A 44765-nucleotide genomic window follows, 5' to 3' on the forward strand; every position below is an offset into this window, starting at 1 on the left:
CTCTACCCCTTGATAGATCTCGGAAATTTCATCAATCGCGGCCTCGACTTGATCGAAAACAGTTGTTTTATCCAATGCCCCGATAGAGAGGAGTTTCATGGAACCGTCATCGACTCCTTTTTGTAATAATAATTTCAGGCCGTCCATGGATTCTTCCGGTTTTCCCGCGGTAGATCCCGTGGGAGCCTTGTACACCCCGTCATAGTAGACCATGGATTCCATGTCCTGGTGGATTCTCGGGATCAAGTAATTTTCCATCAAGAAACGGATTAAAGGCCAATCTTTACGGGAAAGATCTTGCCCTGCCAAGAAACCCAACCAGGAACTTTTAATATCATCCGGCCAGATGTCAAGGTCTACTTTCATCCGGCGTTTCCTGATCTCTTGGGGATGGAACTCTCCCGGGTCGGTCGGGGTCCACGATTTTTTGAAAGGTTGGACGATCGGACCTATATCGAATGAGGCCATCCTGTACACGTCGTTATCTGTCTTGATCGGGGTCATGTGAGTGGGAGTAACGGAACCTTGGGTTAATATTTTAATGATATTATTAAGGTTTTGACCACTGTTTAAATAGTAGGCTCCGTAGGCCTGTACGATTTCACTAACTAATAAATCTGCTGCCATTTTTATTACTTGTTTAAAGGTTATTCTTGCATGTGTTTCATCGAATTGAGTTTCTCCCAGTCAACGCCATCTTCTTTGTGTTTCTGTTCGTGAATCCCGGAAATGGGGGTTCCCGGCTTGGCGGCTAGTTTTTCCCGGATGACGTTTATTTTTTTCGGGAAGGAGCTTTCTGCCGCGATATCGGGGTGTAGTTCGTTAAGGGTCGTGACAGCGTTGTTGTACTCCGTTTCACATTGCTTGATGTTGCTGATTTGTTGGTCTCGTTGGGAGATGGCATCTTCAAGGGCCTGGAGTTGTGTCGCGTTCAAGTAGCATCCTTGCCCGTCCGTGCTTTCCAAGTGTTCCACTTTCAAGATGGAATTAATTCTGTCAAATTTGTTCATGAGGATTGTTTTTTGATTATGGTTATCGTTCGTGTTTGTTTCGGGTACCTGCGATTTTTTGGGCATGATATTTTTGATCCCGGACACGACTTTGTTCACGATGGTGTCAACATCCAAGTTTGATGATGTTCTTTCCCCGGAAGGTAGGCGGGGAAGGCCTAGTGCGTTGAACTTCTCCGAGACACGGGAAGAATCGAATCGAGTGGTGGTTTTGTACACCTCGTCCACGAATCCCCATTCTTTGGCTTCATCCGCGGTTAACCAAGTATCTTGTTTCATCAAGTTGAGAATATCAGTGATGGATTTACCACTTTTATCCGCGTACGCTTTTGCCGCGACAAGGGTCATTTTCTCGTTCTCGTCCTTGATTTTTTCAAGATCGGAAATCAACTCGGAGATCTGATCCTCGTTCATGCTGCCCCAGGCATCAACCCAGCTTAGGACTTTATGGATAAGGTAGAATGAAGATTCACTCATGCGAGTATGTTTGGCCCCGAGTGCGATGAACGTGGCGGCACTGGCGGCATAACCGGAAATGTCAACAAGCACGTTTCCATGTTTCGAGAACTCGTCTTTTATACTCACCCCAACGAGAAATTCTCCTCCAAGACTGCATAAGTGGCAGATGACTTGATCTTTCCCGGCTTCTTTTAAAAATGATTTCACGTACCGGCTATTATAACCGTAAGAGGAGATGTAACCGTCAATATCGAATTCAATAACTTTTGCCATAATACTGTTTTTCAGGCAATATTATGGCATTGTCGATAATATAAAAAGGACAGTTAATCCGGCAAAATAGTGGGAGGGAGGCGTAATTTACGGGAAAATTTAAGTTCGACGTGGTTGAAATCGGAAAAGTCACTGCCGCTTTTTTGATCATATTCATGGTGGAGTGGTTCTTCCTTGTTTCCTTCCAACCTGGAGATCCCGTTCGTGTCGATCGTTATTAAAACGTAAAGTAGCGGGAATGTTTTGATCAGTTCTTCTGCCTTATCTGAACGGGGTATTTGACATTTGATTTGTAGATCATAATATTTTCCTTTTTTGTCTTCCTTGTACGAGCAAGAACGTTCACCCGTGTCGTAGGTGAAGGGGATGTTAATTAATTTGTCCCTGGATATGATTTTTCCATCTTTGGATAAATTGGAAATGGGGCAGATAAACATTTTGTTTAAACCTCCGGTGTTATTCATGGTTATATGTTTTATATATGATATTTATTCTTGTCCCGATTTAGGGAAAGATTTGGATAATGTCCCACTCTCGGACATAAATTCCAGAAATATTTTATTTAATTCGTTTTTAAAGTTCGTGATGAATTTCGACTGGACGGTTTTACCGTTTCTCGTGAAGTCTTTTCGAATGGCCTCGGCACTCCAGACGTCTTCCGGGAAATTGAATTTTTCTTGAAAATCACGGATACATCTGGCCAAAGGGATCCCGATACTCCGGTTGTTAGCGATGTAAACACGAGCGAAAAATTTGATCCGGCGTTCCAGGTAACAATTAAGTCGCTGCGTGGCCGTCTTCGTGAGAGTGAAGCCGTACCGGTGAAAGGTGTCCCTTGATATCCGGAAGCAAACGGTATCAGTGTACTTGATCTGTAATGTCTTGTCCAGACGTGTCGCTCCTTCTTTCAACAGGAATTCAACCATGTTATTTAATTCCGGATCTTTCCGGATGTCTACCGGGGAACCGAAATTATTCTCGAGAAACGCCCGGATGTATGGTTTAACGGCAACTGTAATGGTGTAATAGTTCATCTCGATCTATTTGTGAATGGCTAAATTATTTTTCGTGTATAGTTTTTTAATTTTTTAGTAACCTACCGACCTACCGACCTACTTTTTATCGGAATATTTTGCTAATATACTCAATTATAACGCACTTGACAATGTTTTATCGGAATATTTTCAATTAAAAATGTCGACCTACCCGACCTACCGGGGCTTTTTTGGCTTGTTTTGGTAGGTCGGGAATTTTTTTGAATAATTGCCGTGAAAAATAGAGATGACCTACTCGACCTACCGTGACCTACCAACCTACCCGGTAACCTACGATAACCTACTTCATGTATATATTATTTATTTTCTTATTAAATATTTATATTATAGTGTATTACGTGCTTGTCAAGTTTCGAGAAATGTTTCCAAGGTAGGTCGGTAGGTCGGTAGGTCGCACTTTTTGAAAAACTTTTCTTGTAAAACACACTCTTATTTCTATTCATTTTATACCGGGGGGACGGGGGGATAAAAAAAGGGATACCGTGAAAATGGTATCCCCAAAACGTGATGCTTTAAAATGTTCTCATGATCTCGTTTGTAATAGCCAGACGAATTTACCTTGGCCGGCCACGGGAACGCACTTGAATCCCTTCTCCCGTAATTGTTCGTAAATGTCCTCCATGGGGATAGGGTAAACGGAGTTAAACATCTCGAGTATCTCGGTGGAGGTGTATTGCTCGTTTGATTCCTGCCACGTGTCGGCGGGGGAATATCGTTCAAGGAACGAGTCCATTAATTCCTCGAGAGCTTCCAGGTATTTGTCGTTACACATGTTTAACCTCCTTTCTGATGACGGACGTTAATAGATTTCCGGCAGATACGAATGCGGCTTGAATGGCCTCGATGAAGTTACAGGCTTCCTTTTCCGAGTTGGTGAATCGGGAGGTCGGGATGTTCGAGTTGATGGCGGGGTAGATGCCTTGAATGGCTTGACAGATGTTTTCCATGTCCCGGATGCAAGATTCGATAACGGCTTTCTCGGCTTGGGTCGATGCTTGTTGGTTATTCATGGCATACCTCCTTCCTGCAAAAATGGATGGTAGCTTGCATCTCGGATAATCTCGCTCTTGCTTTCGCCCATGCTTTGCGGTAAATCTCCACGTGAGGGGAGTCAAGGTTGTTCAGGAATAGTTCTCGGAAGGTATTTACCTTGTTTCGTTGAGCGATGATGCCCCGGGGTGATGGGGTTTGAGATTGTTTTTTCATGTTACGTAATTTTAAGCATTTGTAGGTACCATATAAAAACGGTGTACCTTTCCCGCTGCTTAAAGTCTTACGTAAGGCTCGTCCACGCCATTATAACATGGACACGGGGGTATACACCGCGTATCTTGCAACATAGTTTCCTGATAGATATAAAAAATCCACCTTCGTGAATCCGGGGTGGTCTATCTCCACCTTACGTATTAAACTTTAAGCGTTACAAAAGTAGGGGAAAGTTGTGATATGGCAAAATAAAAACAAGGAATTTCCATGTTTATTTACATCTTCTCCATCGCTAGAGAAAGATACTTTGGTGGTACTGTTTTTCTTTTTGTTCTTTCAACAATGAGGTTGGAATTTTTTAAAAATCTATTGCGTATTTCAAGGAGATCGTTTTGTCTTCGTCCTCTGCTTTGATCACGAAAGGTTCCTTGTCCCTGCATATGTAAATACGAGCATGAAATGTTTGAGAATAATTGTAGTTATTTACAGAACACTCTAGCTGTGCGACAAAATCTTTAGAAACGGGACCGTAGGTTGCTTCCCATTCGGAAGTGAGAGATCCCGTCAATTCTATTGTTTTGCTACCTTCCTCGGTCGTGAACTTGATCGTTTTGATGGGATTGATATGTTGTGTCTTGGCTGTTACCTCGTATTTCACGTAATATCTTACGTCTTCTTCTTTTTCTTCTTCTTTTTGTGGGGTATCATTATCATCGGAGGAACAAGCACACAACAAGAAAGATAATGCCATTATAACTAATAAAAACTTTTTCATACCTTCATTTATATTTGAGATCCCCTATATTGAATCTATTTCATTTTTGGGGTAACGAGGATTCACTCGTCTTGCCAAAGGAGATCTTATATTTATTTTATGTATTTAGTATTGAACATTGCAAATATGGAAAGAAGTTGCGAAATCACAAAATTAATTTTCTTCAGGAAATTTATTTCCTGAAGTTATTCTTGGAATAGTAATTTTAATTGTTGTTTATTGGCCTTGAAATCTTCCCACGTTAAATTATCCACGGATTTAAGTTGTTTGCGTAGTTTTTCTCGGGATTCATCAACAACGTCAAGTTGTTGGCGTAATTTTTCTTTTTGTTCGCTTTTCATTTTGTGAAATTCAGGCTCTTCCACGAATTTCTCGTAAAGGATATCACATATTAATATTTGATATTTTAAAACGTTTTCTCTCGCATCCTCTTTTACCTTGTTGGGATGAATACCTCCGAGCCAAAGGAAGAAGCGTTTCAAAGAAATGCAAAGCATGTCTCGTTGTTTTCCGTCACCTCCAACTATTGGGATTAACCCAATGGTTGAATTAAAAACTGGATGAGATTTTAGCACTTCTGTTTGTGTCGGATAGTCAATTCCTAAAATTTCACACACGGGCTTTATTGCCACGTAACGTTGTTCGTTTACAACCGGACATTCGATACTGCCGCTTTCGATTTTGATGGTTTCTGTTTTCATGTTTTGGTAATTTAAATATTTGTTCAACTTGTTATGTGTTTAAAATGGTTTCTCGTCACTTGCCGGGATCATCTCTTTTAATTTGCTTTGTGTTCCCGGTTCCGGAATGGTTTCGTCCGGGGCATTTCGTTCCAAATCAATATCGAAATATTGTTTGAATATCTCGTAGTTTAAAGCTAGACAGCTTGTTGTTTGTTCCTTGCGTTCCACGATTCTGATCATCTCGGATGATTCCTTGCCGTTAGAAAGATCACCCTTGGGAACCTCGTTCACGACATTCCAAGAAAATTTCCGCGAACTCACGATACCGATATACGCGGGGTTCGACCTCAAGTTTTGCTCGATCGTTGATTGTGTCGTGTCCTCGTCTCTAAAGGATGATTGGTTGTACATGGTGAACACGTTCGAGATCCGGAGGAAAAGAACTTTCATGGAGGCTGGGGAAAGTTGCCGGACTTCTTTCTCGTTTCCGGAGAGTTTTAACGTGAGTTTTCCCGGTTGACTGATGGCAAAATCTCGTCCTTCTTTGATCGTGTTGTTGTTAATCATCACCTCGACGGCCTTGAAGAACCCGGCGAGCTTGTCCGTGTGGGAGATCATTTCAAGTTGCGTCTTAACTTTACTGATGGCTATGTTGAAAAATTCATCATAGGTGAATGGTAATTCTAGGTGTGGGGCGAACTTCTCTAACAATTTGCACGTGGTTAGGAACAGGGAAACAGTTTTGATGATACGTACCATGTCCCCGGAGGCGTTACTTCCGGCCACGATCGCTTTCGTGAGACTCTTGTCGATTTCTCTCAAGTGTCCCTTGAAATGTTGTCGGATGATCGGCCGTAATTTCAACACCTCGAAAAGAATGTTGCATAAGCCGATTTTCTCGTGTTCTTTTAGCTTGTCAAAGATTTCTTTCTCCCGGGTGGTGTATTCTTCATTCCGTTTGGGAACCTCGCATAACACGACACGGTTCATCAAGGCGTTATCGTCACGTTGCGGGGTCTCTTGGCCGAGAATGATAACCGGGCTATTTACCTTCGAGGTGTCAATATCCTTGTCGGAAACTCCCTTGCGTTTCTGTTTCCCGTCACCGTCATACGTGATCGCTTTCAAACCTTGAAATTTATCTTTCGAGATATCCTTGTTGTTATACTCTTCCAGAACTTGAGGAACATCCCGGAATCCTTCCATGAGGGTGAAGAAGGCTGCATCGGTACCGGAATTCAGGTTAAAGGAGGGTGCGTCCCGATCAACGTAGAGGGAACGAATGGAAATGGCGATCTGGGTTTTCCCGGACATGGTGGGACCGATAAAGAATAACGCCGTGAATAACCGGTCGATCACGTGAATATCGGATCGGAAAGCGCACATGATGGCGTATATGATTGCCCATTTCCCGTTATCGTTGATCTTGTAGACCTCGTTCATGAGTGATGCCCATTCTTTGAAGGAACATTGTTTATCCACCGGGATATCCCGGTACGTGAATTTTCGAAGTTGCTCGTACTTGTCGTTATCGGTACGAAGGTTCGCGTAAATCTTGCTGAAAGCCGGGGAATAATAGTTTATATCATCATGCGTGACGACCCCTAGGTCGTTAGTGTAATCAATGCGGTACTCGTTATCCACCTCGTGAAAGATGGCGTTGGCGAAAGCGTAGAATCCTTCCTGCTGTTGCCCGAAAGTTTTCAGCTCCACGCATTTCGTGTAATTGTAACTCATCGCTTGCCGGATTCGCTTGAAATGTTTCACGTCCCCGTTCTCGAAGTTAAGGGCTTCCTCGTTCAAGAGGATCTCTTCAAAAGATTGAAGGGAGGCCAGGGATTTACTTTTAATTTCAATGTATATCGGTTGTTTGGAGTATAAGCGGTTGATTTTAATAACACGTTTGTTGTATTCTGAATCCTTGTCGTAGATATGCAATAACGGGATCATGTAAAAATCGGCAACTTGCACGTGGCCACTTTGGCCGTTCCGGAACATGTAACAGACCGGATCCCCGTCTTTGTTTATGAGGGGATAGAATCCGTGACGGCGGTAAACACGGGAATATTCCTCGTTTTGTTCGACGTAATCGGGTAGGGCCTCGGGATCGTAGTTTAGTATCGAATCGTCGATATCTATCCGCTGTGTGATCAAGGCAGATTTCGCTTTCCTTTTCTCCAGATGTGGTTTTAAGATCTCTTTATATTGATTGGCGGTTAAACCGAATGATTTTTGCCAAGAGGTGGCCATGATGGCTCGAACTGTATCGGAAGCGAAAGAGATGGTTTCCGCGCAACGATCAATCATAATCGCTTTTTCCGTGTCTGTCGAGTTGGGTAGCGAATGGCTGTACATGTTCACGTAGTATTGAGCGAACCCGATGGTGTCTTCTCCCGGAATCCTGATGTTAATCGTTGATTTGGCCTTGAAAATCTCTTTCAAGAGTAATAAAGAGGAAGATTCATGATTCACGTCGAAGTTTAACTTTTCCGGCTCGTAATACTCGAAAAATTCGATAGATCTGGAGAGGTTCTGTATTTGATCAGCCCCGGGAATGCCTTTGTAATAAATAACGGGCGTATCCCCGTAGTACCGGGTGAATGTCGAAAATTCTCCCGTTAGAATACACGGTTCTCCCGTGTTTTGAATGAGTTCAATAGCTTCCTCTACCCCGTAAAACCCCGTTTGCATCTCTTCTTCCCGGGCGGGAATCATCCGGGTTAATTCTTTTAGTTGTTCGGTTAGTGTTTTGAATTCTATATTGAAGGTGGCAGATAATTTTTTGAGATAGGCTTCACGAAGGGGTGCTTTTTCCACGTGGGCGAGTAATTTTAAAAGTTGGGTTAGGGTTTCCTCGCTCGTGATCGGGTCGTCCAAGGTCTCTTTGTAAACGTCAATCAAGTAAGAGAGAAAATCGACTTCCGTGCTTTTTATGTATTGCTTGAGTTTATCCGGGGATAGCTTCCGGGCGAAACTATCCGGGTCTTCCCCGTCGGGTAATGGTATGCAACGAACGTTTGCCCCTTCCGGCAGAAGGTTCTCGATACTCTTGATGGTGGCGGCCTGTCCGGCCTTGTCGCCGTCAAAAACGAGTGTTATATTTCGGGTGAAGCGAATAAGTTGTTTGAGGTGATTTGTGGTCATGGCTGTCCCTGAACCTCCTACCGTGTTCTCTAGCCCGGATTTTACCCATGAGAGAACGTCGAATTGTCCTTCCGTCCAGAAAACTTTATCTTCCTTGATGATGGCATTTCTTGCTTGATATAAACCGAAAATAATATTTCCTTTTTTGAATAAATCGGTCTCCCGGCTATTGCGGTACTTGGGTTCATTATCCTTCGGCTGACGGTAACGGGCCTGAAAACCGATGATGCTTCCGGTAATGCTGAAATAAGGAAACACGATTCGATCTTGAAAATAATCGTAGTACGTGCCTCTTTCGCTTTTCCCCTCGATGGAAATGTCGAATAACATCTCGTCGGAAAATCCCTGTTTTTTCAGAGCCTCGGATGTTGCCCGGTGAGCCATGGCATAACCGATCTGGTAACGTTCTATAATCGAATCCTCGGGAGAGAATCCCCTTTTTATCAAGTATTCTTTCGCTTCCTTTGAAAAGCGATTTCGGGTAAATAGGAGCGTGGCGGCTCGTAAAGCGACCTGTTGTGCTTCTCTTTTTTTCTCTCGTTGTAATTCTTCCGGGGTGAGTTCCTTTTCCGGGATCTCGATGTTGTAACGTTTCCCGAGATACCGGACGGCTTCAGGGAAAGACATCTTTTCATGTTCCTGGAGAAAGCTAATCACGTTACCTCCTTTTCCGCATCCGAAACATTTGTATATTCCCTTTGCCGGGGAAACGGTGAAAGAACTTGTTTTCTCGTTATGAAACGGACACATACCCCAGTATTGTCCGCTTCTTTTCGAGAGTTTTACGTGTTCCCCTATGATGCCGACGATATCGGCTGTCCCGAGTATTCGATCAATTATTTCCTGTGCTATTGCCATCCTCGCTAAAATTTAGAGATAATTGTTTGATTTCAAGGACTTCTTTCATGGTGATATCAAAATGTGAAATTAACCGAGAATATTCATCTTCGTTGATCTGTTGCTGCCCTTTGTATAGAGCCCACCATCTTTTTTGTGATATCCCCACGGCATCATAAAATGCTCGTGTTGGGTTAAAATATCCCGGGTCCTTGAATTTGATCGTGAGAATCTCTTTAACAACGTTACGGGTTACTTTCTCGTTCACGATGATCCGATTCCGGTGAATGTATTGTTCTACGGCCTTTTCCGTTTTCCTAAGGTGTCTGGCCATCTCGTGAGGGGATAATTTCCCGATGTTGTCTATCACGAATTGTTTTTCTGCCGGTTTCCAATGTTCTCTTTTTAGTAGCATCTTTTTATGATTTTAGTGTAATCCTCGCTGAACTCGTATTCCGGGTGTGTTAGGATAAATTTACAGCAAAGTTTAATAAATAGGTCTAGGTTTTCTTCTTTCACGATTTTCCGGATATCGTAAAAAGAATTGTCTTTTAATTGTTCGAGAGCTTCCCACACGCGACATTCGTATTCCTGGAAAGCGATTACGCCCATGGATTGGATGTATTCACGGATCCACTCCCGGTTTTTCATTTTGTGTTCGCTCAGGTTCATGCGTGTTTAATGTTGGATGTCCTTTTAATTTTTCGTACTCGATAGTGACAATTCTTTTCAATATGCCTGTCCCATCGCAAGTGTCACAAATTTTGTAATCATGTATCCTTTCATCACCCGTGGCGAAACGTAATTGGCCGTGGCCCCCGCAACGAGTACAAATAACGAGTTTCGTGTCCCTGGTTTTCATATCGTGAAAAACGTTTTTAACTTTCAGGTTGATATTTGATATGAGTTTGCTAGATCTCGTTTTTGGTTATTATGGCGTACATGTCATTGTCTGGATGAGTCGAGATTTGGAATTTTACCCTAGAGGAAGTTCCTGTACTCGTGAAAACGTTTTGAGCAACCACGGCGAAATTACAAACCAATCCACCGTTACCGCTCGTCGTGGCTCGTAATTCGGCTCCTTTATCTTCCGATATTTTCATGTACCAGTCTTTCGGGTTCTCTTCATCTTGAAAGAAAATAAGTTTATCCCCGGTTTTTAGGCCTATTGTCTCCACGGCTTTCCTGTTAAAACTGATGCAACCTGACTTCGTGAATGTTATGGTTGCTATACCTTTCAAGGATTTTATTCCGGTTGTTGAGAATTCTTTTAGTTTCATGTTAATTTGAATTGAGTCGTTTCTTCTATTGATTGTCTTCCTTTTCAATGATATATCATGATTTTTCGGGGGCAGATTAATCATCGAAATCCTCGTGGTGTAAATTATACCCGACTAGAATCGCTTTTTTCAATTGTTCTCGGGAATCATAATTACTTGAATCTTCTTGTAATATCTTGTCTGCTAATTCATAAGCTTTTTCTTCCAGAGACGTTTCACCTTCCCTGGAGTACTGGATGGCCATCCGGGATTTATATCTTGAGTTTTCATGATTCATTTCAACGGATATAGCCACTTCTGCCGCGTTCATGCCGATGCCCGCTCTTGTCATTTTTATTAAAAGGAATTGAGCCAATTGAAAACAATCTTCCCAACTTGTTATTCCTTTCAAATACCCGTTAATACCGGACTTTTGACCAGCCTCGAACATAGATTTGGCGAATGTCTCGCCTGCGTTACAACCGTTGTTCTTAACGGTTTCCTCGTATATTTCTTTAAATGTTTTCATACTCGTTTAATAATTAGTCAACTTCATTTTATCCAATTCCTGTTGAAATATTTTTCCGAAATAGAACATTTCTAATCCATGATTACACGGAATTGATCTGAATCTTATCGTCATCCGGAATAACCCGAAATGACGATATACACCATCTTTACATTGCTCGTAACTCATTTTTATACTTACAAATTCATAATTAGGGCAACGACGTAACGTTCGAACAAAAGCAATGTATTGCTCTATCCTTATATATAAAACGGTTGTATATTTTCTTTTATACATATCGTGTTTTTGCAGTTATAACTATTAACACTGGATTGCCTCTTGAATACCATCACAGGCTTGTTCTAAATATTCCATAGATTCCTCGATCGCTTGAATAATTTCATCCATGCGCTCGGCTTTCGAGCTTTCCTGTAAATTATCGGGTAGGTTATCACGTGCCTCCTGTTCTTCATCCCGAATCTCCTCTAGTTCATTTTTGATTATATCAATCTGCTCTGATAAATCTTCCAATCTTTTTCTTCGATCTTTATTCATATCGTTTTCTCCTTAACCTGCTTTATTTTTTGTTTTAATCGTTCTTCTGCCGCTTTCACGTTAGCCATCTTGATCACGAGTTTCTTTCTCGCTTTCAACAAGTCTTCATCGGTATTTTCATCGAAAAACAAGTTGTTTGCCTTGTTATAGGCAATGTATTCATCAATTTTCCGTTGTACTCTCGTGACTTGCGCTTTTGCGGAAGTTAGAGTTTTCAAGTCTGCAGTAAACTTTGGATTGTTCCCTAAACGCTTGTCATAAAAACTAAAATAGCAATTCACGTGATCTTTCGGGTATTTACAAACAAGCTTGGCCCGTCTCCAGTTTACCACCCACTCCCAACGTTCATAAACCTCACGAGGTAAATCATAATTGAAAATTTGTTCCCTGTTACGGTTCTTGTCCACACGTTCGATACTGATAGAAACCCACTTTTGAACACCCAGTTCCCTTTCAGCCTTGGCAAAATCTTTTGCCATTTGAATAAAATCATCCGCCTTCTCTTGTCTCATTACCGGTTCCCTTTTGAATTAATCTCCGATGATCACCCGGTATATACCCTTTTGTTTCCCTTTGAAATCATCAAAATTTACCAGTTGTTGTTTCAAGTATATTTCTAATGCCACTTTTCTAAACCTCTCGTAGTTTCGACGATCAAGGGGATAAAACTCCCATTTTCCCAAATCTTTCGTTAATTCTTCACGAGAATGAGCAAAATGGGCGGTACAATTATCTCGTCCAAATTCATGCTTACAATCGCAAAATTGTAAATCTTTAGACACGCATAGTCTCAGTTTTTCTAAATATTTAAAGCTAAGCCTTTTTTCACCTAGCCGGGAGAATTCTTTTTCCTCCAAAAAGGCTTTTAATTCTATATGGTAAAAACCATTATCACTTGGTTTTCTATAAAAATAATGGATTTTCATAGTTTGTATTTAATAATTATTACCTATTGCCATGATTCAAATTGTTTTCCTATTGATTATTTATTCCAATATCCTCCGCAGTAGAGGCATTCGAAGTGATCTGCCATACGTATAACCTGATTCTCTTCTTTTATATTCATCGTACAAATGCAGATTCTATGTCCGTCTTCGTCAAACTCCGGTTCGGGAATACCCGAATAGTTCCAAAAACTCAATTTACCCTTAAACGGGATTGGTTCTCGGAATTGAATGGGATTAGCAAGTATCCAATTCCAAACATCTTTTTCTGCCCATATTGACGGGTGCTCTCGCACGCAATCGACAATTTCAACACTGCCAACAATAGAACCGAAAGGATATTGACTCCAATCAGTTCCCGATTTTGAAATCTGCCGAATAAATTCATCGACTTGTCTAGCAACCGGGTAGTCCCAAAAGTTTGCGGAGCTTTTTCCTGCATGAATCAATATCCTTTGCCCGATATACTTCTTCGGGCATTTCCATGTTCTATTTTCAATGTCTTTAATGCCATGTACTATTAAAGAAGCCCAAGGTTGCTTTATTGTTATTGTCTTCATGTCTTTTTCTAATTGATTTATTCGATATAAACTTGAACAACAAAATTGAACTCCGATAGAAGTTGCCTAACCTGGAGTATATCGTATGGATTCTTACCGTATGGGATAAATATCGTTCGTTCTTTTGTCACGCAACGAACGCCCTTCTTCCGTAGACGATAGAGGATATTGTTTCTTCGCTTGTATCTTTGGGACTCCATACGTTGAATTGATGTCCATTATTAAATATTACGCTACTAGTGTGATAGGAGTTAATTTCAATTCATGCAACTTTTTCGCTAAAGCCTCGCACAAAACTCTTGCCATGTTTACCTCGACGGCGTTACCGATAAATTTTTTCTGATCAGCTTGCGTGCCGATTAAAATGTAACTTCTTGGGAAGCCCATGATTCTCTTGAGTTCAGGAATTTTCAGCATCCTCATTTTGATATCTACTATACCATACAAGGCCATGAACTCTTTTATTTTACGAGCCATGTGACTATCAGTATCGTAAATTTCGATTGCGATTTGTCCGGATTCAGTTACGATTAAATAAGGTGGTCTTTTATCCATTTTTGCGATTAAGGTGAAACAAGGATTATTTATTGATCCCCCGGCAGAGTGAAATTGGGGATTCATCAAGTAGTGCCATTTCCGGTTGGCCGTGATCACTTGAGACGGTTCCTCGATCGAACTACCCACGTTATTAAAATTCGTGTTCATTATCCATGGTTGGCATTTCACTAGGGCATATTTGGGATTGACAGTCAACGTACCAACGGGGCGATCAATCCCGGCAGGTCGACTCTTCCCGAATTGTTGGTCAATAAACACCAGACGTTGTTTCGGTACGGTTGTTATTGTCGGGCAGGGATGATCTATTTCTGATAACTGACCTCCACCAGAGTAATAATTCATGAAAAATGGCGAAACAAGTGATAAGCGATCTTTCGTTGTGATTGTCGAGGCGGGACAGTTGATCGAACGAACGTTATCCCCATTCCCATAATAAGCTGCGAGAAAATCAGAGGTTATTAAAGCGTGATTATCTTTCGTTTTAATTGTATGTGCTGGTTCGTCCACGCTGATATTTTTGCTTTCGGGGTGACCGGAAAAGTATTTTGATAAGAAATTAACATGAGCTATTCCTAGACGATTTTGACAAGTTACAGCATGACAAGGGGCGTCGATATCGGGAGCTTGATATTTACCATTTCGATTCATACTGTTCCATTTGATCATGAATGCCTCTTTGCCCCCGGCAACAAACTTGATTAATCCAGCGTATATTCTCTCCAGTGTTTTTTCGGATAATGGTTTCTGCCGTCCGAAAATTGAATTACCTTCATCCGAGAAATCTAAAACATCTTTGACTGGTTTCCACTTCTCTAGGTTTCCGGTAAGAGATTGTCGAGGTTCTTTGGCGTGTGTCGGTTCCGGGAATACGATCGGTAATCCTTTCTTGGCGAAGATACCGAAGAACCGTTTCCGGGTGGTATACGCCCCGTAATTGGCAGCGTTGAGAATCCGGTATTCGAAATCATACCCGTATGATTTTACATTGAAAACCCAGTGAGTATAATCCTCACCTTTAAACATCGAGATCGGTTTACCATTTTCATCCATTGGTCCCCAACTCATAAATTCTTCCACGTTCTCGATTTGGATGTAATCAGGATTTATGGCTTCAATATACCGGAATAAATGTTCTGCTAGTGTTCGGCTGTCTGCATCTCGTGGTTGCCCTCCTTTTGCTTTGGAAAAATTTGTGCATTCGAGTGAAGCCCAAAGAACCACGAAAGCTGACGGGTATAATCTTTTCATTTTATCCAAGTGAGAAACAAGTGGTGTTAGTTTTAGCGTTCTGATGTCTTCCGTGAAATGCATCGCTTCCGGGTGGTTCGCCGCGTGAGAGGCGATGGCTTTAGCGTCATGGTTCACGCAAGCAATAACTTTAGCGCATGAGTTACTATTAAGTTTGGCTAGTTCGACCCCGCTTGAAGTTCCTCCGGCCCCGCAAAATAGATCAATGTATAATAGTTTCATAATGTGATTTTTTTTACGAGAAGATCTATGTAAACATGATCTTCTCGTTGGTTATCTATCTGGAAACTTGATTGTGATAATTTTTTACCGGGATATCAAATTCTGGAAAGTGTTCATTTGCTATAAACGCTTTGCCCTCGTAATTCCATGAAACTTGAATCCGCCCGAATTTCGGATGGTGGATGATTCCGAAAGCTTGGAGTATCTTTTGGGATTTATCGTGATAATTGAATTTGAGGAATTTTATCTTTAAATTTCCTTGTATTGAATCTCGGGCGTTCTCGAAATCTCTGACCGAATAAATACATTTATGATCGAATAATATTTTAGCTACCGTGTACATTTTTTTCTTTTTAAGTGCCGGGGCGACAATTTATCGCCCCGACGATTGCAAAATCTAACAAATTGAGAAAAAGTTTTTTCATGTGGTTTTTCACGTCGGGGGGACTTCGTTACTCAACCATACCTATAATCGTGGCGGCATTGGCCGCTAAAGCAGCCATGTTTCCCGCGTTTAGTTTATCTCTAAGTTTATTAATTCTGGATCTTGTTCCGGAGATGGACAAGTGTAACGTGTCCGCGATTTGTTTTACCGATTTACCGGATATGATCTCTTGTAGGGTGGCAACATCTTGATCTTTTAAAGAAGACGCTTGGCCGCAAAGACGTCCTCTGCCGGGACAATTCTTTCGCTTGCAGGCAGAATTAAACGAGTCTTGAATCAATTTACCGTCCAAGTAATCCGGGGTTGAATCCAAAGCTCCGAACGAGCAAAACAGCCATTGTTTGAATTGGACTTCAATACTCGTGATGTTTAATTCTGTTTCGAAAAAATGTTGTGCTTTCTTGTCTTTGACAAAAGCTCTGAAAAACACTTGTTTGATCATACTTGGTAAATTTTCAAAAGTTGTTACAATCCCCTCGTGTAAAGCAAATGCTTTAGTTCCGATGTAAAAGACCTCGGTTCCGTGGAATATTCCTGCCGGAATGTTGGTTAGGGGTTCTTTTTCTTTTAAATTTGTATCCATAAATCTTTTAGATTTCAAATCCCGTTGAAGTGTGGTGACCTAGACGGGATTTTGTTTATATTTATTGATTGTCAGTTAATTCAGCGTCATATTCGTGTCTTAACAAGGATCTTAGGTTTGAAAGTATTTCCCCGTAAGTTTTAAGTATTTTGGTGGCATCATCAGAGCGTGCCCCGGGATTGGTTTCTAGTTGTTCTTTGATTGTCGTTATCCTCGTGATCTCTTCACGGATAAAAGCGATGTTTTGGCGAAGAATATTTATATCCAAATCAATACCGTTCATATTATCATCATTTTTGATGTTGTTTTGTGTTTCGAGATGATTTTACTTTGTGAATAAAAATGACATCTTTAAAAGGTAATTTCGTTTTGCTCTCCAATGAGTTTTTGGATAGCCTCTTTTTCGAGTTTGGAAAAACTGTTACGTTGCAACTTGGTATAAAAAGTCGAAAATTGTATTCCCGACACGCGGATAAACTCGTTTCTGAATTCTCTTTTTTCAAGAGGTTCAAGAGAATCATACCATTCCCGAAAAGTAATTTGTTTCGTTTTTACGGCTGTTTCCATCTGAATTATATTTTTTGTTATTAACTTTATAATGCAAAGTTATTTTATAAAATAAATAATTCAAATATAAAATAGGATTTTATTATATAAAGGAGTAATTTATAAACGGTCTAAAGATATAATCATGTTTAACGGTCAGAATATAAAGCGTTTATCAGAGATTAAAGGAGTCAAGATAAAAACCGTATGTGAGCGTACGGGAATTAGTCAAGGATCTTTTTACACGATATTGTCGGAAAGGGGCAATCCAACGGCAGATAATTTGGAAGCTATTGCGGACTTTTTCGAATGTTCTATTGATGATTTTTTTGACCGGAAATCTTATGGAAAGGAACAATCGTGTACTGTTTCCGGGAATGGTAATAAGGTTCAAAATGGAAAGCATAACGTGATGATGGAGGACCAAGCAAAAGAAATAGAATACTTGCTTAAATTATTGAAGGAGAAAGAGGCTTTGTTGGAGGCAAAGAATGAATTGTTGCGGGAGAAAGATCGGATTATAAGGTTATTAGAGAATAAATAACGAGACGTAATCGAATAGTGAATTATAATTATTTTTCATAAAATAGAACATTTTTGGGATACCATTTTTTATAGTTAACAAAAATAGCAAAGGGCGAAATTTTATGCTATTGAAAAGTTGAATTTGTTCATTAAGAAATGGATTAATATAGACAAAAGAGACAAGAGTTAATTTATTAATGATGAAGCTACTTGTAGAGGTATTAAAATCCAGTCATCTCGACCATGCTAACAGGAACTCTGGTATTCAGAGTTCCTGTCGTTTTTAGGAGTGAGTTCCTGTTCTCTCCGTTTACTTTTTCATCGTGAAGTGTGCCGATAGTTCGTCAGCCGAATAAAAGCCTGTGTGGCGGAAGAACTCTTTGCCCTTTTTGTCAAGTAATACTTGGGTGGGAATTGTGGCGACTCCGTAGTATTCGAAGAATCTTTTGCTCTCTGGTTCCATTAAGTTCATAAAAACTACATTGACTTTCCCCTTGTATTCGGTTTTTATTTTCTCCATGACTTCTTCCATTTGGCGACAAGAGTGACAGCCTGTGGAGCCAAATTCAATGAACGTGTAATCGTAAGTTTTCCCGTTATGATGATAGTTGTATTTTTGGGCAATCGAGTCGCTGATACTTTTTTGGGAGTTGGCAGATAATTGTTCAATCTTACTTTGTGAGATGTAGGTGGCAATGTCTTTGTGAAAGATCATGAGAGAAAAAAACATCAAGATGATAAGTGCGACCGGTACGTATGTTTTGTATTCTTTCATGATTATATTTTTTTAAAGATTCTATAATGGAGACTGTCTATTCGTAAATTTACGAATAATATTCATGCGAATCAAATGTTATTGAAATATTTTTTATGGAATGATGGGGTGTGTATTGACAACGAGGGACGGGGAAGTAAACGTTCTTTGAAGGGGGATAACCACTGAACCCTTTGTTTTATGAAAAGAAAGAATTCAGTGATTGTATCTTGTCAGTTATTATTTTAAGCTTTTTGAAGCTGCACGTTTGGCTAATTTAAAACGGATGGCTTTTCTTTCCGGGAGTTGGACAACTATTTTTGAAGCTGGATTATAGCCTTTGCGTGGTTTGTAAGTTTTTACGGTAAAGCTGCCAAAGTTCATTAACCGTACCGATTCTTCTTTTTCCAGACTTTCTAAAATAGTCTCGAAAATGGAAGAAAATACTTTTGCCGTGTCTTTTCGTGATATGCCGGTTTTCTCTGTCACGGCTTTAATTATTTGTTGCCTGTTCATGCTCTTTTATTTTAGATTTATAGTGTAACAAAGTTATGTATTAAAAAAACAGGAAACAAATAATTTAGTATGAATTATGCCTAAATAGGTAGATTGACGAACAATTGTACGAAACGGTTCGAAATTATAGAATATTCTTCTGCAAGAAGGAATCCTTTTAGCTTGGAGTACTTTGTTTTCATTATACTTTTTTTCGTATCTTGCGTTGTGATTTTATGATATGATAGATATTCAGGTTAAGTTGCATGATCGGTACTCCGTGGAATGTAAGGTTGGCTACCATGTTGACCGGGACACGGGGGAGAACGAGTTCAGGATGAACACGTGGTTTTTCGTGCCTCATAGTTTGGATATTAATGCTTCGACTTATCCCAAGGAGGCTTTTTACCGGGATGTGAAGTCCAACGTGCGTTTGATCACCCCGATTTACACGTTGGAGGAGATTGCGAGTGGCGAATGGACGCCTTTCGTTTTCTTGGAGGATGCGTTCCAGCATTTGGTGGCGGATGGGACGAGGGATGCGTTAGCCTCTTACGAGTACCAGATCAAGATGTTTACATCCATTTTTAAAAGTGCCCTTCGGGGGATGGCGGGAGAGACGATTCATCATGAGGTGGAAAGTGGTGAACGGGAAGGGATGGTCAATCGGTATGTTGAATACGTGCAATTGATCGTGAAATGGTATCGGGATTTGAAGACCATTATTAACGTGCCGGGTATTCCCCGGGAGGCGTTGAATTATTTCTCTTTCGGGGATGAGTATCTTTCCAATCTGGTGGAGTTTCATACGTTCAAGTTACTGGACGGCTTGAAGACGACGGATCCGGGATGTTATGATCGGATGGTGAAGTTATTGTTGTCTTTGGTACATTCGGAGATTGATTACAAGAAACAGAACGGTTATCTCGTGGCAGATCCGGAGAGTAAGGATCGGAATCGGACGGTGATCTATCGGCGGGGGATGCTGAAGAAATACGCGGAGAGTGATTTGTTCTTAAAGGCATCGAAGAAAAAGGATGGAGTACTGGTGGAGCAGATATATTATAGTATTGCGGCAGGACTTTCCATGATATTTGCCACGGTGGTAGCTTTTTCATTTCAGAAAAAATACGGGAATTTCACGATGCCGTTGTTCGTGGCTTTGGTGGTGAGCTATATGTTGAAGGACCGGATTAAGGAGTTGATGCGTTTTTATTTTGCCCATCGGCTGGGGAAGAATTATTTTGACCGGAAGACAACGATCAGTATGAACGAGAGAGTGGTCGGGTGGATCAAGGACGGGGTGGATTTTATCTCGGAAAGGAAAGTTCCGGAGGAGATTATCGAGCGAAGGGCCCGTCCGGATTTGTTGGAGGCGGACAATCGGAATGGCGGGGAGAAAATTATTCTTTACCGGAAATGGGTGCAACTCGATCCGGAGGCGCTTGACGAATATAGCCAGTACGATATTGCCGGAGTGAACGAGATATTGCGTTTTAACGTGGGGAGTTTCGTTCAGAAAATGGATGAGCGGGACTACGAGCTATACGTGCCGAGGGGAGAGGCGGGTTATGGCCCGATCATGGGAGACAAGATATATTACCTTAATTTCTTGATACAATTGCTACATGGGGAGCAGGTCGAGTACAAGCGTTACCGTTTGGTGATAGATCGGGACGGTATTCAGGAGATCCAGAAAATGTGAGGTCGTTTGACGGGATTGTTATTCTGACTGGCATGATGCCGGGGAGCATGAAATCTAATGGCTAAAATCGTGAAATCCTAGGCGATTAAGCGTATAATATTGAAAATATATTGTAGCTTTGCGGGACAATCAATCTTAATGAGCTTATAGAATAAAAATGAGAAAATGGAGTATTGACGATTCAGCAGAACTGTACAATATTAACGGTTGGGGGCTGAACTATTTTTCGATTAACGAGAAGGGACACGTTACAGTAACGCCGAAAGTCGGAGGACCGAAAATTGACATCAAAGAATTGATGGAGGAACTTCAGGTGCGGGATGTATCAGCTCCCGTGTTGTTAAGGTTCCCGGACATCCTTGATAACCGGATCGAGAAAATCTCTAGTTGTTTTCAAGCCGCGGCAACGGAATATGGTTACACGGGGAAAAATTTTATCATTTATCCTATTAAAGTGAACCAGATGCGCCCGGTAGTGGAAGAGATTGTCAGTCACGGGACCAAGTATAACATTGGTCTTGAGGCAGGCTCGAAACCGGAATTACACGCGGTGTTGTCGATTGATATTGACGACGATGCGATGATCATCTGTAACGGTTACAAGGATGAGAATTATATCGAGTTGGCTCTTTTGGCCCAGAAAATGGGACGAAATATATACTTGGTTGTAGAGAAACTGAACGAATTGAGAAATATCGCGACAATCTCCAAACGCTTGAAAATTCGCCCGAATATAGGAATTCGTATAAAACTGGCTAGTTCCGGGAGCGGCAAGTGGGAAGAGTCCGGAGGAGATGTCAGTAAGTTCGGGGTAAATTCGAGCGAGTTGCTGGAAGCCATGGACATTCTGGAAAAGAACAAGATGACGGATTGCTTGAAGTTAATCCATTTCCATATCGGTAGTCAGGTGACCAATATACGGCGTATCAAGACGGCGTTGAAGGAAGCCTCTCAGTTCTACGTGCAATTGAAGAATTTAGGATACAATATACATTTCGTGGATATTGGCGGGGGCTTGGGTGTAGACTACGATGGAACACGCTCGGCCACGAGCGGGAACAGCATGAACTACTCGATTCAGGAGTACGTGAATGATGCCGTGTCTGCGTTAGTAGATGCTTGCGAAAAGAATAATCTGGAGCAACCGAATATTATCACCGAGTCGGGACGTTCTCTGACGGCACATCACTCCGTGTTGATTTTCGAGGCACTTGCCAGTACAAGTTTGCCCGCTTTCGATGAAAACGAGGAAATCGACGAGAATGCTCACGAGCTGGTGAAAGAGTTGTATGATTTATGGGAGAACCTGAATCAGCCCCGGTTGATCGAGACATGGCATGATGCTATGCAGATTCGGGAGGATGCTCTCGGTTTGTTTAATCTTGGCTTGATTGATTTGTTCACCCGTGCGCAAGTGGAACGGTTGTTCTGGTCCGTGGCTAGAGACGTGTACGACATGGCAGTGGCCACGAAACATGCTCCGGACGAGTTGAAGAAAATCTCCAAAATGTTGCCGGATAAATATTTCTGTAATTTCTCGTTATTCCAGTCTTTGCCTGATTCATGGGCGATCGACCAGATATTCCCGATCATTCCGATTTCTCGTTTGAACGAGCAGCCGACTAAATCGGCAACAATTCAGGATATTACCTGTGATTCTGACGGGAAGATTGATAATTTTATCTCGACGCGTAATTTCTCGTACCATCTTCCGGTACACGAGTTGAATAATAAAGAACCGTATTATTTAGGGGTATTCCTCGTGGGTGCCTACCAAGAGATTCTTGGTGACCTGCATAACCTGTTCGGGGACACGAATGCCGTCCACATCAAAGTGAAAGGTGATGATTACGTGATCGACAAGGTGATTGAAGGAGAGACGGTGGCTGACGTGTTGGAGTACGTTCAATTTATGCCGAAAAGAATGGCTCGTACGGTAGAGGTATGGGTAACTTCTTCCGTGAAAAAGGGAATTATCTCGGCAGAAGAAGGACGGGAATTCTTGTCTAATTACCGTTCCGGACTGTACGGGTATACCTATTTGGAATAATTCGATAGATAATAACAAAATAAAGAGGTCGTGCCGAATTTGTTAAAATGAATCAGGCACGATCTTTTTTTGTAAATTTCCTGTCGTGCAAATGTTAACGTGATTTTTACTTGATCAGGTAATCAGCGTGTTAATAAAAATCTGATTTTTAACACTATTAAATTTTACGCAAATGTTTGCGGGTAAAAAAAGATTTGCTAGTTTAGCATCGGTGAAAGAAAAAAAGCCTCGTGCTGTCACAGCAGGAGGCAACCAATAACAAATTTATGAAAAAAAATTGAAGTCTTTTCTTGAAATCCGATACAAAGGTATCGGCTTTTCTTTATATACAAAAAAAATGGTAGTTAAATTTCTGTTATATCGATTAATTTTCGATACACACTTTTATATACGAATACAGGGATACAAAAGTTAGGATTTATACTAAAATAAAAATGGTCCGCGCTGTCTCAGCGGGGACCCAAAATACCAATAACAAATTTATGAAAAAAAATCGAAGTCTCTTTTGAAATCCGATACAAAGGTATCGTTTTGTCATCGTAACCTTGTCACTTATGTATTAAGTTTCGGTTACACTATGATTACATTCAAAATATATGCCTATATACGGCACATGAACGTAAAGGTTTCATAATTAATCAAAATTAATTCTTAATTGTAAAGGGCCATCGGTGGTTAATTCTTCGAAAGGGTTTGATACAGAGAGACCTAGTAGGCGTATTCTAAATTGCGTAAGTTCTAAATCTTTGAGTAATTTTTTGGCTAGGGGAAGAATATCCTGTTTTGTTCGTAACTCGTGTGCCATAGTGACACTACGTGTCTTTTGGGTGAAATCGTGGAATTTGATTTTCAAGGTTAGGGTATGTCCTTTGAAATCAGACTTTTCTAGTCGGAGAATTAATTCCGTTGTCACGTGGTATAGTTCTATGATGACAGCGATATAGTTCGTCAAGTCATTCTCGAAGGTACTTTCACAGCCTACGGATTTACGGATTCGTTCGGGGGTAACCATTCTGGGATCGATGCCGTTGGCAAAATCGTGATACAAGGTACCGGCTTTCCCGAAATTGCGGGTAAGGAATGTCAGTGTACATTCCTTGAGGTCAGCCCCCGTGTGTATACCTAGTGAGTGCATTTTACGAGCCGTGACTTTGCCGATACCCCAGAATGCCTCGATCGGGAGTTTGGAGATAAAAGCGGGGGCCCGGTCAGGATGTATGGTGTAAAGCCCGTCGGGTTTCTTGTAATCGGACGCGATCTTAGCGAGGAATTTATTGTAAGAGATCCCGGCGGAGGCCACGAGTCCTAGTTTTTCTTTAATCTCTTTCTTGATTTCTCTGGCGACATCGACGGCTAACGGGATGTTTTTTTTGTTCTCGGTCACGTCTAGGAATGCCTCATCGAGTGCCAGGGGTTCGATCATGTCCGTGTATTCGTGGAATATTTCGTGAATCTGCATGGATACCGATTTATAGTATTCCATGTGAGAACCAACGAAAATGAGGTCGGGACAAAGCTGTTTGGCTTTCATGGACGACATGGCAGAACGTATGCCATAACGGCGAGCCTCGTAGCTGGCGGCAGCCACGACCCCGCGTTTCTCCGGACGCCCCACGACAAGCGGTTTTCCCCTGTATTCCGGGTGATCCCGTTGTTCGATAGAGGCGTAGAATGCGTCCATGTCGATATGAATAATTTTTCTGTTTTCCATCTCCCGTTTCGATGAGTAAATATACAACTTTCTCTTGAATTTTGATGTATATTTGCGGCCCCGAATACGAGGGGAAAATTAGGGTAGATAGTTAAATAATATGGAAAGAAAGGTTGATATTCAGGAACTCTCGAATTTCTTGATGGATTACACCACGAGTATGATGGGAGTCGGGGTACACACGGCGAGGGCCGTGAGGAGTGTTTCCCGTATTGCCGAGTCGTTCGGGTATGGGATTGACGTGACGATTTTTCAGAAAAATATTACCATGACAATCAAGCATCCGGAAGATTATTCTATCCGGCGAACTTACGTGCGGAAGATTCCTGCCTTGGCGATTAACTTTCAAGTGATTTCTGAGTTAAGTGCCTTGAGCTGGGAGGCTTACGATCATCATCTGTCGTTGGGCGAGTTAACGGCTCATTACCATGAGGTGATGAACGAACCCCGCATTTCCCGTTGGGTGGTGCTGGTTTTGGTTTCCTTGGCCAACGCGGCATTCTGTCGCTTGTTCGGGGGGGACGGGATTGCCATGATGCTGGTTTGTGCTGCGACTTGCGTGGGTTTTTGGGTACGGCAGGAGATGATGAATCGCCACGTGAATCATATGGTCGTTTTCGTTGTATCGGCTTTTATTGCCTCGTTTATCGCCTCGGCCGGAACCTATTTCGGCTGGGGTAAGACCCCGGATATAGCTTTGGCTTCCAGTGTCCTTTACCTGATCCCCGGGGTACCTTTGATTAATTCGATTATTGATATTTTGGGAGGTCATGTGCTGATAGGTATGTCTCGTGCGGTGAATGCGGCGATACTTATAATTTGTATCGCATTGGGGTTGTCGGTAACATTATTAATTTTAGGATTGGATACGCTATGAACTGGGATTTAGTATTATCTGTATTGCTTGATGGAATTTTTGCGGCGATAGCGGCTATTGGTTTTGCCGTGATTTCCAATCCCCCGAGGAAAGCGATTCTTATTTCGGCTTTGTTGGCTGCCGTGGGCCACGCTCTTCGATTTTACCTGTTGAATCACACGACCTTGGGTTTAATTCCCTCCACGTTATGTGCCTCGTTCACGATCGGTTTGTTCAGTATTTATTTTGCCCGGTTGATTCATTGCCCGGCAGAGGTTTTTTCTTTCCCTTCATTGCTACCCATGATTCCCGGAATGTATGCTTACAAGACAATCTTGGCATTGATCCGTTTCATGAGAACGGAGGATGAGGAAATTCTCCCCAACTTGATTGTAGAGATTTTCCGCAACGGATTGACAACCGCTTTTGTTTTGGCCGTGCTGGCTATCGGGGTGTCATTGCCGCTATTCATTTTCCATAAACAGGCGATTTCAATGACTCGTTTCCTGCGAAGGAGGAAAGAGTAGAAATACAGAGAGGTAATGACGGTTGCTTGTGCCGGAGTCACTAGGGAGTCTCGTTAGTAAGTTAACGGGAAGTCAACGGGAACTTAACGAGAAGTCGACGGATGGGATTGGTTCATTTGTGGTGGATGAATCATGAATTCACGATTCAGATATTAACGAGAGTATCGTGCATTCCCGAGGCAAGTTACTGGTAATATACCTGTTTGTCGGTAAGGAGGGGAAAAAAGAAAGAGGGAAACTTTCGTTTCCCTCGTGTCGTAATTATTTTTGGAATAATTTGTTCCAGTTTTTGTATTCTCTCTCTTTCCAAGGTCCGTTGTGGTAAACGTAGCTTGCGATAGCGGGAATAACGGTGGTTCCTTCAGCGTAAACCATTTGTTCGTAGGTAACGTCAACTTTACCCCAAGAGCAAGCCTCTTTCAAGGTAGAAGAAGAGCAAGCCCCGTCGCGAACATCGGCCACGGTGATCTGGATGGCGTATTTGTGCATCGGTACGTCGAATCCGAGGATTTCAGCACAAACAACAGTGTCTTGAGCGAAGTTCTTCGGGGTTCCACCACCTACCATGAACAAGCCGGTTGTTCCTGCCTTGATCTTGATCTGGGTCAATTCGATAAAGTCTTTTACAGAGTCGATCGACACATGTTTGTCGGGGTGTTCCCATTGGTGTTTACCAATTCCGAATCCTGCACTACAATCAGAGAATGCGGGGCAGAAGATGGGCACTCCACATTCATAGCAAGTCTGGATCAAGCTGTCTTTCTTCACGGCGTGTCCTTCGTGTAACCATTTACCGATTTCCCAGATAAATTCACGTGATGAATAGGGACGCGGCTCCAAATTGTTAGCGATCTCGTAAGTTGTGTGGTCGCAAGCCTGTAATTCTTCTTCATCGATGAACGTATCGTAAATACGGTCAATGTAAAGTTCTCTTAATTGCATGTCAGGCACATCCTGATGTCCCTTGTAGTGTTTGTAGCCAAGGGCCTCGAACAAGTCCATATCGATGATAGACGCACCGGTAGAAACTACCACGTCAACCATTTTGTTACGAACCATATCCACGTAAACCTGCATACATCCGGCAGCACTGGTACTTCCGGCAATGGTAAGAATATTAGTACACTCTTTCTCTCCGACCATCATCATCAGAATATCGGTTGCTCTGGCCGTGTCGCGAGAGGTGAATGACATATCGCGCATCGCGTCGATCAATTGGGTTGAGTCATACGACTTGATGTCGATGTGTTTGATAGTGTCTTTTAATAAATCTTTCTTTTCCATTCTATTTATCTTAAAAATATAAGGTACAATTATGAGGACCTTATTGACTCAATTTCGTCATTTAAAATTATTTCATTGGTTTTGATATTTTATGCTCAATATCTGGTAGATTAGTTTGCTAGCCAAAAAGTCAGATGATTTGTTGACTTCGTTGGGGCAAAGTTCTACCACGTCCAAACCGACAATGTTGTGACGTTCGTTGATCAATTTCAGGAAGTTCAGCACTTCTCTGTAATAGAGTCCGTCCGGTTCCGGGGTTCCTGTAGCCGGAAGGATAGCCGGGTCGAAAACGTCAAGGTCAATCGTGATATACACGTTGTCATGTAATTTTTGGGACACCATGTACATCCAGTTGTTACCTTCTTTGGCATCATGTAAATCGTGAGCATAGAAAATACGGTCCGGCATGATGTTCTCTTTTTCCTCGATAGCGGAACTTCTGATTCCTACCTGAGCCACGGTTGCCACTTCTTTGGCACGTGCCATGACACAAGCGTGGTTGTGGGTCGATCCCTCGTATTCGCTACGCATATCGGAATGTGCATCCAACTGCAGGACAGAGAACTTTTCATAGTGTTTGGCGAAAGCCCGGAATGCACCGATACTAACGGAATGCTCTCCTCCCAGGATCACCGGGAACTTTTTGTCGGTTAATATCTTGTCAACTTGTTTTTCAACTTCCTGAGACATGGCTTCCGGAGATGAGGCCTCTGTCACCGGTTCCAAGGTTGCGATACCATGAGTATATACTTCGGAATCCGTTTCAATATCGTAGAGTTCCATGTTAGCCGATGCTTCAAGAATTGCATCGGGACCTTTATCTGCCCCTTTCAACCACGTGCTTGTCCCGTCATAAGGTACAGGTAATACTACAATCTCGGCAGTTTCGTATGCCGTAAACTCGCTGTCGAGTCCTCCATAATTTTTATTTTCCATATCTAATTGGGTTTATAGTATTTATAAACTCCTTTCTTTGTAAAAAGGTTTGCAAAACTAACGAATATAATTGAGAATTGAAAATGGAAATTCGAAAATGAAAAACTCATTCCCATGTCATCATTTTCGGTTGTCAATCTGGCTGTTAACGATGTGTTTCATGGACTCCATGGTTTCCGTTTTATTGATATTCATAAGCTCCCGGTTGCGCATAATCCATTTCCCGTTTACCATGCTGGAACGGATGTTTTTGCTGTTGGATGCATAAACGATGGCTGAATACACGTCGTAGATCGGGAGCATATTGCTGGCATCGGCATGAATCACGATCAGGTCGGCTCGTTTCCCGACCTCGAGAGAACCCGTGAGGTGATGAATACCGAGGGCTTTTGCCCCGTTGATCGTGGCCATTCGTAATGCCGTTCGGGCGTTGACGGCTTCCGGGTTGTAGAGGGAGCCTTTGGGAAGGAGGGCCGCGAAGCGCATTTCTTCCACCATATCCAGCGTGTTGTTGCTTGCCGTGCCATCGGTACCGATGCTGACGTTGATGCCCGCTTTCATGTATGTATCCGTGTCGGCGATACCACTGGCCAGTTTTAGATTACTTTTCGGACAGTGGGCAACAGACGTGCGGGTCCGGGCGTATAATTCAATTTCTTTCGGGTTCAGCCAGACGGAATGGGCCGCGATCACGTTCCTGTCCAGTAACCCGATCGAGTAAAGGTATTCGGCCGGGGCCATACCGGTTTGACTCGTGAGGTCTTCCACTTCTTTACGGGTTTCTGCCACGTGGATGTGGAGAGGAATATTGTATTTCTCGGAGAGGACTTTGGCTTTTTGTAGCGTCTCTTTTGAACAGGTATAGGGAGAATGGGCGCAAATGGTAGGATGAATCAAGCTGTCCCCGTACCATTGTTGAACGAGAGATTCACAGCGAGCTACCCCTTCGTCGACCGTGTGAAAACTCGGTGTCGGGAAGTCGATCAGGGACTCCCCCACGACGGCCCGGATACCCGCTTTCTTGGCTTCCGAGGCGATGATGTCTTCAAAGAAGTACATGTCGTTGAAACACGTGGTTCCCGACTTGATCATCTCGATAAAAGCAAAGCGGGCGGCAACTGCCACGTTTTCCGGGGTCACCATGCGTGCCTCTGCCGGGAAAATATGTTCGTTTAGCCAAGTGTGGAGGGGGAGATCATCGGCATACCCGCGTAACATGGTCATGGGGACGTGAGTATGTGTATTGATAAATCCGGGCATCACGATCATGCCTTCCGCGTCGAAGTACTCCGCGTCGGGGCATTCGATTTTTCCTTCTCGAATTTCTTTTATCTGGTTGTCTTCCACCCGGATGGAACCGTTTTTGATCACCTCCATGCCTTCATTCATGGTGATGATGCAAGCGTTGAATATAATTGTAGTTGCCATAGTCTTGTTTTTATGCCAAAGTTAGTGATTTTTTGACGATCTTTAATCATTCCTCAGAAAACGGTGTAAACGCTCTTGATAAGAACGTTTGTACATTCGCTTAGCCTTTTCATTCAGAAACGAACGATCTATCAGTTCGCTTACTAGGGGAAATTCTTGAGAGAACATAGTGATAATGGCAGATTGTTTTTTGGGTTGAACTCCAATACGATTGCCAAATGTAATAAAATCCGTTTTACAAGGATGGCCTGTTCGTGCATAGGTCTCTGAGTATTGATCCTCGGGGATTAGTCCGCCTTGTAGGGCAAAATCTTCATCGTCAACATGAACGGACGTGTTCATCAAATCGTAGGCTGGTGAAAGTAAATAATCACCTAAAGGGGTTTGTTGAAGAGAAAAATTCTTCAAGTGAGCATCGCCATTGGCAAACAAGTAATTAAATATGACTAATGTAAAAAGCTTGCTGATCTCGACTTGCCATGCCGATACGTAAGTACGCGTTAAAAGAGCAATATCCTCATAACTGCCCGTGTATTTAAAATCTTTACCATGTGTAATCGCTGATTTATGTGCCAACGATGAAAAATCTTCTTGTGGGATTTTGCTCCCGTCTGCCGCGAAGTCGAATCTTTTGGTGATATATGCGGCCTCGCCATCAGCAAAGAAAATCATGGCGTTATCGGCCGTGTTGATTTTATATACTTGCCTTGCGATCTGCATGGTCAGGTGTTCGTTGGCAGGAATTTGATCTCGAAAACGTAAATGCTTGTAACCGGGAGCCGGTTTTATAATGTAACGGCCTTGTTTTCCACTTGGAGTGAGAATCACTTTACCTTTGTCGATGATGGCTGAAAGTTTTTCTTGTACTCCCGAAACCGATATTTGATTAATAGCGGCTATGAAATTTTCTTTATCGGCATCATAATTGAAATCTAGTATATGGCTTACTTTCTTTCCGTTAAATAAACGACGAGAACAAGCCGGGCTATATGTGTCGAAACCCGGGGTCAAGTTCCCCGGACATACCTCTGTTTTTGTCATATCTTCTTGATTGTTATTGCTCCGATCGTGTCATTTCCGGCAGTTGCCAGTAATAAGCCAAAAGCATCGTCTTCATCAATCTTCAATGTCTTGCATTGTATGGCTTTGTTGGCACCTTCGGAGAGCATGTTATAAAAAAATGGAAATATCGTGTCCGCAACGTATTCATCTTTACGTTTCGGAAAAGACAATGAGATGGCTTTCTGGCTGTTGTCCAGTAAATAAGTATTATCATATTGAAAAATGTATTTCCCCTCGTCAGTCTCTATTAGTCGTCCGGCGAGGATTCCGTTCGTGTAAACCTCCGCTTGTCTCATACTTTAATTTCCTTTACTTGCATAATAATTTCAAGTCCCAAAATATCGGCGATTTTACCCAATGTACCGATAGACGGGTTCGCTTTTCCCGTTTCTATACTTTTGATGATCCGCGGGCTCAAACCGGTATAATCTGCCAAATCCTGTTGGGTCAAACCAAGTAAAGCACGGCGTTCTTTAATAAGTTGATAGAAATCCATAGTGCAATATATTTCCCTTTTAGTGCAAATTTACGATAAAAATGGGATAATCCAAACAGTTTGTGCAATATATTGCACTATTTATATCCTAATCTAACCCAGGTAAAGTGGTAATTTAACCCGGATAATCTCACTTAACCAGAGCTTATTCGAAGCTTTTACAGAGCTTAAATATTGTGGAATGTGGGTGCTACGTGTAAGTTTCGAGGGTTCTTCGAATAAGTGGGATTATTTGGGTAACTTCTCCTTAGGTTCTCTTTAGGTTCTCCTTGTACTCTAGCCTGTAATTAGAGTTTTAACCCCGTAATAACATCGTGATAATACTGTAATAATCTCACGTGACCATTATATTGTCCTTTTTGCGCTCTTTCCGGTATATTGGAAAAGGGTTATGAAAGGGCGATGAAAGGGCGATGAAAGGGACGGGGGAGATTATAACGATAGTAAAAGGGTGGCTTATCCCTGTTTTATCCTTGTTGATGTTTTCTAATAATAAAAACGGATGAATCATTGATTTTTGTTCACTAATTAGTTATCTTTATAAAAGCAAAAATACTTGTTATAGCAGAAAAAAGGAGAATAAAATGATGAGTGATGATGAATTGAAAGCAATAGGATGTACTCCGATTGAGGATTTAATCACGGAAGATTTTGGTGCTATCGGGACGGAAGAATGTAATGAATTTGAAAATGGTTGTGAGGCATTCATTATAGGGGAACAATTAAAAGCGGAGCGTTTGAAAGCGGGTATGACGCAGGAGCAACTTGCAGCTAAAATAGGAACAAAAAAAAGTTATATTTCCCGTATCGAAAATGGACATGCAGATATTCAGCTTTCCACGTTGTTTAAGATATTTCAAGGGCTTGGACGTAAAATTAGTTTTACTATAATGTAATTTCATAAATTCCTTGTTCCCAAACGAGGTGAGTAGTTTATTACTTCACCATATGCTTCCGTAAAATAAGAATCGCCTCTCGGCGTTTGTTATAGACGGTTTGGAGGGCGAGGCCCAATAAGTATATTATCTGGTCCAAGAAAGTCTATCAATGAGCCTCTCTTTCACAACTAGATATGCCTCTTGGGGGTTGAATGAAATCTCCGGTCGCAGTAATAATTGTGAGTCACCAAGGAAATCTGGATCTTGTATTTTCTCCTCCATGTTGAGAATAAATTGTTTGTAGGTGGGTGGCTGTTGTACTGTAAACCTCATATACTTGTGATAGCAGCGAATCACGTCATCTGGATTTACATCCGTTTGTTTTAATGCAACGTACAGATCAAATAAATCACGCCCTTTTTTTCGTTGATAGAGCGCACGTAATTTCGTCCCCAATAATTCAGCAAATTGGTAGGTAGTAATCTTACAGGAACCGGAAAACCATTTATTTCCGACCGAGAAAGGAACTTCTACCAGGCCCATTTCAGTGAAATGCTCAAAGCAGTTTATCTCCAGTTTCAAACGAATCGGCATGACGGGAGGTATTTCGGATTCCATGCGAAATAGCATGGTGTTATTATATCGTTTCTGTTTTGTTACTTTATTTGGCATAAAATCAAGAACTTCGCCTAGGCGGGACATGATGGATTTTATGGGGCCGGCAGTTATTTGTACCAGATCAATATCTTCACTATATCGAGGCTGGGGGGAAAGATATAATTTATGAAGAGCCGTACCTCCACGGAAAGCCAGTTGATTTCGCAGAAAGTTATCGTTAAAAATAGCCACGAGGCAACGTGAAATCAGTAAATCCTGTTCCACTTGAGCATTGTCCGTCCAAGGTACTTGTGCGCCCCATTCTTGTATCGCTGATCTGTTTATCATATATCGTCTATTTCTATTGTTTGATTAATAATAATTTTCCATTTGTTGTTTCGTTTGGCTCCACGGATGGGCAGACAATGTGCAAGAGGTGTATAGCCGAGCTTTTTGTTTAGTAGACATAATTGCTGATACAGCATCTCGGCCTGTTTTGTCTCTTCCAGTATATAATCCAATATATATCCGAGTCGTTGAATCGATGTTAATGAGGCTGTCTGAAATAAAGTATTTGAGTTTTTGGAGAAGTCGATAGTTTCTACTAATTCAGAAAGAACTGTGGCGGCAACGGACAATCCTCCTATCTGATGCTCGAATTGTACGAGGTCAACAGCTGTCAATTCAGCTGATGAATAATGAATTATCCCGGTTTCGGAATTCTTGCTGCAAAGTAAATTTTCGGGAATATCTTTTCTATAATTCCAAACGATAAGGTTGTTTTTCCGTGCAGATGTTGTTACCACGGGGCGTAAAGTCGTGACAGAGAAGCGTTGAGGGCGCTGGTGGGCTGCACCATGAATCTCCGCTGCACTGAGTAAACTGATATAATAAGGTTTAGCGAGATATTCCATCAGTTGGTCGATATAATAGGTGGGGGGGACGATACCACGAACTGAATATTGTATCGGAATCACGGTATAAAAGCTTTTGTAAACTGATTGGATAATTTTTTGCTTTGACAGACGGTACAACTCGTTCATGATATGTTGTTCGGGCATGTCACTAAAATTGACTTTTACATCTCGATATGAGAATGTGGGCTTACCAAGGCTTTCTTGTTGTTTTATCCAATTTCTTATAGTCATATCAATATAATTTGTTGTAAAGATAATCATTTTTTGATTAGGGTTGCAATAAATTATGGACAATTACTTCACCATATGTTTCCGTAAAATAAGAATAGCCTCCCGGCGTTTGTTGTAGACGGTTTGGAGGGCGAGGCCCAGTTTCGTGGCGATCTCTTCGGGTTTCCAGCCTTCGAGGTACATGCGGATAACCGTGGCGTAGTCGGCGGGTAGGAATTTTAGTGATTCGTACAAGGAATGAAATAGTTCCACTTGCTCGATGTCTTCCGAAAATTCGTTTTCGACTTTACTTTCCAGTTCGAAACGTTGCTGGTATCCCAGATGCTTGATTTTATTCTTGTAGGCATTCTTCAACGCGATAAAACAGAATGTTTTGATGTAAGGGAGTGACGGGAATTGAACGGATTCCCGGAGCCATATATCGGTGAAAATATCTTGTATAACGTCTTCTGCCGGAAGATTCAACGGGTTGAAAATATGGGTTGCGTATAGGTATAATTCTCTATATATCATTCGATAAACGATACTAAACGCTTTCGGGTTTCGCCGATTAAAAGATTCCAAAAGGATAATATCGTTCTGTTTTGACATACATCCAATATAGGTTTATTTGTGCAAATGTAAATCTTTTTTGAAAAAAATCACTTTTCTACGGTAGTTTTTCCTGTTTCAGTTTATATATGTGTAAAAAGATATAGACATGAAGACTGAAAAAGATATAGAAGAAATGCTGGATAACGTGAAAATCCCTTCGGATGAAGAGGTTGAGGCCGCGGGGGTGCGATTCGATCGGCGGCTGCGTCGTGTGAGAATGTGCCGTCGGATCATTTGGAGCGGGAGTTCCGTGGCGGCGGTGCTGTGTTGTGGGCTCGTGTTTGCCTCGTTGTGGGTACGTGAAAAGGGAGAAGTGCCTGAGGTGACAAAAGTGGTCAGCGTGATCAAGATGGATCACGAGTTTGCCGTGCCGACCTTGATTCTGGCGGACGGGAATAGTTTGAACCTGAAAGAGAAAAAGATGGATTCCATGGTTCAGAAATCGAACATTCAGATTGCGAATAACCATATCATGTATGATACGGTAAGGACTGCTCGCGAAATTGCGTACAACACTCTAATCATTCCTGCCGGGTTCACGTATAACGTGACGCTTGCTGATGGGACAGAGGTAACGTTGAATGCCGGGAGTCGCTTGAAATACCCGGAAGAGTTTGTCGGGGATTTGCGAGAGGTCGAATTGTCGGGAGAGGCTTATTTTAACGTGACGAAGTCGGGGCAGCCGTTCGTGGTAAATATTGACAGTTCTAAAATTCGGGTTTACGGGACCCGGTTTAACGTGAAGGGACGCCAGCAAAAGACGGTCGAGACCGTGTTGATCGAGGGGAAGATTGGTTTTAAATCTCCCGGTCGTGACGAGATTCAAGTTGTTCCCGGAGAACAGGTCGCTTATAACGTGGGGTCCGGTGATATTAAAGTGGAACGTGTGGACGTGCAATATGCCACGGCGTGGCTGGATAACGTGTTCCGCTATCGGGACAAGCCTTTGGATCTCGTGCTGGAAGATATTTCAACTTGGTACGGGGTCGAGTTCGAGACCCGGACGGAATTAGCCCGGATTGAAGTAACCATGAATTTGAGTAAAGAAACTCCGATTGATGAGGTAATTCAATTCCTTGAAGAAATGACGGATTGTAAATTTATAAAAGAAAGGGGGCATTACATCGTGAAGTAAAAAACAACAAGTAAAAAAATTATCCCGCTAGGCAGGATAATTTAGGGTAAAATCGCTATCGTATAAAATTGAGCCTTTATCCATAGCGACCATCAAACAGTAAAGTGAATTTACTATTTAATTAAATTAGTACGACAAATTTATGCAAAAAAATCACATGGGCGGTATCTCTATCGCTAAAAAAATTGTGTTGTATATATTCTTGGTATTTACGACACTAGGAGCTATACCTAGGGACACGTACGGGGCGACATCTTGTGTGTTTCAGGTCATCCAGAAGAAAGTAACCATTTCGATGAAAAATGCCACGCTGGAAACCATTCTGGTCGAAATCAACCGACAATCGGGTATTGATTACGGCTTCCAGAGCAACGGGGTGGTGGATAAAAACCGACGCTTCACGTTGGAGGTAAAAGATGTTACCGTGGACGAGGCTTTGAAGACATTGTTGAAAGACAGTCCATACGATTATGTACTCGAAAAGAATCGGGTCGTGATTGTGGAAAGAAAGGCCAAACCGGTACAATTGATTGCCGTGACCGGACGAGTTGTGGATGAAAAAGGGAATCCCATTCCCGGGGCTACGGTATTGATTCAGGGAACGACCCAAGGGGTGGCCACGGATACCGAGGGACGTTACACGATCAACACACGGCCGGAGGATGCCTTGCGGGTTTCCTTCATTGGTTACAAAACAGAGGTAGTGCCGCTCAAAGGGAAAACGAAATTAAACGTTCGTTTGAATCCCACGGCCGAGAATATCGAGGAGGTAACCGTTGTGGCTTTCGGGGAGCAAAAGAAAGAGAGTGTGGTTTCGGCGATCACTACTGTGGATGCAAGAACCTTGAAATCTTCAAGTAGTGACTTGACTTCCCAGTTTGCCGGAAAAATCGCCGGTATCGTGGGGTGGCAGACGGGAGGTATTCCCGGGGCGTTGACGGAGGAGGAAATGAATACCAAATTCTACATTCGTGGTATTACTTCTTTCCAAACGAATGCCAATATTGACCCTTTGATCTTGATTGACGGGGTGGAGTCGTCCAAGCTGGATCTTTCCCGTATGACACCGGAAGATATTGAAACTTTCAGCGTGATGAAAGATGCATCGGCAACTGCCATGTACGGGGCCCGCGGGGCAAACGGGGTAATTTTGATTACCTCCAAGAAAGGACAGGAAGGTAGTGTTTACACCTCTGTTCGTTACGAGGCGGTATTGAGTATGCCGACGAGGGAGATCGAGGTGGTAGACCCTATCAATTACATGAAGATGTACAATCAGGCGTTGTTGGCTCGTAACCCGGATGCCACCCCGCAATATAGCGTGGAACGCATCGAACGCACGGGTTCACCGTCATATCCTTCTTGGGTGTATCCGGCGAACGACTGGTACGACATCATGTTCCACAATTACTCCATCAATCACCGTGCCGGTTTGAACATCCGGGGTGGTTCCCGTTTGGTTCAATATTACACGTCCGTGAATTACGTTCGTGACGAGGGTATGTTGAAGACCGATCGTCTGAACCAGTTCAAGTGTAATATCGAGAACAGCACGTTCTCTTTCCGTACGAATCTGAATATAGACCTGAGTGCCGGAATTCGTTTGAATATTAACACTTCTGCGAACTTGGATAAATATCGCGGTCCTTATGCCGATGTATCGGAAGCTTATTACTTGGCTTTTAATGCTTCTCCGGTGGATTTTGCCCCAATTTATCCCGCGGATGAGTCATCCAATTGGCCGCATCTTCGTTTCGGAGGAGTGGATCAAAAAACGACCAATCCTTATTTGATCTTGCATCAAGGATACAAGGATCGTCGCCGTTATTCGGCTGTAGCTCGTGCAGAGTATATACACAATCTTTCGACCCTTCTCAAAGGTTTGGAGTTACGGGCTTCGGTTTCCATGAACCAGACCGGATACTATGCGAATGCTTATAAGACAACCCCTTATATGTATGCTCTGAAAAACTATGATTTTGAAACCGGGGAACATCAGTTGAATGCTCTGAATAGTGCTGATGCATCCAGAACCTTGGCGAAAGATGATACTAAAGAGCATACCAATAGTGCCCAATCCACGCAAATGAGTTACGAAGTACGAGGGCTGCATGTGGCAGCTTGGGGAGAACACCAGACCAGTCTGACAGTTGTGTTTAATTTGCAGGAAACCACGAATTCTCAAACAGCATCCGTGCTGGATGGTATTCCGAATCGGAACATGGGCTTGTCCATGCGCGGGACTTACGGGTGGAGAGACAAGTATTTTGCAGAGGCCAGTTTCGGGTATAATGGGTCCGAACGTTTTGCCAAAGATCACCAGTTTGGTTTCTTCCCGGCGTTGGGAGCGGCTTGGATTGCATCCAAAGAGAGATTCTTAGCCGATCATACAGCTCATTGGCTTTCTTTCTTGAAATTCCGTTTCTCGTGGGGTAAAGTCGGGAATGATGGTGTTATCAAGGATCCGCGTTTCACCCATTTGCCGTTATTGAGTGCTGAAGGAGTGTTAGACCCGACTCCCAGTGGAAATTCTTTGACGAGACCTTTTGTGGCTTCTTATCCTAATGAAAAACTCACGTGGGAAATTGCCGAACAAAGTAATATCGGTATCGAAACCAAATTCTTTGGTGGAATTGTAGAGCTTAATGCCGACATCTATCAGGAGGTCCGACATAATATCTTGGACTATCGTTACACGATGCCGTCGACTACCGGTTTGGAGAAACCGCAGATTGGAAACGTGGGTAAGGCTCGTTCCCGCGGTATTGACCTTTCAGGTAAGGTGCAGCATGCCTTTACCCCGGATTTTTGGATGATTTTGAATGGTACGTTCACGTATAGCAAGGCTACTTACAGGAAGATCGAGGAAGCGACGAGTAAACCGGCATGGCAACGGAGAGAGGGACATGAACTGTCACAGCAGATCGGTTATATTGCTGAGGGACTTTTCCGCGATCAGGCGGAGATCAATAATTCGCCTACCCAAGGAGGTGACATCATGCCGGGAGACATTCGTTACCGTGATATAAACAAGGATGGCGTGATCGACGTGAATGATGCCACGTACATCGGGTTCCCGACGACACCCCGTGTGATTTACGGGTTCAGTGGGTTCTTTAACTTCAAGAATATCGAGTTTAGTTTTGCTTTCCAAGGATCCGGGAAACGGGCTTTCTTTATGAATCCTCAAAAGATTAGTCCGTTTGTGGATAACCGGGCCATGTTGAAAGCGATCTATGATGATCACTGGAGTGCCGATAACATGGAGGAACGTCCTTTTTGGCCGCGTCTTTCCACGCAATCAATTATCGTGCATAATCCTCAGGAAGCATGGGGAGGCTCTGAGCAACGGAGATCAACCTATTTTATGCGGGAGTGCAGTTTCTTGCGTTGTACCTCGATCGAATTGGCTTACAATCTTCCGCGGGAATTCCTGCAAAGGTTGAGAATGCAAACGGTGAAATTTTATGCCCGTGTCAATAATCCTTTCTTGATCACGAATTTCAAGGTATGGGACGTGGAGTTGGGGGACAATGGTTTTAATTATCCGATACAGCGTACTTGGTCGGTAGGAGTGAACCTAAGTTTCTAATTTAAACATATATGTAGCAATGAAAAAATATCTATTATCAATACTTTGTGGAATTCTTTTGCTCCCCGGGTGTAATTACCTTGATATGGTGCCGGAGAAAGACATTGAAACGATAGAATCGCTTTTTGAACAGCGCACAAAAGTTGAGCAGTGGTGGAAAGGGCTTTATTCCGAGTTGAACCGTATATTTGCCGATTTTGAGGTTAATGTGGCTTATACTGGAACGGATGAGTTTGTAACTTGTCAAGCATTGCATAATTCGACCATGCCTTCTCTCGACGGGTTGAAGGTTGCTGATGGCCTTCAGATGTCTCAAAATCCTTACGGGTCAATCTGGTACAGGATGTATGTCGTTATCCGAAATTGTAATATTTTCCTCGAAAATGTAGATCACACGTATAATATGAGCGAGGAAGATCGTAATTGGTGGAAAGCAGACGTGAAAGCGGTGAAAGCGTTTATTTATTTCGAATTAGTGCGTCGTTATGGGCCTATTTGTTTGGTTCCGCAGAATATGCCGGTAGATTTGCCGGTGAAAGATTATCAATTACCTCGTCAACATGTGGACTCTTGTTTCAAGGAAATCATTAATTTGTTGGATGCGTCCATGGAATATATGCCTAAACATAGCCAAAAAGTATCTAATTATGGGCATACATTCACTCTCGAAGCGGTGTATGCGCTGAAAGCAAAAGTGTTGCTTTATGCCGCCTCTCCTCTTTTCAATGGGAATGCGTTTTATTCCGACTTTAGGAACAAGAACGGAGAGTTACTTTTTAATTCCACTTATGATCGGAATAAGTGGTTATTAGCCGCGGAAGCCGCTGATAAGGCTGCGGAAATGTGTGAAGAGGGCGGACGGGCTTTAGTCTCTGGAGCGACCGGGAAAAAGACCGATTTATTGAATAAGATGGCTGATATAGAGAATATGTCGTTTTCTCGCTTCAATAATTCTGAATACCTTTTGGAATGGAAATATCCGTCTCAATTTTTCAAATTTTTCCTGCCGCGGTTGGTTGGCGATGATGATAATTTTGACTCTCAGACGTTAGGTTGCCTTTCTCCGTCTATGAAGATGGTAGAAATGTACTACACGGCGAACGGGTTACCTATAGATGCCGATATTACATGGAGTTACAGCAATCGTTATAAACTGGCTTCCGAAAGTAGCCCCGTGTACGAGGGGGTTATCCCAATGAATATCGACGTGGTGAACCTTCATCTTCGTCGCGAACCCCGGTTCTATGCTTGTATTGCGGGAGATAGGATGTACTGGCAGCGCGGAACAAATACAGCAGATGTAGACTATAATTTTCTCGTGAAAGCACATAAAGGGGAAGAACCGTGGGGGACGCAATATGACTTTATTGTCAGCAACTCATGGCAGAACATCAATGGTTACTGGTTAAAGAAACATCTTTTCTCGTGGTTCCAGACAAAAGGTTATTCCAACAACCTACAAGGAAATGAAACGGCAGCCATCATCCGTTTGGCGGAAGTTTATTTGATGCAAGCGGAGGCTTGGAATGAATACTTGGATCAGCCGGATAGCCGGGTGTATGACCCGCTGGATAAAGTGCGTGAACGTGCCGGGATTCTACCCGTGAGAGAGGCTTGGGGAAGTTATTCCAACAACCCGGTAAAAGTAACCACGAAAGTCGGTATGCGGGATATTATTCATCAGGAGTATAGTATCGAGTTTGCTTTCGAGGGACATCGTTACTGGGATCTTCGCCGTTGGCTGACAGCCCATCAGACGATGAATGAAAAACAATATGGCTGGAATATTATCGGGACCACGGATCAGGCCTTCTATAACTATGAAATGGGGCCGATCGTGGTATATAGCAGTAATAAATTTATTGCCCCGCGGGATTATCTTGATCCGTTTGATGCAGAAGAGATCCTGATTTCCGGCATGGTACAGAATCCGGGATGGGGAGGTAAATAAATGATGGATTTACGATTGTAGATTGTAAATTTTAATCCTTAAAAAGATAGAATGATGAAAAATACCATTTTCTTATTATTATTTGTATTCGCTTTGTTTGCCTGCGAGGACGATGATTCGGCGTTCGATCCATCGATGGAAGGACTGGAGATTAAATTTACTCCGGTTGCAGGTGGGGCGATGATGCATTACAACCTGCCGAATAACAGCGACATCTTTGCCATGAATATCCGTTACAAAGATTGGCAGGGATTGGATGTGTTGAAAGCCTGTGGATATAGTGGTGATTCGGTTCTACTGGATGGTTTTACCAGAAGTCAGGAGGGAATAAAGGCTCAGATCTCTTTTGTTAATCAAAACAATGAAGAATCGGGAGCAATGGAGTATCAATTTTCAACATTGGACAGTGCGCCTTGGTCTTTCTTCGATGATTTGACGGTAAGATCCTCGTGGAATGGTTTTCAGGTGATCTACAAGAGCCCTTCGGTGGTTACCGGGATGGTTCATATTTTTTACTTGGGAACAAACCCGTTGACTCAGAAGGAAGACACGATTCTGATGAGTAGTTTTCCGATCACTCAACAAGGAGATACGCTTAGTTTCATTCAAAAGCAGGAAAGATCAAGCAACACGATCATTGTTCGGACGGAAGATTTTCACGGTTTCCGTGTAAGACAGGAAATTTACCCAGACATTGATGCCTTCCGGGCGGAACAATGGAAGATGTCTGCAAGTGACTTTAATGATTTCGGCTTGTCAAGGGAGAGTTCTAAGGCCAAGACGGGAGTGGAATATCTGTTTGACGGGGAATTGAAAGGTTTGGAGCGTTTGATCGCTTCGGCTTATGAAGACAAGGATGCACGTACGGGAACGGAAGTTTATGGAGCTTATCTTGCCGGTCCTTATGCTTACAGAAAACCGATGATTCTCGACTTGAGAGAACAGAAGACTCCGGCATGGATTCGTATTTATTGTCTTTATCCGATACTTGCCCAACATGCAGTTAGTCCTGCCACTTGGGGAAATGTGTGGATTGGTTCTTACGAAGACAAGGTGCCGTGCAAAATTTCGGTATATGGTAACAGTACCTCCTCGGATCCGGATGATGAGGGATGGGTTTACTTGGGACAATTGGATCAAGCTCCTGAACGCGAGGCTGTAACCAAAAGATGGTCGCGTCTTACGACAGATTTGGCGTCGGCTCCAAAGGACGTGGATGATCTGGAAACGAAAAACCCGATTTACGTGGATATTCAATTCCCTCCTGTGAACAACAAGTATCGTTACTTGAAAGTGTTGGTACTCGACACGTTTGACACGTCGAGAGAAGACGGGATAAATCGTAATCAACAAGAGTATTTTACGTTACAGGAACTGGAAGTTTATGTGAAAAAGGATTAAGTTATGAGAAAGAGAAAATACATCATAAATCTATTTGCGGCTGCCGCGTTGTTGGTGGGGTGTGGCGAGAGCTTGGAAGACACGTATAGTGATTATGCCGGAGACGGAAAGATCCGTTACGTGGCAAAATGTACAGAAGTTCATGCCACTCCGGGCTGGGAACGCTTGCTTGTGGAATGGATAAACGGAACGGATGCAACCGTTGATAAAATCAAGGTGATATGGTCATGTGAAGACTTGAAAGATTCGGTTTTACTCCCCAGTACGGCCGAGTCCTACGAGTTGACAAATCTGACTAACGGGACTTACCGTTTTGACGTGAGTGCCATAGATTTTTTGGGTAACGAGTCTTTGGTGGAAACCACCTATGGCCGTCCTTACACGAGAGAGCACGAGATCATGTTGGCCTTCACGAGAGGCGTTGTGAAACCGTACTTCCTGAAAAACAAATTGATATTCTTTTCTGACCAGTGGAATGAGAATATCGACGAGATCAAATTACAATATAAGGATACACAAGGTAAGACGCAGTATTACACGTTTGACGAATCAACTTATGACTCTTTTATCACGATTGACGATGTGAGCGTTAACCCAACGGACACGATTTATGTGCTTCGGAAAGGAAGAGTGGAAGGTTGCCCGGATTTGATTGAATTTGATCCGTTGGCATTGAGCCATACGAAGATTTTCAGTTCGGGATTTGTAAATGCTATCGAACGTCGCTATGGGTATTCTAACAAGACGAAGGAACAAGAAGTGGAATTTGAGAAATTTGTAGAAGAGGTGACCGAGTTGGAATTTGACTACGACATCGAAACTTTCGAGGACGTGTTGTATTGCCCGAATCTGAAAAAGCTGATATTTGCAAAAAACCGTTATCTGGATTCGAAATATAGTTATTCAACGGATAATGATCATCCCTTATTACGGAGTTCTATTGATCGAAGTCTTCAAGTATTAGATAAGGCCAGCGAACCGGATGTGTTGGGATTGAAAATTGAATGGTATGGTGGTTGGAATATTCCTTATTTCGAGTTTGAAGAGCCCCCGTATATGGAATACATGGGATACTCCCCGCTTCCCGAGATGGAATTTATTGCACCGGAAGCCTTGAGAACGTATGACAACGGGAGTAAGATTAGCTGTTCGCCTTCGGATCTTTATGCCGACTTGAATGCTTTGTTGGATGACGATTATCAAACGACATGGACTACCACGTCTAATACGGTGCCTCGTAAGTACGAGATGGCGATGGAATTGTTGGAGGAAACAGAGATTAGCGGGATAAAGATTGCGCAACCCTTGTATCACCCGATGATGGATCGACGGATGCAATACATCATGCCTTCTCAGATTTCTATTCAAGTGTCCACGGACGGAGGTCATTGGCAGAATGTCACTTATTTTGAAACCAATGAACTGGGACGCGGATCGGGAGAAGTTACTTTGTTGAAATTCCCGGAAGGTTCCCGGCGGGTACGCTACATCAAGTTTACCTTACAGGATGGAACGGACCCAGGTGGAAACTGTGCGATCGCTTTGGGGGATATTCTTCTCTTTAAGTTGAAGTAGAGGACGGTATCTCGATATGCTCGCTTGAGCAACTTTGATGAATCATTAAAAAGGGGGAGTCTGGAAAGTTGTTTTTTTAACTCCCTCCCCCCTTCGGGGTACTCCCTCTATAAACAGAGGGAGAGTTGAGCTACTTACCGTCTTTGGTAAGAGTTACCAGCTCCTCCTCTGTTCATAGAGGAGGTGGCCGAAGGCCGGAGGAGTTTGTTTCGCGACAGATAGAGCTTTTCGGATGGCCCTTACAAATAGATCGATATGCTAAAAATCAATCATTTTACCAAACTCTTTTTTAGCGGGATACTCTTATTGTGTTTTTCCGGGGCTTTCGCTCAAGAGCAGGAGGATCGTCTCCTGCAATTAATGAAACGGGAGCTGGCGTATAGCATGGAGCAACTGAAAAAACAGGAAAGTGTTCCCTATTACATGAACTTGCGGGCGATGGACGACCGCACGATAACGGTCGTGAGTTCATTCGGGGCCGTGACTACCTCTAACGAGAATCGTATGAGGACATTGGTGCCACAAGTCCGGTTGGGCAGTCCGGATCTGGATAATTTCAAGTATAATATGCAAGGAGGGTTTGCCGGACCTAACGCGCAAGGAGCGCGAGGGGTCGTTTTACCCTTGGATGATGATGCCACGGATGCGATCCGGGAAGCGATTTGGCGGGAAACGTTGAAACGTTACGAGTTCGCCCGTAATATGTACGATCAGGCGAAAACCCGGGCCACGGTGAGCGTGGCGGATGAGGATAAAGCCCCTTGTTTCTCTGATGCTCCCATGGAACATTATTACGAGGCTCCTTTGGCTGCCGGGAGGCAGAAAATGGATATTAAACGGGCTTGGGAACAGCGCCTGAACGAGGTTTCCGCCGTGTTCAAGACCTGCCCCGAGTTGAGCGAGGGATCAGCCAGTTTTAGTTTTCAGGTATTGCGCACCTATTTCGTGAATAGCGAGGGGAGCGTGGTGGTGCAAAACCGGATTGCTACCCGGGTGATGTTGATGGCCTCTTTGAAAGCGGCTGACGGGATGGAACTGCCCTTGAACAGAGACTATTTTGCTTACACGCCCGATGACTTACCGGATAATGATCGGATGATCGCGGATGCACGGGACATGATCAAACGCTTGCTGGCGTTGCGCGATGCCCCGGTGGCCGATCCTTACACGGGTCCCGCCATCCTGTCCGGCCCTG

At 42.8% G+C, this 44765-nt stretch carries 46 protein-coding genes and 1 pseudogene; 12 read left to right on the plus strand and 35 right to left on the minus strand.

Going from position 1 to position 44765, the window contains the following annotated elements:
• The 23 genes from AB5542_RS13155 to AB5542_RS13265 all read right to left on the minus strand — a co-directional run.
• The coding region (locus tag AB5542_RS13155; RefSeq protein WP_368243118.1) for a hypothetical protein at positions 1–627 on the minus strand (627 nt) is incomplete at its 3' end.
• Positions 628–647: 20 nt separating this feature from the next.
• Complete coding sequence (locus AB5542_RS13160) at positions 648–1742, minus strand: Clp protease ClpP (RefSeq protein ID WP_270430159.1); 1095 nt, start codon at positions 1740–1742, stop codon at positions 648–650.
• Positions 1743–1795: 53 nt separating this feature from the next.
• Complete coding sequence (locus AB5542_RS13165; protein WP_270430160.1) at positions 1796–2206, minus strand: hypothetical protein; 411 nt, start codon at positions 2204–2206, stop codon at positions 1796–1798.
• Between the two features lie 24 nt (positions 2207–2230).
• Positions 2231–2776: a hypothetical protein gene (locus AB5542_RS13170; RefSeq protein ID WP_278701285.1), complete on the minus strand. Its 546-nt coding sequence runs from the start codon at positions 2774–2776 to the stop codon at positions 2231–2233.
• Positions 2777–3320: 544 nt separating this feature from the next.
• A complete protein-coding gene (locus tag AB5542_RS13175) occupies positions 3321–3569 on the minus strand; it encodes a hypothetical protein (RefSeq protein ID WP_278701283.1) in 249 nt (82 codons plus the stop codon).
• The gene (locus tag AB5542_RS13180) at positions 3562–3807 is read right to left on the minus strand and encodes a hypothetical protein (protein WP_278701282.1); all 246 of its coding nucleotides are present in this window, start codon (positions 3805–3807) and stop codon (positions 3562–3564) included. Before AB5542_RS13180 ends, AB5542_RS13175 begins: the two co-directional genes overlap by 8 nt.
• Positions 3800–4003, minus strand: a complete 204-nt coding sequence (locus AB5542_RS13185) for a hypothetical protein (RefSeq protein WP_278701281.1) — start codon at positions 4001–4003, stop codon at positions 3800–3802. Before AB5542_RS13185 ends, AB5542_RS13180 begins: the two co-directional genes overlap by 8 nt.
• A 358-nt stretch (positions 4004–4361) precedes the next feature.
• Entirely contained in the window at positions 4362–4778 is a 417-nt protein-coding gene (locus AB5542_RS13190; RefSeq protein WP_270430162.1) for a hypothetical protein, read from the minus strand.
• Between the two features lie 185 nt (positions 4779–4963).
• Entirely contained in the window at positions 4964–5479 is a 516-nt protein-coding gene (locus AB5542_RS13195; protein WP_279038259.1) for a phage antirepressor N-terminal domain-containing protein, read from the minus strand.
• A gap of 39 nt (positions 5480–5518) precedes the next feature.
• Positions 5519–9463 (minus strand): DNA primase, encoded by a 3945-nt coding sequence (gene dnaG, locus AB5542_RS13200; protein WP_279038257.1) that lies wholly within the window; start codon positions 9461–9463, stop codon positions 5519–5521.
• A complete protein-coding gene (locus AB5542_RS13205; protein WP_279038255.1) occupies positions 9438–9857 on the minus strand; it encodes an XRE family transcriptional regulator in 420 nt (139 codons plus the stop codon). Before AB5542_RS13205 ends, dnaG begins: the two co-directional genes overlap by 26 nt.
• Entirely contained in the window at positions 9848–10054 is a 207-nt protein-coding gene (locus tag AB5542_RS13210; RefSeq protein WP_279038253.1) for a hypothetical protein, read from the minus strand. Before AB5542_RS13210 ends, AB5542_RS13205 begins: the two co-directional genes overlap by 10 nt.
• A 13-nt stretch (positions 10055–10067) precedes the next feature.
• Complete coding sequence (locus AB5542_RS13215) at positions 10068–10304, minus strand: hypothetical protein (RefSeq protein ID WP_279038252.1); 237 nt, start codon at positions 10302–10304, stop codon at positions 10068–10070.
• 49 nt (positions 10305–10353) lie between these two features.
• Positions 10354–10722 carry a hypothetical protein gene (locus tag AB5542_RS13220; RefSeq protein WP_270430169.1) on the minus strand — a complete coding sequence of 123 codons (369 nt, stop codon included), beginning with the start codon at positions 10720–10722 and terminating at the stop codon, positions 10354–10356.
• Between the two features lie 76 nt (positions 10723–10798).
• On the minus strand, positions 10799–11230 hold the full coding sequence (locus AB5542_RS13225) for a hypothetical protein (protein ID WP_279038250.1): 432 nt from the start codon (positions 11228–11230) through the stop codon (positions 10799–10801).
• 300 nt (positions 11231–11530) lie between these two features.
• The gene (locus AB5542_RS13230; protein ID WP_279038248.1) at positions 11531–11764 is read right to left on the minus strand and encodes a hypothetical protein; all 234 of its coding nucleotides are present in this window, start codon (positions 11762–11764) and stop codon (positions 11531–11533) included.
• On the minus strand, positions 11761–12276 hold the full coding sequence (locus AB5542_RS13235; RefSeq protein WP_279038247.1) for a hypothetical protein: 516 nt from the start codon (positions 12274–12276) through the stop codon (positions 11761–11763). The genes AB5542_RS13230 and AB5542_RS13235 overlap by 4 nt, the downstream gene beginning before the upstream one ends.
• A gap of 18 nt (positions 12277–12294) precedes the next feature.
• On the minus strand, positions 12295–12690 hold the full coding sequence (locus AB5542_RS13240; RefSeq protein WP_279038245.1) for a hypothetical protein: 396 nt from the start codon (positions 12688–12690) through the stop codon (positions 12295–12297).
• Positions 12691–12746: 56 nt separating this feature from the next.
• Positions 12747–13268: an ASCH domain-containing protein gene (locus AB5542_RS13245; RefSeq protein WP_279038244.1), complete on the minus strand. Its 522-nt coding sequence runs from the start codon at positions 13266–13268 to the stop codon at positions 12747–12749.
• Positions 13269–13496: 228 nt separating this feature from the next.
• On the minus strand, positions 13497–15296 hold the full coding sequence (locus AB5542_RS13250; RefSeq protein WP_368243120.1) for a DNA cytosine methyltransferase: 1800 nt from the start codon (positions 15294–15296) through the stop codon (positions 13497–13499).
• A 452-nt stretch (positions 15297–15748) separates the two neighbouring features.
• Positions 15749–16324, minus strand: coding sequence for a helix-turn-helix transcriptional regulator (locus AB5542_RS13255; RefSeq protein WP_288215061.1), 576 nt, complete (start codon positions 16322–16324; stop codon positions 15749–15751).
• A gap of 61 nt (positions 16325–16385) precedes the next feature.
• Entirely contained in the window at positions 16386–16607 is a 222-nt protein-coding gene (locus AB5542_RS13260) for a hypothetical protein (protein ID WP_279038241.1), read from the minus strand.
• Positions 16608–16675: 68 nt separating this feature from the next.
• Positions 16676–16891, minus strand: a complete 216-nt coding sequence (locus AB5542_RS13265) for a hypothetical protein (RefSeq protein WP_279038240.1) — start codon at positions 16889–16891, stop codon at positions 16676–16678.
• A 124-nt stretch (positions 16892–17015) separates the two neighbouring features.
• On the opposite strand from AB5542_RS13265, the gene AB5542_RS13270 reads away from it, so the two are divergent.
• Complete coding sequence (locus tag AB5542_RS13270; RefSeq protein WP_279038239.1) at positions 17016–17414, plus strand: helix-turn-helix domain-containing protein; 399 nt, start codon at positions 17016–17018, stop codon at positions 17412–17414.
• A gap of 291 nt (positions 17415–17705) precedes the next feature.
• On the opposite strand, the gene AB5542_RS13275 is transcribed toward AB5542_RS13270, so the two are convergent.
• Together AB5542_RS13275 and AB5542_RS13280 are read right to left on the minus strand one after the other, a co-directional pair.
• Positions 17706–18170 carry a thioredoxin family protein gene (locus AB5542_RS13275; protein WP_279038238.1) on the minus strand — a complete coding sequence of 155 codons (465 nt, stop codon included), beginning with the start codon at positions 18168–18170 and terminating at the stop codon, positions 17706–17708.
• Between the two features lie 219 nt (positions 18171–18389).
• Entirely contained in the window at positions 18390–18665 is a 276-nt protein-coding gene (locus AB5542_RS13280; RefSeq protein ID WP_087419090.1) for an HU family DNA-binding protein, read from the minus strand.
• Positions 18666–18885: 220 nt separating this feature from the next.
• Here AB5542_RS13280 and AB5542_RS13285 point away from each other — a divergent pair, with 220 nt between their 5' ends.
• Together AB5542_RS13285 and speA are read left to right on the plus strand one after the other, a co-directional pair.
• Positions 18886–20349, plus strand: coding sequence for a hypothetical protein (locus AB5542_RS13285; RefSeq protein WP_279038237.1), 1464 nt, complete (start codon positions 18886–18888; stop codon positions 20347–20349).
• A gap of 157 nt (positions 20350–20506) precedes the next feature.
• Positions 20507–22399: a biosynthetic arginine decarboxylase gene (speA, locus tag AB5542_RS13290; RefSeq protein ID WP_087419088.1), complete on the plus strand. Its 1893-nt coding sequence runs from the start codon at positions 20507–20509 to the stop codon at positions 22397–22399.
• A 634-nt stretch (positions 22400–23033) separates the two neighbouring features.
• Here the strand turns inward: speA and dinB are convergent.
• A complete protein-coding gene (gene dinB, locus AB5542_RS13295; RefSeq protein ID WP_087419752.1) occupies positions 23034–24110 on the minus strand; it encodes a DNA polymerase IV in 1077 nt (358 codons plus the stop codon).
• Between the two features lie 100 nt (positions 24111–24210).
• Here dinB and AB5542_RS13300 point away from each other — a divergent pair, with 100 nt between their 5' ends.
• Both AB5542_RS13300 and AB5542_RS13305 read left to right on the plus strand, forming a co-directional pair.
• The gene (locus AB5542_RS13300; RefSeq protein WP_087419087.1) at positions 24211–24987 is read left to right on the plus strand and encodes a threonine/serine exporter ThrE family protein; all 777 of its coding nucleotides are present in this window, start codon (positions 24211–24213) and stop codon (positions 24985–24987) included.
• The gene (locus tag AB5542_RS13305; protein ID WP_288215062.1) at positions 24984–25493 is read left to right on the plus strand and encodes a threonine/serine exporter family protein; all 510 of its coding nucleotides are present in this window, start codon (positions 24984–24986) and stop codon (positions 25491–25493) included. Before AB5542_RS13300 ends, AB5542_RS13305 begins: the two co-directional genes overlap by 4 nt.
• 261 nt (positions 25494–25754) lie before the next feature.
• On the opposite strand, the gene AB5542_RS13310 is transcribed toward AB5542_RS13305, so the two are convergent.
• From AB5542_RS13310 to AB5542_RS13335, 6 genes are all read right to left on the minus strand, one after another.
• Complete coding sequence (locus AB5542_RS13310) at positions 25755–26777, minus strand: 1,9-bis(guanidino)-5-aza-nonane synthase (protein WP_087419085.1); 1023 nt, start codon at positions 26775–26777, stop codon at positions 25755–25757.
• Between the two features lie 72 nt (positions 26778–26849).
• The gene (gene speB, locus AB5542_RS13315; RefSeq protein ID WP_087419084.1) at positions 26850–27713 is read right to left on the minus strand and encodes an agmatinase; all 864 of its coding nucleotides are present in this window, start codon (positions 27711–27713) and stop codon (positions 26850–26852) included.
• Positions 27714–27833: 120 nt separating this feature from the next.
• Positions 27834–29141, minus strand: a complete 1308-nt coding sequence (locus AB5542_RS13320) for an amidohydrolase (RefSeq protein ID WP_288215063.1) — start codon at positions 29139–29141, stop codon at positions 27834–27836.
• A gap of 42 nt (positions 29142–29183) precedes the next feature.
• On the minus strand, positions 29184–30182 hold the full coding sequence (locus AB5542_RS13325; RefSeq protein WP_288215064.1) for a type II toxin-antitoxin system HipA family toxin: 999 nt from the start codon (positions 30180–30182) through the stop codon (positions 29184–29186).
• The gene (locus AB5542_RS13330) at positions 30179–30499 is read right to left on the minus strand and encodes a HipA N-terminal domain-containing protein (RefSeq protein ID WP_270543468.1); all 321 of its coding nucleotides are present in this window, start codon (positions 30497–30499) and stop codon (positions 30179–30181) included. Before AB5542_RS13330 ends, AB5542_RS13325 begins: the two co-directional genes overlap by 4 nt.
• On the minus strand, positions 30496–30699 hold the full coding sequence (locus AB5542_RS13335; RefSeq protein WP_270543467.1) for a helix-turn-helix domain-containing protein: 204 nt from the start codon (positions 30697–30699) through the stop codon (positions 30496–30498). The genes AB5542_RS13330 and AB5542_RS13335 overlap by 4 nt, the downstream gene beginning before the upstream one ends.
• 587 nt (positions 30700–31286) lie before the next feature.
• On the opposite strand from AB5542_RS13335, the gene AB5542_RS13340 reads away from it, so the two are divergent.
• Positions 31287–31595, plus strand: coding sequence for a helix-turn-helix domain-containing protein (locus tag AB5542_RS13340; RefSeq protein WP_368243123.1), 309 nt, complete (start codon positions 31287–31289; stop codon positions 31593–31595).
• Between the two features lie 126 nt (positions 31596–31721).
• On the opposite strand, the gene AB5542_RS13345 is transcribed toward AB5542_RS13340, so the two are convergent.
• The 3 genes from AB5542_RS13345 to AB5542_RS13355 form a co-directional block, all read right to left on the minus strand.
• Positions 31722–32522 carry a nucleotidyl transferase AbiEii/AbiGii toxin family protein gene (locus tag AB5542_RS13345; RefSeq protein ID WP_087419081.1) on the minus strand — a complete coding sequence of 267 codons (801 nt, stop codon included), beginning with the start codon at positions 32520–32522 and terminating at the stop codon, positions 31722–31724.
• Positions 32519–33322 carry a type IV toxin-antitoxin system AbiEi family antitoxin gene (locus AB5542_RS13350; protein WP_270543465.1) on the minus strand — a complete coding sequence of 268 codons (804 nt, stop codon included), beginning with the start codon at positions 33320–33322 and terminating at the stop codon, positions 32519–32521. Before AB5542_RS13350 ends, AB5542_RS13345 begins: the two co-directional genes overlap by 4 nt.
• Positions 33323–33385: 63 nt before the next feature.
• Positions 33386–33913, minus strand: a complete 528-nt coding sequence (locus AB5542_RS13355; RefSeq protein ID WP_340278520.1) for an RNA polymerase sigma factor — start codon at positions 33911–33913, stop codon at positions 33386–33388.
• A 109-nt stretch (positions 33914–34022) separates the two neighbouring features.
• Here AB5542_RS13355 and AB5542_RS13360 point away from each other — a divergent pair, with 109 nt between their 5' ends.
• The 6 genes and pseudogenes from AB5542_RS13360 to AB5542_RS13385 all read left to right on the plus strand — a co-directional run.
• On the plus strand, positions 34023–35051 hold the full coding sequence (locus AB5542_RS13360) for a FecR family protein (RefSeq protein ID WP_270543463.1): 1029 nt from the start codon (positions 34023–34025) through the stop codon (positions 35049–35051).
• A 142-nt stretch (positions 35052–35193) separates the two neighbouring features.
• On the plus strand, positions 35194–38643 hold the full coding sequence (locus AB5542_RS13365; protein ID WP_270543462.1) for a SusC/RagA family TonB-linked outer membrane protein: 3450 nt from the start codon (positions 35194–35196) through the stop codon (positions 38641–38643).
• A gap of 19 nt (positions 38644–38662) precedes the next feature.
• On the plus strand, positions 38663–40594 hold the full coding sequence (locus AB5542_RS13370) for a RagB/SusD family nutrient uptake outer membrane protein (RefSeq protein ID WP_270543461.1): 1932 nt from the start codon (positions 38663–38665) through the stop codon (positions 40592–40594).
• Between the two features lie 54 nt (positions 40595–40648).
• Positions 40649–41995: a DUF4959 domain-containing protein gene (locus AB5542_RS13375; RefSeq protein WP_270543460.1), complete on the plus strand. Its 1347-nt coding sequence runs from the start codon at positions 40649–40651 to the stop codon at positions 41993–41995.
• A 3-nt stretch (positions 41996–41998) separates the two neighbouring features.
• The gene (locus AB5542_RS13380; protein ID WP_270543459.1) at positions 41999–43570 is read left to right on the plus strand and encodes a DUF4998 domain-containing protein; all 1572 of its coding nucleotides are present in this window, start codon (positions 41999–42001) and stop codon (positions 43568–43570) included.
• 255 nt (positions 43571–43825) lie between these two features.
• Positions 43826–44765 (plus strand): annotated as a pseudogene (locus tag AB5542_RS13385) (TldD/PmbA family protein); the annotation flags it as partial.

Origin of the sequence: Butyricimonas sp. RTP31003st1_G1_RTP31003_210430 (assembly GCF_040920905.1) — a bacterium.
In the GTDB taxonomy this organism is placed as follows: domain Bacteria; phylum Bacteroidota; class Bacteroidia; order Bacteroidales; family Marinifilaceae; genus Butyricimonas; species Butyricimonas paravirosa.

Coding starts and splice junctions, on each gene's coding strand:
- AB5542_RS13195 (WP_279038259.1), bottom strand. CDS start 5,479: ATGAAAACAGAAACCATCAAAATCGAAAGCGGCAGTATCGAATGTCCG.
- AB5542_RS13185 (WP_278701281.1), bottom strand. CDS start 4,003: ATGAAAAAACAATCTCAAACCCCATCACCCCGGGGCATCATCGCTCAA.
- speA (WP_087419088.1), top strand. CDS start 20,507: ATGAGAAAATGGAGTATTGACGATTCAGCAGAACTGTACAATATTAAC.
- AB5542_RS13250 (WP_368243120.1), bottom strand. CDS start 15,296: ATGAAACTATTATACATTGATCTATTTTGCGGGGCCGGAGGAACTTCA.
- AB5542_RS13350 (WP_270543465.1), bottom strand. CDS start 33,322: ATGACTATAAGAAATTGGATAAAACAACAAGAAAGCCTTGGTAAGCCC.
- AB5542_RS13320 (WP_288215063.1), bottom strand. CDS start 29,141: ATGGCAACTACAATTATATTCAACGCTTGCATCATCACCATGAATGAA.
- AB5542_RS13310 (WP_087419085.1), bottom strand. CDS start 26,777: ATGGAAAAGAAAGATTTATTAAAAGACACTATCAAACACATCGACATC.
- AB5542_RS13360 (WP_270543463.1), top strand. CDS start 34,023: ATGAAGACTGAAAAAGATATAGAAGAAATGCTGGATAACGTGAAAATC.
- AB5542_RS13225 (WP_279038250.1), bottom strand. CDS start 11,230: ATGAAAACATTTAAAGAAATATACGAGGAAACCGTTAAGAACAACGGT.
- AB5542_RS13190 (WP_270430162.1), bottom strand. CDS start 4,778: ATGAAAAAGTTTTTATTAGTTATAATGGCATTATCTTTCTTGTTGTGT.
- speB (WP_087419084.1), bottom strand. CDS start 27,713: ATGGAAAATAAAAATTATGGAGGACTCGACAGCGAGTTTACGGCATAC.
- AB5542_RS13235 (WP_279038247.1), bottom strand. CDS start 12,276: ATGAGACAAGAGAAGGCGGATGATTTTATTCAAATGGCAAAAGATTTT.
- AB5542_RS13340 (WP_368243123.1), top strand. CDS start 31,287: ATGAGTGATGATGAATTGAAAGCAATAGGATGTACTCCGATTGAGGAT.
- AB5542_RS13355 (WP_340278520.1), bottom strand. CDS start 33,913: ATGTCAAAACAGAACGATATTATCCTTTTGGAATCTTTTAATCGGCGA.
- AB5542_RS13370 (WP_270543461.1), top strand. CDS start 38,663: ATGAAAAAATATCTATTATCAATACTTTGTGGAATTCTTTTGCTCCCC.
- AB5542_RS13175 (WP_278701283.1), bottom strand. CDS start 3,569: ATGTGTAACGACAAATACCTGGAAGCTCTCGAGGAATTAATGGACTCG.
- AB5542_RS13160 (WP_270430159.1), bottom strand. CDS start 1,742: ATGGCAAAAGTTATTGAATTCGATATTGACGGTTACATCTCCTCTTAC.
- AB5542_RS13230 (WP_279038248.1), bottom strand. CDS start 11,764: ATGAATAAAGATCGAAGAAAAAGATTGGAAGATTTATCAGAGCAGATT.
- AB5542_RS13285 (WP_279038237.1), top strand. CDS start 18,886: ATGATAGATATTCAGGTTAAGTTGCATGATCGGTACTCCGTGGAATGT.
- AB5542_RS13255 (WP_288215061.1), bottom strand. CDS start 16,324: ATGGATACAAATTTAAAAGAAAAAGAACCCCTAACCAACATTCCGGCA.
- AB5542_RS13240 (WP_279038245.1), bottom strand. CDS start 12,690: ATGAAAATCCATTATTTTTATAGAAAACCAAGTGATAATGGTTTTTAC.
- AB5542_RS13365 (WP_270543462.1), top strand. CDS start 35,194: ATGCAAAAAAATCACATGGGCGGTATCTCTATCGCTAAAAAAATTGTG.
- AB5542_RS13265 (WP_279038240.1), bottom strand. CDS start 16,891: ATGGAAACAGCCGTAAAAACGAAACAAATTACTTTTCGGGAATGGTAT.
- AB5542_RS13280 (WP_087419090.1), bottom strand. CDS start 18,665: ATGAACAGGCAACAAATAATTAAAGCCGTGACAGAGAAAACCGGCATA.
- AB5542_RS13260 (WP_279038241.1), bottom strand. CDS start 16,607: ATGAACGGTATTGATTTGGATATAAATATTCTTCGCCAAAACATCGCT.
- AB5542_RS13275 (WP_279038238.1), bottom strand. CDS start 18,170: ATGAAAGAATACAAAACATACGTACCGGTCGCACTTATCATCTTGATG.
- AB5542_RS13215 (WP_279038252.1), bottom strand. CDS start 10,304: ATGAAAACCAGGGACACGAAACTCGTTATTTGTACTCGTTGCGGGGGC.
- AB5542_RS13300 (WP_087419087.1), top strand. CDS start 24,211: ATGGAAAGAAAGGTTGATATTCAGGAACTCTCGAATTTCTTGATGGAT.
- AB5542_RS13380 (WP_270543459.1), top strand. CDS start 41,999: ATGAGAAAGAGAAAATACATCATAAATCTATTTGCGGCTGCCGCGTTG.
- AB5542_RS13165 (WP_270430160.1), bottom strand. CDS start 2,206: ATGAATAACACCGGAGGTTTAAACAAAATGTTTATCTGCCCCATTTCC.
- dinB (WP_087419752.1), bottom strand. CDS start 24,110: ATGGAAAACAGAAAAATTATTCATATCGACATGGACGCATTCTACGCC.
- AB5542_RS13305 (WP_288215062.1), top strand. CDS start 24,984: ATGAACTGGGATTTAGTATTATCTGTATTGCTTGATGGAATTTTTGCG.
- AB5542_RS13375 (WP_270543460.1), top strand. CDS start 40,649: ATGAAAAATACCATTTTCTTATTATTATTTGTATTCGCTTTGTTTGCC.
- AB5542_RS13170 (WP_278701285.1), bottom strand. CDS start 2,776: ATGAACTATTACACCATTACAGTTGCCGTTAAACCATACATCCGGGCG.
- AB5542_RS13180 (WP_278701282.1), bottom strand. CDS start 3,807: ATGAATAACCAACAAGCATCGACCCAAGCCGAGAAAGCCGTTATCGAA.
- AB5542_RS13335 (WP_270543467.1), bottom strand. CDS start 30,699: ATGGATTTCTATCAACTTATTAAAGAACGCCGTGCTTTACTTGGTTTG.
- AB5542_RS13210 (WP_279038253.1), bottom strand. CDS start 10,054: ATGGGCGTAATCGCTTTCCAGGAATACGAATGTCGCGTGTGGGAAGCT.
- dnaG (WP_279038257.1), bottom strand. CDS start 9,463: ATGGCAATAGCACAGGAAATAATTGATCGAATACTCGGGACAGCCGAT.
- AB5542_RS13270 (WP_279038239.1), top strand. CDS start 17,016: ATGTTTAACGGTCAGAATATAAAGCGTTTATCAGAGATTAAAGGAGTC.
- AB5542_RS13345 (WP_087419081.1), bottom strand. CDS start 32,522: ATGATAAACAGATCAGCGATACAAGAATGGGGCGCACAAGTACCTTGG.
- AB5542_RS13220 (WP_270430169.1), bottom strand. CDS start 10,722: ATGAAACTAAAAGAATTCTCAACAACCGGAATAAAATCCTTGAAAGGT.
- AB5542_RS13325 (WP_288215064.1), bottom strand. CDS start 30,182: ATGACAAAAACAGAGGTATGTCCGGGGAACTTGACCCCGGGTTTCGAC.
- AB5542_RS13205 (WP_279038255.1), bottom strand. CDS start 9,857: ATGCTACTAAAAAGAGAACATTGGAAACCGGCAGAAAAACAATTCGTG.
- AB5542_RS13330 (WP_270543468.1), bottom strand. CDS start 30,499: ATGAGACAAGCGGAGGTTTACACGAACGGAATCCTCGCCGGACGACTA.
- AB5542_RS13245 (WP_279038244.1), bottom strand. CDS start 13,268: ATGAAGACAATAACAATAAAGCAACCTTGGGCTTCTTTAATAGTACAT.